Raw genomic sequence first — 57671 nt, 5'->3', positions numbered from 1 at the left:
TAATCTAAGTGGTTTGTGTAAATGCCATGCATAAAATTTCCAGTTGCTATTAGGTAGGTTAGGTCTAATAACAAGTAGTGAAATTTATTTTTGACGGTTGGTTTATAATTACTAATTCAAAACTAGCTGATGTAACATTCTCGTTGAGGTAAGAATGTTCAAATGATGAGTAAGTATGTTAAAATTGGATTTAAATCATCAAATAATCTATTTTTTTTGATAGTTTAGGATAACGGTGACCGCTATTCAAAAGTATTGTTGTACACCTTTAACCATTATCTTATTAAACCTAAATATGTTGAATATATTGAAGTGTAAAATTATTATTGTTATTACCCTAATTTTCTGCTCTATTGCTAACGCGCAGGAACTGCCGTATTCGTTTGAGCATTATACGATAAAAAATGGTTTATCGTCCAATACTGTTTTTAGTACTTATCGAGATAGTTATGGTTTTTTATGGATTGGAACTGAAGATGGGTTAAATCGATTTGATGGATACACGTTTAAAGTTTATCGTTATAATGCCGATGTAGAAGCGGGTTTGAAATCTAATCATATCACAGCTTTATGTGAGGATAACCTAGGACGTGTTTGGATAGGTACCAATGGCGGAAGCTTAAGTTATTATGACCGTAAATTGGATAAAATTGTCAGTTATGATAAACATGTGGATGGTAAATGGTTGAGTACCGCAATAACAACCATTAATACGGATATTGCAGGGAATATCTGGGTAGGTTCATATGGTGGACTCTTTATTATCAATGTCAAAGATATTGGCAAACCACTTGACGTACGCTATACCGATATCGAAAAGAAGTTTTTCAAAATGACCTCCAGATATATTTTTAGAGACAGTCAAGGACGCATGTGGATTGCCGCTGAAAATAGAATATATCAGTTTGCATCGAATTTGAAAGAAAGTAAAGTTTATCCTGCTCAGGATCCTTTGACATCTGATAAACAACTCATGGAACTGACCTGCATTGAAGAAGATGAACAGAAACGTATTTGGGTTTCCTCACTACAAGGACTTGTTTATAAGGGTGATCATGAAGATCAGTTTTCTTTGTTTCAAGAATCGGGGGGAGCTAAATTGGGGAGTAAACGAATTTACAGTATTGCTAACGATACTAAAGGTGGACTTTGGATTGGTACGGATAATGGATTAGGCGTATTGAATACAGAGAATTTTGAGCTTAAAATTTTTAATAAGGATCCTCGAAATATTAGAAGTATAAGCCATAAATCGGTCCGTTCTGTTTACGTGGATAAATTTGGAATTTACTGGGTGGGTACCGTACAAGGAGGTTTGAATAAATTTGATGTGAATCTGAATCAGTTTAACCTTAAAACGATCGACAGTTATGGGAAAAATGAGGTCAGTATGATCACTTCATTTTTGCCTTTTAAGAGTCAGGTTCTGGTAGGTACAGATGGTGGTGGTCTTTTTCGATATGACCGTAGCTTGGATAAGCTGACAGCTATTCCGATTGGAGATCAAAATCTAACGGTTTTAGCATTGAAAAATGGAGATTCTCCTGGCGATATATGGCTGGGAACTTTTGGTAAGGGAGTGATCAAGTTCAATTTGGAAACACAATCACGTACGCACTACTTGACAGGATCTGGGGAAAACCAACTTAATAATAATGAAGTTTTTAGTTTAGAGAAAGATATCTATGGTGATATCTGGGTAGGTACAAATGGTGGTGGAATCAACGTGATTCAGCTTAAAAATGGAGTGGTTAAAAAATTTCGTCGTTCTGACAACCCCAAAGCGGATGAGATTGCACCTTCTGCAGATTTTATCCGTGCATTGAGAAAGGATCACGAAGGTAATATGTGGGTAGGTACCTACGGAGCAGGTATCTTTGTATACAATCCATACACCCGTAAAACCGTGTATTATAATAAAAATGCAAACGCTTTGCCGAACAATTATGTGTTATCGATCTATACTGACCGGGCTGGAAATGTGTATGCAGGTACAAATGGCAATGGAGTCGGGTTGCTGCAAAAAGATGATAAGCAGTTTAAAACGTTGTCTGAACGGGAGGGTTTGATCAATGATGTAGTACAGAGTATTGTTGAAGATAATACTGGGAAAATGTGGTTCAGTACGAATAAAGGATTGAGCTGTTATGATCCCTTGCAAAAAACGTTTAAAAATTATGCCTATTCTGTTGGACTACAAGAGGGCGCATTTGCGATAGGGGCAGGTCTCATGCTACCTGATGGAGAAGTATATTTTGGTGGTCAAGAAGGATTTAATCATTTTTATCCTAAAAATTTAAAAATTAATACAAATCCTTCCAAACCCGTATTAACGGAATTAAAGATTGATAATAAGGTGATTAAACCTTCTGAAGAAGGCATACTATCTGAATCATTGTTAACGGCAGAAAGGATCAATTTGAAGTATAAACAAAACTTTTCAATTTCATTTGCTGCATTGAATCTGACGGTATCAGAAGACAATCAATATCAATATCGCTTGAAAGGGCTTGATAAGGATTGGATTAAAGCTAATGGGGATCACGCTGCTTATTACACCAATCTGGATCCAGGAGAATATACATTTGAAGTAAAAGCGAGTAATAACGATGGGATATGGGATGATGAAATCAAATCTATAGTTGTTTATGTTGCACCTCCCATATGGTTAAAAGGTTATGCATTTGTGTTTTATGGCATTTTGCTTTTATCGGGGTTATATTGGTTAAAGAGTCGCGGTGTGCGGAAACTAAAACAAAAGTTTGTTTTGGAACAGGAGCGTCGAGATGCGGATAATCTCCATCAGTTGGATCAGATGAAAATAAAATTTTTGACGAATTTAAGTCATGAATTTCGAACGCCTATTTCTTTAATTACAGGTCCAATTGATATTCTACTACTTAAGGAAAAGGATAAGGAAACTTCGCAACAGATCGCGCTTATCAAGCGTAATGCCCACCGGTTGCTTAATCTTGTTAATCAATTGCTCGACTTTAGAAAAATGGAAGAAAATGAGCTTAGATTGCATAATACGAAAGGGGATTTAGTATCCTTTGTAAAAGATATGTATGAATCCTTTAGTGATATGGCCATTCAAAAGGAGATCAACTATCGTTTTATTTCTTGTGAAGATCATGTACTAACCGCTTTTGACCATAATAAAATTGAGCGAATTATCTTTAATTTATTATCCAATGCGTTTAAATTTACTGCAAAGGGAGGTCATATTTCTGTGTATATAAAATCGGTGGAAGTACAGGAGGAGGGTGATAAAATAAAAGTTAAAATGGTAATCAAGGATGATGGTATCGGTATACCAAAAGAATCGCATGAAGCGATTTTCGAGAGTTTCTACCAGCATGATACACAGGGTAATATTTTGAATCAAGGATCTGGAATCGGTTTGTCAATCGCAGATTCATTTGTTAAAATGTATGGTGGTAAACTTTACGTGGAGAGTGAACCAGGCTTTGGAAGTGCTTTTTCTTTTGATCTGTTTTTAGAAAAAATGGAGGTCGTTAATGATGAAGTTGTACAGACTGTTATAAGTGTCGAACAGGATAATGTTGATCCGCATATTCGTCTGAGACCCGTTGTATTGATTATTGAGGATGACGATGACTTTCGGGGTTTTCTAAAAAGTAGGCTCGATCCTTTATATCAAACTTGCGAAGCGTCAAACGGCCAAGAAGGATGGCAAAAAGCACTATTTCATCACCCCGACATGATTATTTCTGATGTGCAGATGCCAATCATGAACGGTATGGAATTGACTCAAAAGCTGGTGCGGGATAAACGGACAAAACATATTCCAATTATCTTATTGACAGCTTCAAGAGTAGAAAATGGTTTAGTCTGCGGTTTAGAGTCGGGAGCAGTAGATTATATTTCTAAACCATTTGATATGGCTGCATTATTAGCAAAAGTGAATAGTTTATTGCTCCTTAATCAAGCTTTTAAAGATACTTATAGTAAGCAGCTCTCTTTTGTTTCACCAGAAGTTGAGGTGATGTCAGAAAAAGAGAAATTTTTACAGAGTGTATTTGAATATGTTTATGAAAATTTAGATAATCCACAGTTATCTGTTGAGTTATTGAGTAGTCACTTGTCCATTAGTAGAACATCGTTGTATAATAGATTACTTGAATTTTCGGGTATGAGTCCTGTAGATTTTATACGTTCGGTAAGGTTGGAACGTGCAGCAAATTTATTGGAAAAAAATAGTAATTCGATATCGGAAATTGCGTATGAGACCGGATTTTCAAATCCTAATTATTTTACCAAAGTATTTAAGGCAAAATATAAAATGACACCGTCGGAGTATATACAGGCACAAAAGAATCTGGTTAAATAATGTTATTGGCGCGAATTATATAGGAGAGAAAGGTCAGAAATAGTATTAAATAAGGGGTTGCAGATAAAAGGAAACGATTGCTAAAAAGGCTTATCTGTGATGGGATAAGCCTTTTTAGCATTAAGAGAATTAACGGGTTGCTAAGCTTTATTTACGCTTTCTTTTTTTTCTTTTTACGTCGATTGTACCAGATGTAGAAACCGGTGACAGGTAGGCTGGCGGCAATCAACGATGCCAAAAATACCAGCATCTTGCCCGGGATTCCCAGAATACTTCCTAAGTGGATGTCGTAATTTAAGGCCCGCATTTTCTCACCGTAATTTTTACTTGAAAAATCGATTGTTTTTTGCAGATAACCTTTCTTTACCTCGTATTGTCGGATGATAGAGGCATAGCTTTTTTCATAGCGGATATACACGTTTAACGATGCTTCTTCCTTCTGTGGGAAATAAAAGTAATAGGCATGTGCATCGGGATAAGTTACCTCTACTTCGTTCAGAATGTTATCGTAGACCGAAAGATTTGTATTGAAATGAGCCTTTGACTGAATAGGTTTCGCCAGAACTGTTTCCGGAGCCTTATTTTCGATTTTATTGAGTACTTGCTGTACCGACTCATCAAACCAGGGGAAGGCCCAGATCATACCGGTCAATCCCAGAATTAAAGCGATTGTGAAGGAATAGAATCCTAGAATATTATGCAAATCGTAATTTTTCCGTTTTATGCCGGTTTTATTTTTCCAGCGAAACCAAAACCGAACACGTCTTGCTTTTTTGTTTTTTGGCCACCACAGATATAGACCTGTTAAAAGTAAGAGCACAAAAAATAGCGTTGCAGTGCCTACAATGGGTTGGCCAATGTCATTTTTGAACAGCAATGACCAGTGGAGGTAGAGTATGACCCTGAAAAATTCAAATTCAGCATTTTCACTGTATACGTTTGCTGCGGTATAGGGATTGATGAAAACAGACTCATAGTATTTTTTCTCGTTCCAGTACCAGATTCCATCGTTATCATCTTCTTTATATGCCCTAAAATGCCAGGTCCGTTGTGGATTGTTTTCAATTTCTACGGCCGAGACCTGTTTTTCAGCACCCCAATGCTGTTCTGCTTGGTCCAATAAGGTTGAAAACGACTGACGGTCATGATCTGGACTCGTGGACTCCACGTAAAAATGACTTTTATAAACCAAGGGTTTGATTTCATCAACAAATGCCAATATACAACCGGTTATGCCCAGTATAAAGACGATAAGTGATGAGAGTAAACCCATCCAAAGGTGTGTTTGATGTAATATTTTCTTTAGCACAATTTACAATCTAATAAAGCAGACCGCTCGCTAAAAGCGGTCTGCTCGTTGCTATACAATTTTTAGAAACGATAGGAAAGGTTTGCCGCCACACTGGATGGTGCCTGCAAATTGCCCCAACTGTCCCAATATTGTTTATTAAAGATATTGTTCGCTTTCAATTGAATTCCCCAAGCTTGTTTGTTATAAAACACAGTTGCATTGGCCAGCGTATAGCTGGGGATAAAAAAGGTATTTGTCGAAGCGCGGTACATTTTATCAACATAGTTGACTCCGGCACCGACACCGAGACCTTTTACTTTTTCTTGGAAAGTGTAAGAAGCCCAAAAACTGGCGACATTTTCAGGCGCAAATTCTGCCTTGTTTCCTTCAACAGCAACATCAGAAGCTTTGATGATGCGATTATCATTATAGGCATAACTTCCGATGATATTCAGTCCTGCGATGGGGTTGGCAATGACCTCCAGTTCTGCACCTTTGCTCACCTGTTTTCCATCCTGTTCGGTAAACATGTCCGCATTGACACGGGTGGCATTATCAATCTTGATATAATAATAGCTGGCCGTCAGACTTAATTTTTTATGAAAAAGCTCCGATTTTATTCCACCTTCTGCTTGATTGGCAAATATTGGATCTATGACAAATCGATTTCCATCTGGCTGGATGACCGGAGCAACATTTTGGAAACCACTCATATAATTGGCAAATGCAGAAATACGCTCGGGAAGAATCTGATACACCAATCCTAATTTAGGCGCTAATGATGTTTGTTTGAATCCTTCTTCATCTTCCACTTTGTTCCGATTGAAATGATCAACACGTAGTGAAAGCATGGTCGAAAGACGTGGCACGATGGTGATCATGTCGGATACATATGCACTGAGCGTTTGTTGCGAAGGAGTGGGGTACGGTGCAAATTCGGCATTTTTATCGATTTCCTGTCTCAACAGGGGCGTGAATTTTTGGGTCACATCTACTTTGTCGAATAGCTGTATATCTCCGAAAAGGAAACTGCTGCTGAGGGTTCTATAATTGGCTCCGACGAGCAATTTATGTTTGATACTTCCTGTGTTAAATTCGCCATTGATATTTTGCTGAATATTTGCGTATCCATTATAGACATCCTTATATATGGACGCGGCTCTAGTGACCTCTGTAGGAGAACTGACGAGCACGACACGCTGATAGCTGTGATCCACATTTTCCGAAACGTACGAGAACACGGTGGTGGACTGGAACTTATCCGATATTTTATATTTTGCCTCAGCAAAGATCCTAGAAGCGCTATTTTGTACATCGGCATCGCTATAATACAAGCTTTTGCGGTAATCCAACTTCAGATCTTTAGGTTGAAGTACATCTTTGGCCCGGATAACAAAATTATTGGGCTGTGTATTGTGAACCTTTAGGTATTCGGCATCTAAGTTTAGGGTCAGCTTCTCATTGACCTGATAGCTTAAACTAGGTGCGATTAAAAAGGTATTGTTAAAAGCATCCGAGAGGTAACTTCTTTCCTTATGGATAGCGGTATTCAAACGAAATAGGACACTTTTGTCGGCCTTTAATGGCGTATTGAGATCTATGGATAAACGGTTTAAGTCATAGCTCCCCGTAGTGTAGTTTACTTCCGTACGTTTTGCTTCAATTGGTTTTTTCGTAACGAGATTGACTACGCCACCAAATGAAGATACGGATGCTCCAAATAGTGTTCCCGATGGACCTTTAAGTACTTCTATGCGTTCTACATTGGCAAGATCCATCGCAGATCGGTCCGAAGTGGACTCCATACCGTTGCGGGCATTAATTCCTGTACTAAATCCTCTTAAATGGGCACTCAGTCCGCCAGAAGGATTGATCACGGGCACAGTACCACCTGCATTCCGCATGGCTTCGGCGATCGTATAAGAAACTTGTTCTTTCATCAACTGCTGTGTTACCACCTGATAGACCTGCGGATTCTCCAAATTGCGCAGTGGCATACGGGCTACAAAAGGGGTCTCTTTATTTGCAAAGCGGTTTTTACGTTCGCCGTTGACCACTACTTCCTGTAGTGCTGTAGCATCTTCATAGAGCACAAGGTTGACTGTAGATGTTTTATTTGCTTCAATATGTACCTGTTGCTTTTGGGTCAGCAAGCCAACATATTTTGCTTCTACGGTATAGCTGCCGGCTTCCATATTACTGAACGAAAATTTACCGTTTTCATCGGCCTGGACTTGTCTGCCCGCAAGGGAGATGCTCACATATCCAGCTGGGTGACCATCGCTGCTGTGTACTTGTCCGTTCAGATTGCCTTTTTCAGAAGAGGGCTGTAAATTAATGCGATTTCCATTGGTCTCTACGCGTTTTACCGCATCGCCCAGGATCTCCTGCAAAATTGTTTCTAAGCGTGCATTTTGCAGGTTTACCGATACTTTTTTTTGTGCGTCGATCAGGTTTGGGCTGTAGATAAAAGAACAGCCTGTTTTTTCTTCAATTTTTTCTAGCGCCTGCGCTATCGTTTGGTTTTTGATTTGGATGCTGACCTTGGTCTGGAGGATACCCTGTTGCGCCTGTGTCAATAGACAGGAGAAAGAAAGTGCTAATAAAAGGCTATTTTTTTTCCATGTTCTGGGAAATAGCGGTGTGCTAAGTAGCAAAAAGTTCATATTTTTACAAATGTGATTAAGTTAATGTATTTAATTTCATCCCCCGGTGGACAATTTTGGCGATGCGTACACCGGGTTATTTTTTGCGGATCGATTATCTATATAAGCTGACCTCCTTATCTTTGATGGTATATTTGATGGAGGTTGCAAAACTGATGTCATGTAAAACTGATGCTAAAGAAGCCTGCTTAAACTTCCCTCTCACCTGATCATTCAGTATTGCTGTATTGTGACAGGTGATCTTTACATTATACCAGCGTTCAAGTTCCGGAATCACCTGTTTGATGGTTTTGTTGTCGAATATAAGTTGTCCTTCCATCCAGGCAGTCGACAGTTCACTGTTTACGGTACTTGATTTCATCTTTCCTGCAGCATAACTGCTTTGCATATTGGCTTTTAAAATAAGGGTGTCCGGACAATTTGCTGCGGTAAATTGTACTCGTCCTTCTTCTACAGTAAGCATATCGGACTGTCCGGGACGGCTTAGCAAATTGAATCGGGTACCCAGTACGCGGGTACTGGTATTTTTAGTCTGGACAATAAAAGGTCGTTTTGGATCTTTGCTCACCTCAAAAAAAGCTTCACCATCTAAGGTCACTTCTCTTTTCGCTGCATCAAATTTTTCGGGATAGCGTAATTTTGTTCCCGAATTGAGACTTATGATTGTTCCATCGCTGAGGATGAGTTTTTGTTTTTTTCCAAAAGGAACTTCGATCTGTACAAAGCGGGTGGTTACGATCGGTTCTGCTGTTATTTTATCCGATCGAAGATAGAGCCAAGCTGCCGATAGGATACTCACGATACTGGCTGCTGCGACGAGTTTAGGCCAGCGTCTACGGGTTGATTTTTCTGCAGAAAACGTATCGGGGATATCAGCTTGATGGCGAATATTTTGCCATAAGATCGCTTTTTTCTCTTCAGGTGTATAGTTACTTTTCTTGCGTGGAAATTCTTCCTCAGGAATACCATCAGCCATCCAAGCTTCCACAGCTTGTTTCTCAACAGGTGTGCACTGGCCTGACCAGTATTTTTCCAAGAGCTGATGATCGATCTTCATATATTTTTATATACCAGTCGTCGTTTAGCTGTTTTACCCTTAGTCTAAAAAAAAATTATTTTTGTTCTGATGTAGAGATCTTATTTCTCAGGAATTTTAGGGCTTTCGTGAGATGTGCTTCGACAGTCTTTTCGGACAAAGACAATGCTTCGGCAATTTCGGGTATGCTTAGACCGCTATTGCGGCTCAGGGTATAGACCTGACGGCAACGGCAGGGGAGTCGGTTGACCAGGCCATCTACAAAATGATCAAGATCTCTGAAATAGATGGTCTCCTCTGTGTTGTTGATGCTGTGGCAGAAGGTCTCTGTCAATTCATGTGTCTGATCGATGCGCTTATACTTTTCACGGTAATAATCATTGATCCGTATTCGCGCAGCGCGAAAGAGATAGTGTTCTATCTGAATAATTTCTTCCATCACTTCTTTACGTTTCCAAAGCGAGCAGAAAATATCCTGTACCATATCCATAGCGATTTGCTCATCATTACAATGGTGTTCACAAAAATCAACAAGTCGATTCCAATAGGCATCGAACCACTCCTGAAATATTTGTTCAGGTGGTTTTTTCTGATTGTTTTTTTTTGTAAAAAATAGTTTAAGGCTCACTAAGCAAGTCGTTTTAGATAGATAGGTTCAAATATAGGTTTTAATCTGGAATTGTTCTAAATAAAATTAAATTTCACTGATTTTAATATTTAGATGGCGATTATCTCCTAACATAAATTTGTGCTGTATAACATATTCCTCCCAATGAGGAACTTTTCACCGAGATTATAGCTTCTGACGCAGGTTTTATTGGGAAATATTGATATCTCTACACGAAAATTTGTGCGTATAATGAAGTATAATGTGTGTGTTTGGAAAATTTATCTATTTTTAAGGGAATTTAGTCAATACCTTTTATGAGTTGGAAGTCAATTATCGTTAGTGTTTTAACCTTTTTGTATTCGATCGCCTTATTTGGGCAGTCTGCACTGTTCAACAGTCAACGTCAATCTTCGGATTATTATATCTATAAATTAAACCCCGAGATTTTAAAAAAGATCCATATCGGAGAAGTGAAATTTAACGAGGGTATGCTGACCGATTTTGTTCAAAAAGGAAAGTATCGTAATCAAAAACTTAATTTGCCACGTGGCAATTATGTGGAAGTTCGTGCTGATGAAAATAACCTGGTATATGATGAATTTATCATTGATGATCTGTATGCTAAGGTCATTCCGACCGAAGCATTTGCGGTTTGCTTGTACGATTCATTGGGTAATATGATAACCGATGCACACCTTTCTTTGGGCAAGAATAGGGTCTCTTATGATCGGAAATTGGGCTATTATCATGCTGCAAATGCGAAAACAGGTGATATCGTCAGCATCTTGCATAAAGGGGTGTATCATTATCTACGTGTAGAAAAGAACTGGCCTTATGAAGAAAAAGTATCCTTTTGGCAAGGTGTGAAAACAAACTGGAAACGGACAAAATATAAATTTAAAAGGATTTTTCGTAAGAAAAAAAGTTTTGATAACCAAAGCTTTATGGTATTCAATAAGCCGATGTATAAGCCCAATGATCAGATGAAATTCAAGGCTTATCTCGAAGAGGGTAAATGGAAACCAAATTTAGATTCGGTGGATGTTCATGTGGTGGGCAATGCGAAAGATACGGTCATCACAAAACTTGCTCCCTATCGCCCTGGCATGTATGCTTTTTCTTTTGACTTAAATGCAGGACTGGGACTTACTCTTGATAAATATTACCGTGTTTTATTGAAGTCTAGCAAATCTAAGCAAGTGCTGCTTGAAGAGTCGTTTCGATATGAAGAATATGAATTGAAAAGTCTCACGTTTAGCATGAAATCCGATCGCACGGATTTTGCAAAAGGGGATAGTATCCGCCTGAAGTTAAAGGTTGTCAATGAGAATGATATGCCTGTTTATGATGGTCGAGTAGAATTGAAAGTTGTACCAAACTCCTACCGTACAGGAAAGATGAAGGCGAATCAGGTGAATTTTGTTCCAGATACGTTGTGGCAGACAACGGTGTCTCTTACTGAAGTCGCGGAAAAGGAAATCGTTTTGCCAGATTCGATTTTCCCGTCAGACATGGGTCTTCCTTTTCAAGTTATAGGTACCTACCTCAGTTCGGACAATGAGCGTCATGAAAAAATACTGCAGCTGAATTTGCTTGAAACGGAAAAAGAAATTCGTATCGCCGTTAAAGACGGGCAGGCGGAGATTAAGTATTTTGAGAAAGGTATTGAAAAATCAAGCGATGCTAAGATCGAACTATTAGGTGAAAACAATGAAATGTTGCGCGTAGAGCAGGTTCGTTTACCGTATATCATACCGGTCGCATGGCAGGCAACGGAAATAGGAGTTGAGGCGAATGGAATTTCTGAAATCTTGGATTTGGAACAGGAACAAAAGGAGCAACTGCGTTATCGTTTTTACCGCACGACCGATTCGGTTTTATTGACAGTGAGTAATCCGGCCGCTATTCCTTTTTGGTATCGGGTTAGGAAAGGTAAGAAAATGGTTTCGTCGGGTTACGCGACTCAATTAAACGAAGCATTTTCAGAACGGGGAAAAGATGGGTATAGCCTGCAGATTACTTATCTTTTTGCAGGCCGTGCCAAAATGATAAAGGAAGATCTTCCTTTTATGCAGAAAAATCTGAATTTAGAGGTCAATACAGCGACAACGGTGTATCCTGGTCAAAAGGCTGAGGTGCAATTGTCCGTGACCGATAAAGTGGGCAAACCTGTGCCGGATGTGGATATTACGGCTTATGGATTTACATCAAAATTTAAAAATACAAGTGCTCCAAATGTCAAGATTGGCGGGCTCATGCGGTATGCTCAACCTTTCCAGAATTTTAATTTTGATCTGGATGAAGCTCAGGTAAGACACCAGGAGGCATTAAATGACTGGGCGAGATGGTCTAAAGAAATGCAGCTTGATACGATTGCTTTTTACCAATTTTTATTTCCTAAAGTTTATTATCAGGCGTCGCAGCCGGTCGCGGAAATTAAAAGCCAAATTTCTCCATATCTGGTGGTAAATGGTTTGGTACAAGGGGTTCATATGATGTGGATAGATGGTGTTTTGACTTATGCGAAACAGAGTCAACACCATGATGATTATATTTTTGAGATCTATCCGGGACAGCATGAATTTAAATTCAGAACACATGACAGGGAGGTATTGGTGAAAGGGTTCCGCGTTGAAAAAGGCCGGAGAATGATCGTATCCTTTAATATAGGGCAGGATACACTTGGATTCAACTACCCTGATGAAACGCTTGGTAAAGGACAGATCTTGGTCAAAATGCTGCCCAAGGACGATGTTGGAAAGCTCAAAGATACCGAAGTCACGGAACTCAAAAAACAGTTGATTTCCGTAACCAATAATTTCGGAGCTTGGCAATTGCCAAATCTAAATGTGTCTATCGAAATGCCGGCTTATATCCAGACTTCAGGCGATCTTTTTTATCTGAATCCATTTCCGAACAGGACCTATAACAGTAGGCTTAGGACTCAAGTGTCAGCACCTGTTTTGGTAGGTCCGTTTCCGCGTACCGAAATGTATAATGGCGTGCCCAAAATAGCAACATTAATCGTGGATACGACATCAATTGGACGTTTTGAAATAGAAGGCGGATATCAATATACACTTTATCAGCAGTACCAAAAGTTGAAAAGTTTTGATGCGGACTATATACGAAAAGATGCACCTTACTTTAAACCGCAATTGGATTTCACGAAGAAATTATGGATGCGTAGTGATATTCAGAAAAATGTGGCGAGTAAATTTAAGGAGGCCATGCAAAATAATAGTGGAGTTGCGCAATTTGTTTTGGCGAAAAAGGATTCCAAAGAACCAACCTTTAACCTCAATTTAAGTTATGGTCTGGATGCTGAACAAAAGCTTGTCAAGCCTGCTCTTATTTTCGTAGAACCTGCAAAAGCGGAAGACCGTAGGTATTATAGACTGTATTATGGAGCTGAAAATAGCTTGCGTAATTTACCTGTCGGAGATATTATTTTGCATGTGGTGAAAGACGATTCGATAGCCTATAGTTTGGCTGTAACGTTAAAATCGAATGGCCTAAATTACCTAAAACTGGATGGTATTCAATGGAACCAGCGATCACCTCAAGCCGCAGTGGCTTATAAGATGGTCCGTGATGAAACCGTTGCAAATAGGGTGTTGAATCCGCTTCGTGATTCTATTCTTTATGAACAGCAGGGGCATGGTCAAGTTCTAAAAATAAACAAGGCTGAATTTATTGCAAAGCGTAATAGCAGCTCCGCTGTCAGAATTTTGGTTTATGATGGTGATGCACCGGTGATCGGGGCTGCTGTCAAAAAAATGGGTACGAAACAGCAGTATTTTTCCAATTTTGACGGTAGTATCGAATTGGAGCTTTCGGATGAAAAAGCAGTACAGTTGCAGATTATTGCAATAGGCTATAATCCTTCGGATATCAAAGTATCTATGGGGCAGGATTATTTTGTTGAGTTGAAGGCGCAGGACAATCAATTGGATGAGGTCGTTGTGATGGGCGTGGCTAGCCAAAAGAGGGTAAGTATGACAGGTTCAGTTACAAGTGTCACGGTCAATAATATGCCAAATTTGTTGCAAGGAAAGGTGAGCGGTATCTTGATTCGAGGTAATAACAGTATGGATGCTGGTACAAAACCGCTGATCTTGGTGGATGGTGTGGTGTTCGAAGGTGATCTTGCTTCTTTTGATCCGGCTGCAATTGCTTCCGTGAATACGGTAAAGGATCAATCCATGATTGCCTTGTACGGCGCAAGGGCTGCCAATGGAGTCATTATGGTACAGACAAGAACTGGAACTGTGGCTGCAGTACAGCCGCATGTTTCCATGCCTTACCTCGAATCGGGTAATACGATGCGGGTCAACTTTCATGATGATGCTTTCTGGCAACCGAAGCTCAAAACAGATGCTGCAGGGAAAGCGAGTTTTGAGACTACTTATCCAGATGATATTACCAATTGGAGAACAATCTTTATTGCCAAGGGGGTAAAAGATTTTGCAGATACCAAAGAGCTGAATATTAAAGCCTTTAAAGCTGTTTCCGCACATTTGGCAGCTCCACGATTTGCTATTCGTGGCGATCAGTTTACCGCAATAGGTCGAGTGGTTAACTATCTTGGCGATAGTCTGGAAGTGCTACGGACGATCTACAATGGGGTTGATTCTGTAAAAACGAATTTGAAAATTGCGAAGTCATACCGCGATCCAATTGCTGTTCGGGCAGGAAAAGGCGATAGCTTGCAGCTTTCGTATGCGATCGGACTTTCTAATGGCTATTTTGATGGCGAGAAACGAAGTATTCCGATTTTCGAAAAAGGACTGGAGCAGCATCAGGGTGATTTTAAGGTGTTGAATGGAACGGAAGAATATCAGTTAAAAACATCACCTGAGCTGGGAGAAATCACCGTGCATGCTGAGGCCAATTCATGGGAATTCATCCAGCGCGAAATAGCACATATTGATGCTTATAAGTTTTTGTGCAACGAACAGCTGGCATCTAAATTAAGTGCGCTACTTTCTAAGAAAGCGTTAACAAAACTTTTAGGGAAGCCGTTTGAAGAAGAGAAAAAAATCCTTGACCTTTTGAAAGAATTGCAGAAAAACAAGAATACAGTTGGAGGTTGGGGCTGGTGGAATAAAAGTGAAACGGTATCATGGATCAGTAATTATGTCGTTTCTGTGCTATTGGATGCTGAAGATGCGGGTTACAGGACGGGGTTGACGAGAAGATTGTATATCGAACGGGAGGAGGAAAGCTTGAAAAGAAGTTTAGCTTCGTTGGATGTTCTTTGGAACAAAGATAAACTTAATATGGCCAAGGAAGGATTGTTTAACGCATTGGTGTTTTTAAACCGGCTGGATCCCAAAACGGATTATAAACACTATTTTCTTGCTATTGATGGAAAGTTGAAAAGTAAATCAACGAAGGATATATTGCTTAAATATCTGTTGATGGCTAAATTGGGGATCGCAGATGCTCATGCCGCAGATACTGTGCTGAAATATGCTTCAAAAACAATTTTAGGTGGTATGTATTGGACTTCGGGAGGTGTTTCTGATAAGAACGAAAGGATATTTTTGAATCCAACCGAAACGCATACGGAAAATACGTTATTGGCGTATGCAGTATTGAAAACAATCGGGGGGCATGAATCGGATCTCGAGCTTATTCGAAATTATTTCTTTGCACAGAAGCAACGGGGCAACTGGAGCAATATCTATGAGTCTTCACGGATTATTCGAAGTATTCTTCCAGACTTATTGAAAGAAGGCGAAACTTTTCGGGCACCTGTAGCAATTGTGAACGATAAGCGTATTACTGCATTTCCTTATACGCAGAAATTTGCGGCGACTGAACAGATTCGTGTGCGGAAAGAAGGGACAGGACCGCTGTTTCTGACGGCATATCAGAACTTTTGGAATGCCAATCCTGCTCTTGAAAAAGATAAGGGTTTGACTGTTTCTACTCGATTTAAGAACGAAAAAGGAACTGTAACTACGTTAAAAGAAGGTAAACCGATCAAAATAGAAGTTACTGTATCGCTGACGGGAGAGGCCGAGTACGTCCAACTTGAAGTTCCGATTCCTGCGGGTTGTACTTATGAAAGTAAATCGCCTGGATATTACCGAAATGAAGCCCATCGGGAACATTTCAAGGATCGGGTAGTTATCTTTTGTCCAAAATTGAATAAGGGGTCGCATATTTTTGAAATCGAGCTATTGCCACGATACACGGGGGTCTATACGGTAAATCCGGCAAAGGCGGAGTTGATGTATTTTCCTGTTTTTTATGGTAATGAAAAGATGAATGAGATCGTGGTGGAATAGGCTTAATATAAGAAGAAGGCTGGGGGTAATTCTACCGACCTTTTTACGCTGTATTATCAATATTTTCAATGGCATGTTTATTGAACTATTGAAAAACAATATAATTTAATAACATGAAATACACATTAATTAGTACTGCTGTTACCTTGCTTATTTTATATATCGGTACTGGTTTCTTACTGTTGTCGGATTTTGGTGCCAATAAAGCCTTTAATCCGGGTGAACAGATAAATACCTGGTTATTTGTTTTTGGTTGGTCAATGGGGAAGCTCGGTTATGTGCTCATGGCATTTCTAATTCTTCTTTTCTTTGTATTTATAAGATGGTTAATCTTGAAAATCAGCAGTAAGCTAAATACAGTGGATTAATCGCTATTAATACCGACTATTGAAGACTAAATAATCTTTCTGAATGAATTTTTGGTTTTTTATATTCTAGCTTAGTATAATTTTTTGTCCATTTTGTTGTTTTTTTCTAATGATCAGTGCAATGACCCAGATGGACAATAATGAAATGAGTAGGATGATTTTTATGGTATTCATCTCCGGGAAAAAATTATTGAGCGAGTGAAATGCAGCTACTGCTACTAATGAATTGGTATTATTGGCAACTTTTCCGATTCCCCAGCTGCCAAGGATTAAAATCCCTAAAAACAAGAGGTTTGAACTTGTAAAATCAAAGTTCAGGTGCCAGATAAACCAGAGTACAGCCACGATCAGAACATTTAAAAGTTCCGGTAATGGCTTAAGCTGTTGCTGTAAAAATCCGCGCCATCCGATTTCTTCTAAAAGACCATAAATTAAGATTGCGGTAATAGCTTCAAAAGATAGGATTCCTTTGATAGCATACTCCGTACCTAAAATTAGGATAATGGGTAATGTCCAGTATAAGAGAAAAGGGATCATGATGTTGCTGTAGTTCCCTTTTAATGTTAGAACGGGTTTTATTTTAAAGAGAGCGAAGACGGCTAATGCAGCAATGGCGGGAGAAATACCCTGTAGGATGATTTTAATAAATCCGCTAGATATACCGTTCAATAAATCGGTTTTATTTGTCAGATAGCGAAGAAGAACGGCAATGATAAAAAACGTCAGGACAGCGAGATAATTTACTTTATTTTTCATATATAATGGCTTTATTGAATGTCCAAAAGTAGCAAGATGATTTCGCTAAAAAATTGACGAAAGTTAAGAAATGTATACTACAGGTTTTTTTTTCTAATCCTGCTCAGACTTTCAGCTGCTATACCGAGATAAGAGCAGATGATTTTTAATGATGTTCTCTGCAAAATCTCAGGACGCTCTTTGATTAATTTTAAATATCTCTCGGTAGGGTTGAGCGTCAGTAAATTAATCTGTTCGGATTGTTTTCTGATGAACATGGCATCGGAAATAGCCTTGCCAATGATTAGCCCTGTAGTGGACCTAGAATATAAAGCATGCAGATCGCTATGGCTGATAGACCATACGAGCGATTCTTCTAAAGCCTGCGTCTTGATAACCGTTGATGATTGAGTAAGAAAGGATAGGTAATCACTGAATAATTGTTCCTCGTAATATAGGTTAATGCAGATATCTTTTTCCTCTGCCAAAACAAAGTGTGCAACAGAACCGCTAATTAATATGTTGATGTATTTTTCTTTACTATGATAATCTTTTATTAACTCATTTTTTTTAAAGGTGCGCACCTGTAGATATTTTGCAAATTCAGTCCATAGTTTCAGGTCAGCTTTGTAAAATGGGTCAAATATTTCTTTTACTCGTTGCGGTGTGGGTTGCTCCATAAGTAGTCTTAATTCTTGATATTTTTTAACAGTTTATCATCCGTTGAACAGTTGATGAAATATCCGTCAACTTACAAAATATTTTCTTTATATAAACTCGTATTTTTAGGAAAGTGAGCCGAAAAGTTAGTTAAATAATAAGGAGGTTCAATATTGAACCTCCTTATTATTTAAAATGCGAGTTCATAAGGTTTCGGGGTAGGTGGTTGTGAGCGAAGTTCTCCTGCAGCTGCTAAGGCAAAATAGGGATTTCTTAAAAACTCTCTTCCTATGAAGATCAAATCGGCATCTCCGTTTGTCAAGATGGTTTCTGCCTGATGTGCATTCGTGATTAAACCTACTGTACCAACTATTAAATTGTCTTTTATTTCTCTTTTGATGGCACTGGCGAAAGGTAATTGATATCCTGAACCGACTGTAATTTTAGCTTTAGGTACTGTCCCACCCGTCGAAACATCAACAATATCGATTCCAAATTGTGATAACTTTTTACTTAACCATTTTGAATCTTCAATTGTCCAACCCTCATCCATCCAATCTGTTGCTGAGATGCGTACCGCAATTGGAAGATTTGCAGGCCATACTTCTTTAATTTTATCAATGATTTCAAATAGAAAACGCGAACGGTTTTCTCGGTTTCCACCATATTGATCGGTTCTTTTGTTCGAAATAGGGGATAAGAATTCATTGATTAGATAACCGTGTGCACTGTGTATTTCTATCAATTTAAAACCAGCTGTTAATGCTCTCTTAGTGGCATCTGCGAAAGCTTGTTGCACTGATGTGATATCTTCTGAACTCATTTCGCGTGGCGTTTGCATGTCTGGAGAGAATGCTATTGCAGACGGAGCAATAACTTCCCATCCATTTTCATCATGAGGCATCAACGGATGACTGTCACGTCCAGATGCCCATGTGCTTCCTTTTCTACCAGCATGTGCTAATTGGATTGCTGGGACACTGCCAGACTTCTCTATAAATGATGCAATTTTAGTAAGCATTTCAATATGATCATCTTTCCAGATTCCCAAGTCTCCAACTCCAATGCGTCCATCGGAATGGACTGCTGTCGCTTCGAGCATGACAGAACCTGCACCACCCATCGCTCTAGAGCCATAATGTACTAAATGCCAATCATTGGCAAAACCATCATTAGCCATATACATACACATGGGCGACGTTACGATCCTGTTTCTAAAAGTTACTGATTTTATAGTTAAAGGACTGAATAATTTTGACATATCTAAATTTTATAACGAATATTCACCGGAAAGGAAGGTCTTATGTCCAATGAAAAGTTGAAGTAATAGTTTTTGATTATTTCGTATATAGATGGAATAGTTTTGCAACAATTTTCCATTCTCCATTTATTTTTATCAGGGAGTGATAATCTGTAAAATCTTCATCTGCGGCATCGTGTTCCATTTCAACACGAACTACCGCTGTGGTGGACGTTTTGTGTAACACCGTAAGATTGGTCTGAATATTTGGTGCGGCACCAAAATCTTGAACGTAGGCATAAAGGTTCTCTATACTACCTTGTGAAAGGTCGTGCTCTAAATGACCATACATAACAGCATCTTGATGAAATGCTTTTTTTAACTGTTCGATATTGCCCGTTTTTAGTCCATCCACGTATCCTGCTACAATGGCTAACACATCTTCGTAATCTTGTACAGTATTACTGTTTTTATTTGTCGACATAATTTTATATTTTTTAATTTATGTTACAAATTTACAGACGATAAAAGGTTTCCATTTTTTTATAACGTCCAACTATTTATTCTATTAAGTCCAAATGAGCAGGAGAAATCGGGCTTGATGGCCATCTCTATTTTAATGACGAAATACGGTCGGTGCTTGTCCGTGGTATTCTTTAAAGATTCTAGAAAAATGTGAAATGTTTTCGAAGCCCAGAGAATAACAAATTTCTGAAACAGGCAATTGTGTTGCCTCTAACATTTCCTTCGCTTTTTCAAGACGTTTTTCCCGAATCCATGATGCAGGAGTCATATTGTAAATGGCTTTAAAATCTCGTTTAAAACTGGATAGGCTTCTGCCGGATAGATACGCTAATTCTGGTAAAGAAACTGGTGAGGCATAATGCATTTCGACAACATGACGGATATCCGCCCTAACGGGCTCATGCAACTGTAAAATTTGGAGAAACATATTCCGATTTCCCTCAGCGATGTCATACAGTAATTCCATGATCTTAAGGCGTAATTGTCCGGGCTGCACAACAGAATGATCTAAAAAATAAGGTTTCATAGAATTTGCAAAAGCAACAAGGCACTCATTCATCGGGTAAACTCCCGTCTTTATTTCTCCTTCAATTTTCGGAACCTTTATTTCAGACATAGCTAAAAATGATTTTAATAAATCATCTTTGATGCTGAACATCAGGCTGTCATAGATATTGTCATTATCGGGGTTACCAATTTTATCGTATTTGACCGCCGTTGCCTTTTTTAGCAGAATCATTTCATTTTTACCGACAACATACTGCTGTTTGCCATAAGTTAGCGTTGCAGATCCTTCGAGCACTATCATGAGGAGATGCTCTTCCAGATACATCGTTCCCTTAGCTTCCATACTATGGATGCATTGCTCGATAATAGAGCATCCGTCGAGCATTAGTGCATTTTGAGGAGTAGGACCACTTATTAATGATGTTGGTACTTTGATCATTTTTTTCATAAACGATATTTAAAACTCAGATGATAAAGGAAATCAAAAGAAATTTGAATCACCGATTGATGACCAGTGAAGTAAAAAATATAATGCAAATATATTGAAATAAATAACACTTAACTTTTCTAATTAGTCCTTATATTTTGACTATTTAGTTCAAATAATTGGCCAGTTTATGAAGGTATAAGTTTTCCAACATCTAAATCATGGGGCAGGAGATCTGCTTTTTTGCTTAAAAGTTTTAATAGAATTGCTATTTCTTATTTTAAAAATAACTGAACTTTACGCAACTGTACGAAAGATCTCATAGGTGAATTGATCTCCTGCTTGTCATCTTAACTCTTATAGTATCAGTGCTCTACCTTAATTCCATCCGATAATACTTTCTTTTGTGCTTTTATAAAACCCACTTTATCTTTCTTAACAGCTTTAATGATCTCTTTCTGTTCTTTGGGTACCGTGTAATATTTGTCTACCCATAATTGCATCTCAATCAATATGGGGAGTAAATCGATACCCTTCTTAGTAAGGATGTATAAAACTTTTGCTTTGCTTTCCGGATGATCCAGTTTACTGATCAGTCCATTTTCTTCCAGCATTAATAATCTTGAAGCTAATATATTGGTCGCAATCTTCTCACCAGATTTTAAAAAGTCGCTGTAGGTGCATTGTTTCAAGCGCATTAAATCCCGGATGAGCAATAAGGACCATTTATCTCCTAAAATATCTAATGAACAACTGATAGGGCATTGCGATCTATTTTTCATAATAATGTATTTTTTTTAAAAAACACTTGCGTTTTGCAAGTTGAATTTTATATTTGTACTTGCAAAATGCAAGCAAATTTACTATTTTAAATTATTAATACCATGGAAAACAGTGTAATATTTAATTCTTACCATAAAAATGGATTACAATTGCGGAACCGGATAGTGATGGCTCCCATGACCAGAAGCCGTTCTGATAATCCCGAAAATAAAGCAACAGCGTTGACTGCGCTGTATTACAAACAACGTGCTTCTGCTGGACTGATCATTACCGAAGGTACATTTATCAGTCCTGAGGCGGTAGGTGTTATACATGTTCCTGGAATTTATACGCAAGAGCAGATCGCAGGCTGGAAATTGAACACGGAAGCAGTACATGCTGAAAACGGAGTCATCTTTGCCCAGCTTTGGCACACTGGAGCATACTCGCATCCTGATCTTCATCAGGGTAAAAAACCGTTGGCCCCTTCGGATGTAAATCCAGAGCAGCAGGTTTTTACAGCGACGGGATTTAAACTTACTGTCGCTCCTCAGCCCATGACGGTTGCTGATATTAAAAGAACGGTTAATGATTTCAAACAAGGGGCGCTTCATGCTTTTGAAGCTGGATTTGACGGTGTTGAACTTCATGCTGCCAACGGCTATTTACTGCAGCAGTTTTTTAGTAAAAATTCTAATCTGCGCAACGATGAATATGGGGGTTCGATCGAAAATAGAGCGCGCATTCTTTTCGAGATTTTGGATGCCATAAAAGAGGTGGCCGATATCCGTAAAGTTGCGGTACGTCTCAATCCTTCTTTAAACGGTATTATGGGTATTTTGGTCGACGATGAGACCATTGCACTTTACAACTATCTAGTCAATAGACTTCAAGATTACGACCTGGCATATCTGCACTTGATAGAGCCGTTTACTGATGTTTCAGGAAATCCCAATGCTATCCAGGAGGTTGCCAAACATTTTCGTCCGCTTTATACAGGTACGATCATCATCAACCGTGGTTTTAATAAAGACACGGCAGATAAAGTTCTAAGCGATGGCGATGCCGACTTGGTTTCATTTGGCGTACCCTTTATTGCAAACCCTGATTTAGTGGAGCGTTACAGAACCGGAGCTGCACTAAATGTTCCGGATCAGAATACCTTTTATACTCCGGGCGAAAAGGGTTATACAGATTATAAAACTATAGATCAACAATAATAATATGAAAACAACAGGAAATACCATATTCATCAGCGGCGGAAGTGCCGGAATAGGATTAGCGATCGCTAAGAAATTAAATGCAGCAGGAAATAAAGTTATTATCAACGGCAGAAATACAGAACGGCTTCAAAAGGCGTTAGAAGAACTGGATCAGGCAGTGGCCATTCAGGGAGATCTGTCGGTCGAATCAGATAGAATCCGTATTGCCAATGATTTGAAAACAAATTATCCGGATGTTAATATTATCATCAATAATGCAGGTGCTGCTTTTGCTTATCTCTTAAGTGAAACGATCGGAGCACATGAAAAAGCAGCTATTGAGATGAATACCAATTATTTCAGTGTTATCCATTTTACAGAATTGCTACTTCCACATCTTCTTCAGAAAGCTGAAGCGGCTGTTATTAATATTTCATCAATAGCAGTGTTCGGAAGCCATGTAATGCTACCCACTTATGGTGCTACGAAAGCGGCGCTCCATAGCTATACTACCGCATTAAGACAGACCTATCAAGATCAGAAAAAGCTGCAGGTCTATGAAGTTTATCCGCCTTTGGTCGATACCGAATTCTCTGCAGAAATAGGAGGGGCAAACGGTATTCCTGCTTCTCAGGTTGCTGATGAATTGTTTTTAGCTTTGGAAAAAAATCAATTTGATGTTCCTGTAGGAGATACCAAACAGTTTTTCCAGGAAACTCACTAGTCACCAGAAACGGTTCTTCATTTTAGCATAAAATGAAGAACCGTTTTAAGTAATCCTCCTTATTTCAAAGTAAAACGATCATCATTACAGTCTGAATATTGGGAATAGGACTTACTATTGGATGCGTTCTCGCAATTCACTTACGCTGTTATGCAGCTATGAACGTTGTTAAATTTCAAAAACCTGAGCTAGATGTGCCGGATAGTCTTTAAGGCTTGTTGCGATATCACCATCTTTAAAAATATCAAAACAGTTATAGTCCGAGACAACTTCTACGCCGCAGAATCTGTAATTACTTGTTATATGCATTAAATAATCAGCAGTGCTTATGCCTCTAAATAACTGTTGGTTTTCATCATTAAAACTTACTTCAGGTGCATTCCAGGTACTGGAGACCATAAATTTTTTACCTTGCATTTTACCTCCTGTTCCATATTGTCGGGAGAGATCTTCTCTGGTTCTGCCATCACCTGAAAGAAATTTTTCACTGAATAAGCCACTATTGAATACTTCATCTACATATTTTTTATAGATCCATGGAGCGCCAAACCAATTAATCGGTGTCTGTAAAATTATGATGGCCGCTTCCAAATGTTTTTCTACTTCCTCGTCTGCGTTGTATCCGTTCTCGATACTCGTCTCGATGACCTCGTAGCCCTTTGATAAGAAAAATTCGTACGCCACCTGTATAAAAGCTTTATTGAGTGTTCCTTCTGACCAATTGGGATAGGGCAGATGTGCATTGATTAAAAGTACTTTTTTTATAGTTTCCATTTTATATTTAAGCATTGATAATAAAGACTGTTTTTTAAATTTGTTAGCTCTGTATTATAATTATGAAACAAAATTATTAGATGGCAGGTACAGGCAAGGAAACAGACTACTAGAAAAAAGGAAACAAATTACAGGGCGTAAATTTTTTGGAAATTTGGGGTCAGAATTAACAGATTATTTATTGATCAGGGACTGACGGTATTGTCGAGGGGTAAGATTCACCTGTTTTTTAAAGAACTTGGCAAAATAGTTCGGGTACTCAAATCCAAGTGCATACGCAACCTCGGTACTATTCAATTCTTTTTTGATCTCGAGCAATTCTTTGGCTTTTTTTACTACAAAATCATGGATATTTTCAAGGGCAGATTTATTTGTTAAATGTTTGATGATATCGCCCAAATAATTGGCCGACAAGCCTAATTTATCTGCGAAATACTGTACTGTTGGAAGCTGCTTGACGGGTTGTCTATAATACTCGTGAAGGTGTTGTTGAAAATCTGTCAGGATTCGGTTGTACTGCTTTGGATCTGTTGAAAACTGTCTTTTATAAAATGCTTCTACTAAAGAGACCAACACGTTGACGTAGGATAATAATACCGTATTATTTTTCTTTTTACTGTTATAATAAGGCATCATCAATTCAAATACCGTACGGATTTCTTCCGCCTCCGCCTGGGTCAGATACAATGCTTCATGCTGTCCATAATCCAGGTAATTTTTGAATAAAAATCGGTTCTCCGCAATGATCTTCTTTGAGAGCTGTAGATACATTCCTGTATAGGTGGGGAGCGGTGCTATATCCCAACCATTTGCGAGGTTAGGACTATTGAAAAAAACGGCTGTAATGGGCGTTGCATCTGGCGTATTACTATAAACCAGATTTATCTTTATTGAAATCCGATAAAAATCTATTAAAACAGGATCTGATGTAGACCTCATGTGAAGTGGCTGATAATAACCGATATCTATATCGTCATCTAACGGTTCTTTTAAACCTACATACTGATTATAAGACGCAAAGTTTTCGAATCGTATCATACTACAAATATATATAATTCAAGTGCTGCACGCGTAAATTATTTATTGCAGAGGACAAGAACGTTCTCATATTCTTGATTTCTTAAATGTATACGGTATTTCATACCAGATCAGTAATATTGGTAGTTTAAAGAGTAATATGTGTAATTTATTCTTCTAAATCATGCTGAATTTTGTTATTAGGATTGACTTTGTTAGTGATCTATTCTATAGCATGCGACATTGCTATTATTTAATATTTGAGCTTTTGGTAATGAATTAAAACAAGGTGAAATAGTCTCTCATTGGCATGGGCAAGTGCAGATAGCGTTTTTGATGAAATAGCGTGTTCCAGACATGGGGTAGGTTAAGTAAAGTACGAAAATTATTGTCTTAATAATCGGGTTTTCCGCAACTTTTTTTGGAAGATATTGCGTAATTTTAGTAGCCAGTTTGAAATTCCTTTTAGACAATTATTGCGGTTCTATAATGATTCGGTAGGAAGTCAAATTGCGCTTCCAGTTAGATGATGATGAAGAACCGGATATATTTTTGAATTTGATGATCTCAAATAACTTTTAACAATAACTCGATCGTATTCCTTTTTTAATTGAAAGAATTTTATGCCTGTTCCAACAAATAAATCTGAGCTACAATTAGCAATAAACACGAATTACGATAAACTGAAAAAGGACTTAAGTACTGTTCCCTATGAACGGACAGCGGTGAAGGATATGGAAGGTCATGGTAAAGGCACATTGATGAGTATCAACGATCTGCTGGCTTATTTGGTGGGGTGGGGATCGCTTGTACTCAAATGGAATAGACAAAAGGATAATAACGAGGAGGTGTCTTTTCCTGAGTCGGGATTTAAATGGAATGAACTTGGTCTACTCGCACAAAAGTTTTACGACGATTATAAAGATGACGATTTTCATGTATTAATGGATAAGTTAAACCATACTGTAGAGGCGATATTAGCATTAATAGCTAAAAAGTCAAATCATGAATTATATGAAACACCTTGGTATGACAAATGGACCTGCGGAAGAATGATCCAATTCAATACTTCTTCACCTTATGCCAATGCGAGCAATCGAATTCGGAAGTGGAAGAAAGAAAATGGTTTAAAATAAATAAAGCACCTTATTTGATAAGGTGCTTTATTTATTGCAATGTAATTCCATCTTAGGGAGGAATATCCCATTTTTTTGTTTAAATAAACGACGATCAAAAATAGGAGCTAATGCGAAGGTCACCATGCTAAAACTAACTGTAATATTTCTTTTTGAGCCAAAGACTGGCACGTACTAAGAGGATGAGGACCGGTACTTCAATCAACGGTCCTATAACGCCCACAAATGCCTGTGGGGAATGTATACCGAAGATGGCTATCGCTACTGCAATGGCTAATTCGAAATTATTTCCGGTAGCCGTAAATGATATCGCTGCATTCTTATCATAGGCGACTTTCATCGATTTATTGATGAAAAAACTTATAAAAAACATCAGTACAAAATAAATCACCATTGGTACAGCCACTTTAATAACCTGCATGGGTAATTGAATGATCTGTTCGCCTTTTAAACTGAACATCAGCACAATGGTAAATAGCAGGGCATATAACGTAAATGGCGATATTAGGGGTATGAATTTTCGATGATACCAGTTTTCACCTTTTATTTTGGGGAGAAATCTGTGACTTAAAAAGCCCGCAAAAAAAGGTATTCCTAAGTAGATCAATACACTTTTGACAACTTCGCCCATCTCTATCGATATTGCATACTTCGCAAATCCAAAATAGGAGGGCAAAACATTGATAAACAACCATACGAATAAGCTATAGAACATCACTTGAAATACACTGTTTAAAGCAATTAGAAGTGCGGCATATTCGCGGTTTCCTTTGGCTAAGTCATTCCATACGATCACCATCGCAATGCATCGCGCGAGTCCGATTAGAATTAACCCTACCATATAATCGGGTTCATCTCTTAAAAATAGCACTGCCAGTATAAACATCAAGATGGGGCCTACCATCCAATTCAGTAAAAGGGATAGACTCAGTACTTTTTTATCTTTGAATGCCAAGGGCAGTAGAGTGTAATTTACTTTAGCGAGTGGCGGGTACATCATAACGATTAATCCAACTGCCAATGGTATATTGGTGGCACCAATGGATAGGTGATCCATTACATCTGAAATACCGGGGAATACATTGCCTATTAGGATACCTAATCCCATCGCCAGGAAGATCCACAGGGTAAGGTATCGGTCTAGAAATTTCATTTTTACCTGCATCCTGAATTTTATTTAATTTGTGAAAAGACGTAAAACATTTCAGAAGCAATTTCTACGCTTCTATTCTGATAGATCTCATCCTCTTGCGCGGTATGGTCTGCTATTTTAGGATCTTCAAAAGTAATCGGTATGCGTTTTTCTGCTCCTGGAATAAAAGGGCATCCGCCATCTGCCTGTGAACAGGTCATGACTGCTGCAAAGTTGGATTCAGGATTGAAAGGGGAGTCGTATTTCTTAGAGAAACCAATCATAGGCAAAGCATTTTTATCGTATTTGAAGGCATAAACCGGATTTAAAGTCTCGGAAATGATTGTGACCTCAAGGCCCGCATTTTCGAGTGTTGCGGCAATTTTAGGAAACAGTGCCGTCTCTTCAGTACCTCCTGAATAACAGGTTACGTTTGGTATTTGGTAATGTGCAGCCGCGATCTGTGCCCAGACCTGAGAGAGGTGACTTCGACGGGAGTTATGCGTACAGATGAAATTGATATTGATAGCTGAGCCAGCTGTAACTTTATCCTGGATATAATCAATCAGGGGCTGCAATGTAGATTTGCGCCCTTGATTGATCGTTAATTTCAGTATTTCTGAAATGGTCTTTACTAGTTTTGCGTTCATGTCGGTCTAATGATTAACAACAACCAGATCCTGGTGTGCAACTGTTTGAATTTGAACTGACTACTTGCAATGGATTGGGGATGCCACAGGCATCTTGTGCCAGACAAGCTGTGGTTTTGTTCGTTAAGACGAAATTCTTACCATTGAACGCTAATCCGTATTTTCCAATTGTACCACTTTGATATTCTACTTCAATCTCGTGATCTCCGATATTCAGTTTTGTTTCGGAGAGTTCAATAATGTGTGCCAATTTTCCTGGTTTCAAACGATGTTCATAATCATCGGCATTCCATAACTGGAAATTTACGGTGTTTTCAGTACGCGTAACGCCACCGCAGTCAATAAAAGTTTTACTAATCTGACCGACTTCGGTTACGTGGAAATGCTCTGGTACAAATGTTCCATCTTCTAATTGGAATTCAACATTTTCTAATGTTGGAAGAATCTGTTTGATTTCTGATAATTTCATAGTATTTCTATTTTATTATATCGTTATATTACGATGGTTATGGTTGTAAAAAAGATTATATTATTCTGTTTTTTTGTTAAAAAGTTACGTGCCGTAAGGACTTTCTAGCAACATTTTTGATTGTTTACAGATAGAATAATGTTACCAAAATAGGCTTTTAGGATCCCGAAAGTTTTTTCATCAATGCAGTAACAGATGGATGTTCCTTCGATATTCCCTTTTATTAATCCCGCATTTTTTAGTTCTTTTAGATGCTGTGAGATTGTGGATTGTGCCAGTGGTAATTCATCAACAATATCACTACAGATACAGGCATTTACTTTCAATAGGTATTCGATAATGGCAATACGAGCAGGGTGACCAAGTGCTTTCGCAATGTTGGCGATATGATTTTGCTGTTCTGTAAAGTGAACTGTTTTTGTAGCACCCATGGTATTATGATTTGTATATCGCAATATTACGATTAATGAATTGAATTCTAAAATTTTTTTCTCAAAAAGATTTATACATGACAAAAATACTCGTCGGGTGATATGAAGAGTATCTTGACGAAGCCAAGACGCAATGTTTTAGGAGTACGTACTGAAAAGCTTATTTTATTGTTAGCATAAACGGCAAAATTCGGCAGAATAGAAATAGTAGAATTCATTTGTGAATGGTTCTGCTAAATATGATTTGGAAGGAAATGTTGCGATTATCACTATTTTACACAAAAAAAATTATAAAGGAGGTATCGAGGGCAATATTTACGTTCGAGTTAGTAAAGATTATGAAAAAGGGACTGATGATAATTTTTTCCATCAATCCCTTTTATGCTATTACTTTTGATCTTAATGTATGGTTGTGCATCACATTAAAATATAATTTCAGCGTTTAATAAACCGATACTTCTGCCATGGCGGCATTTTGGGTGAAATCAAATGCGGATTTGAAAACAAGTTTAAAATAACGGAAGGATTGGGTTGATGGTAAGTCAATGTTTTGTGGTACACTATTTTCCTGCAGGGTAAATGTTCCTAGACTGTTCCAGTCTGCGTTGTTCTGACTCACCTGAATTTCAATTTCTCTTACTTTACGAGAACCATTTCTTTGGGTAAGCGTAAAGCCGGAAACCGTTTTGCTGGTTTTCATATCTACTGTAATAAAATAGGGATATGTTTCGGGATTGCTGGACCAGCGTGAATGCCAGAATGTATTGGCATTGCCATCAATTATATTCGCTGCCCTTCCATTTTCTGCACCGGTTTCCTGATTGGTGTAATCGATCACGAGCCACTTATTTTCCCAATTAGGATCATCGGTCTTAGTCGTAAGATCCTCAGTAGGCGTAGGTAAATTGAGATTCTGTATTTCTGTATATACTGATTCATCGACTTTAAGTCCCCATTTGCGAAAAAAACCGCTTAGATTTTTACCTGAAATTGTACATGCTTTTAACATAAAATAGCGCATCTTCTGTGCTCTTGTCGTCACATTAGGTTGCTCTATTCTGGTTTCTTTGTGCAAAGTTTGATAGAAAGTATCTCCAAATGCTAACCAGAGTTGCTGGAACATGGCTAAGCGCGCAAATACGCTGGTACTTGATGCATTAAAATCTTTTTCAGCATAAGGAATGATGAGATAGTCCATGACCTCTGTCCATACGTTATCACGGGTCAGCCTCGAGTTTTGAGCGCCCATTTTTCGTTCCGCAGCCAAAGAATAAATGTTAACGGTGGTTTCACCTAATTCTTCCCATGTCCAGGCAGACTGCTGATGCATATGTCCCAGTTCATGCCACGGACCCCAGCCGTCATTTCTAGCACCGGTTACTGTGAGTAGTGTATTCATTGTGGAGGTGTAGTAAGCAGTCCGATACCAGGTGGCAACCATGAAATAGTCTGCATTATCGGTCTCGGTCATTAATATTTTATGGATATTCTCATCATGCTGTGCCGCTGAACCGTCTATACCACTGATCGCATATTCTGCTTTGACAATTTCATCGTATGTCTGCATGAGCTGTTCTTGATTTTTCAGTCTGTGGTCTAAGGCCTTTGCGCGGGAAGCGACTAACATGGTCTCTTCGCTTTCTAATAACACATCGGGTGCTTCGGTCCAGGTATTCAGCATGACCTGCCATTGTGCATTGGTAGTTTTTCCCAACACATAATGAGGAACAGGTTTATGTCCTGCTCTAAATTCAACCCGTGCTTTACCGCTAGGTGTGCTGTTGTCATTGGCATTATACCGTATATACAACAAACCACCGTACTGATCTGCCTGAATGGTATTGAGGCCCTGTGTCAGCGGAACAACTGTCGGATTCCATTTGTCTTTATAGCGTGAATAGGTGCCTATTAATAAGGTGGGGATACCTGTTCCGTCCTCCAGCTGGTCTACATAAATGGATAATGTACCACTTGGTGCTACGTAAAACCCGGTAGCGGTAAAATCTGATGCTGGAAATGATTGCCCAAGTCTTTTAGATTCTTTGACTCCCGAGGGCAGTTCATTAAAAACCTGGATGGTATCGTAGCTGATCGCTAAACTATCAACCGGGATGGTTTCGATAGGGCCTATCGTTTTTTGACAGGATGAAAAGAGGGCGATGACTGCTATCAGCCCTAATTTGATTGTGTTTTTTATCATAATTAAAGTTTAAAATTTATATAATTGATCTGTAAATCTATCCTGATATCTCCCCATATCTTTCTTGCATGATCTAAAAAAGGGGCGTTTCTTTTTGAAAAACGCCCCTGATCGCCACTTATACATCACCTAATTTTTCGTTTCTTTTCACCTTATTTCAAGTAGGATGTTTTACCTACTTATATGTTGATATTTAAAATCTAATTTAATAAATATTTATCGATAAGATATTTTTTATTTTGTTTTTAATATAATTACCTTGAAAAGGCTTATCAGTTCTTTGTTATATTGTATTTATCAGAAAATGTCACCCGATATGTCGCTGAACTATATTTGAGCTTATGTTTATTGAGAGTGATTAATCAAGAAAAACAAAGAATTGGAAAAGAGATAATGGAAGATTATTTTCAGTTTTTAAACCATATTGACGATGTCGCTTTGGAACAAGTACCTGAATATCTTTAAATTGATAAAATTACAGGAAAACTATTTATTTCGCATAAGCACTCGAATGATCCTATTTTAGAAAGAGACATTTCACAAAAGAAATAGGTCTAAGGTTTGGACAATATAATAATGCGTATCTTGAAGAGCAAGATACAGAAGGTTTCCACGAATGTAGAATCGTTGAAATATTTGATTTCAAATTTAAGAATGGCCAAATACGGTATGTAATGTCCGATTTTACGCAGTAGTATAAACATATATAAGCATGGAAAAAGATAATTTTGACGAAATAATTCGTCGCTCAATAACTATCAGGAAAAAATACCACGAGTTGGAGATGACCCATCATGGCAGCGAATGGACTGTGGAAGAAGATGCTTTAGCTTATTTAACTGATGCTGGGTTGGTCGGACGGGACATTATGTCGCAACAACTACGCTGGCCAAAAGTGGGATCGGAAGCTGAGCTGGAACATAAACTAGGGGAAAATATATGGTGGTTAATCGTATTGGCAGAAAGATCGGGCATTGATATTAAAGATGCTGTTCATAATTTTCTGGACAAAACAGAAACAGTATTAAAATAAGCGGATCGAAATCTCATAGTGTCATGAGATTTCGGTCTGCTGGATAATTAGTTGTCTTTTAGTTGTGATAACTAATTATTTAGCTGATATTTGAGTATAAAAGAATCAGCAATGGAAATAGTAGAATTTACCAAAGTAGAACACCAATTGATGCAGGTGCTGTGGAAATTAGAGAAAGCATTTGTTAAAGAAATCATACAGGAATTGCCTGAACCAAAACCTGCTTATAGCACCGTGTCTACGATGATCCGTATTTTGGAGACAAAAGGTGCAGTGGCTTACGAAGCTTTTGGTAAAACTCACCGTTATTATCCGTTGATTTCAAAAGAGGAGTATATGCGTTTCGAGGCCGATAAATTTTTGGACAATTACTTCTCCAATTCTATTCAGGATATGTTCTCCTTTTTTGTTAATGAAAAGAAAATTGACTTAAAGGATGCTGAACAGTTACTTAAGATGATTGATAAAATTAAAGACTAAGTCCTGTGGAAAACCAGCTCTACTTCATTTGGTCGAGTATCGCGATGACCATTTTTTATATGTTTTATCAATTGGTGCTCAAACGTGAGACTTTCTTTTTATGGAATCGAATTTATTTGTTAGCAACACTTTGTTTGGCGATGATGCTCCCATTGCTGAACCTTTCAGCGCTTTTTGGCTTACCACAAATGGTGCTGATGGAAATTCCTTTATCTTTTATTGCTAAAGATAAGCTGGTTTCTGTCTCGGAGATACAAATTCACCTGTTTTCTGTTTTATACTGGACTGGCGTTAGCTGCAGTGCTATATGGCTGGTCATAAAACTTGCTGTTATAAAAAATCAATTGCATTCGCAGGAGATCGGTAGAGCATTTTCATTCTGGAGAACTAAAGTTATTGATCCAGATCTATCGGATTTTGACGCAATAAATGCGCATGAAGAGGTTCATGTTAAACAGTTACATACACTGGATATCATTTTTGTCGAATTGATTGCCGTATTTTTTTGGTTCAACCCGCTCATATATTGTTATCGTAAGAGTCTTAAGTTTGTTCATGAATATCTCGCGGATGAACATGCTGTCAAATATGCCGGCAGCACTAAGCAATATGCAATGACTCTTTTTCTGAAATCTTTTAAAGTTGGACCGGTGCTGACGAATACTTTTTATAATCCTTCCTTACTGGAAGCCCGGATCAGGATGCTTCAGTGCAAGAAGTCCAGCGTTAAACACTTATGGAAATACATTGGGCTTGTGCCTATGGCCGCGCTTGTTGTGGTACTATGTTCGTGGAAGATTTCAAATTTTAGTGCGATGGATTCGGACAGTAGGGTGCAGCCTGCTATTTTTCCTGGCGGGGTTGACGCTTTTAGTAGTTTTTTGATTCAGAATTCAAAAAAGGTCTCAAATGAAAGGGGAAAAGTAGCAGTGAGTTTCATTGTCGAAGCTAATGGTGAAGTGACCCATGAAAAAGTTGAAAATGGATTAAGTCCTATAGTGGACAGCGAGGCCCTGCGTATTATTTCTTTAAGTCCGAACTGGCAACCAGCAGTCCAAAATGGTCTTCGTGTTCGATCTCTTTATCATATGAATATAAATTTTAATCCTGATAATCAGTAGTTTATATTTATTTATTACATTATTAGTTGTGATGACTAATAAATTAGTTGTATAACTAGTTTGTTAGTTGTATGTTTGGGTATACCAATTTATACCAAACATGATCGGCATTCTGATTTTTAAATCCACTCGATTTTATAGCTATTTAGGCTTACTATTATGCAGTTTGATGTCTGCTCATGCACAGGAAAGAAAGAATAATGTGTTTGGAGCTGTTGTTAATGAAAAGAATATATTTATACCTTATGCTCAGGTTAGTTTAAAAAATAGTCTTGATTCAAACACGGTAAAGACGGTATTGGCAGATAGTTTGGGAAATTTTGGTTTTGCAATCGCATCTGGTAAATATTTGATTGAAGTGAAGAGCATGGGTTATAGGTCAGCTTATACTGTAACTTTTGAAGTTACTGCGGTATCGAGTATAAACCTAGGGAGTATTGCACTCCAAATTGAACCGACACAGTTAGGTGTTGTGACGGTTGATGCAAAGCTTCCTTTTATCGAAAGGAGGGCAGATAAAGTGATCGTCAATCTGAATGGTCTTGGTTCCGGAGCTCCATTAATGGAGGTTATGAATCAGTTGCCGGGGGTTACTGTTGATGCATCAGACCTAATTAGTCTAAACGGCAAATCGGTTCAGATTTATATTGATGGTAAAGTGAGCGCACTTTCGGCAGATGCATTGTCTGGTCTGCTGAAGGGTATTTCTTCGGCAGCAATTGAAAAAGTTGAATTGATTAGTCAACCTTCTGCTAAATATGATGCGGCCGGAAATGGTGCCATCATCAACATCATCCGAAAACGTAGTTACAAAGGCGGTCTAGATGGTAATGTTTATGCAGGAGCTGGGAAAGGGACTTATGGAAAAGCGAATGGTGGTGTCAATCTCAATTATAAAGGAAAAGGTTATAATCTGCTGCTGAATCTGGATTATAATTACAATAAGTATTTTTACAACACGGACATTGCAACCAATTTTTTAGATGATGCGGGGACAGTTGTTGGGGAGTCGATATCGAAAATGAAGAGCACGAGGGCTATTGCCAACTACACACCCAACTTGGGAATGGATTTTTATTTATCCAAGCGTACTACTTTATCTGCCTCTGTTAAGCCTGGTTTTCAAACATCGTGGCGGGATGGAGTAGCGCATATTGAAGAAGTGGATGTTATTGCTAAAAGTAAGTCACTTTCTGTGTTTAGCAACGACGTTGCTGTTTATGCAGGTAACTTTTCGACCGGACTGCGTCTGCAACATCAGATCGATACTGCGGGAAGGGATCTAACAATGGATCTGGATTATTATCGCTATGCAAACTATAATGATCAAAATAATAGAACAGTTTCTTTCGATCCTTTCGATGATCAGCCGAGCGTGATTGCTCAAGATCGTATCCTTCATGTATATGCTTTTAAAACGGATTATGTACAGCCTTTGGGTAAAGGGCGTCAGTTCGAGATGGGAATGAAAACGAGTTTTGTGTTTTCCGACAATAGTAATGATTTCCGGGAAGGGGCAAGCCATCAGAACGATCTATTTGATTATCAGGAAAACATTTCGGCTCTCTACTTGACATATGGTGCTACTGGTGAAAAATTTTCATACCAACTGGGTATCAGGGGTGAGTATACGTATGGACAGGGAGAGGAGCAATCTGGAAAGAACAGCTTTAATAAAAATTACTTTAATCCTTTTCCGTCGGTTCACGTTGACTATAAGCTAACTAAAAATCATAATCTTAGTCTCGGGATCAATAAAAGGATTGAACGCCCTGGTTATGAAAGTTTAAATCCACTGATCCGGATCATTAACAGTAATAACCTGCAACAAGGAAATCCTGCATTACGACCTGTACTGGCTTATAATGCTGACTTGTGGTACGGGTACAAAAATGCGTTTTACGCAGGTGTTACTTACAGTTACAGTGTAGATGATTTTACCAATATAACTGTGCCAGTGGAAGATGTTGTAGTCACAACATTACCGGGAAATGCGGATCATGCAGGTTACTTTACGCTTCAGGCGATGTATGGCAAGCAGGTATTACCGTGGTGGTACACCAGTTCTAATGCGATCTTGTCGAAGCGCCCGTTTAAAGGAGAGTTTGATGGTATTTTGCTTCAGACTGATGGCCGTTATAGCATCTCCGCCACTTCTTATAATAGTTTTTTGCTTCATAAAAACTTCTCTTTTTTATTCCTTTTTAATTATCGAGGTAAAAGTGTGGAACGAAACATCAGCAATGAAGCTTTTGCTTATTTAACAGTAGGAGTAAGGCAACAGTTTCTAAAGAAACGTGCTTCTGTGCAACTTAATGTGATGGATGTTTTTAATTCATATAAGAATAAGTTCCAACAAAATAGTGGGCCAATACAGCAGAACTGGCGTAATCATATTGAAACGCGTATGGTGAAACTGAATCTTACTTATAGTTTTGGAGGTTCGATTAAAAATACGAAGAAAGTGAATGCTGCTGAAGATGAGAAAAACCGAAGTGTGGTACGTGAAAATTAAATGGGAGATGATGTGACAAGATGCTAACGGGCTAGCGTAAGAAAAAAGACTGATGACCATTCGGACTGATCTCAAAAAGTGTCAACCATTTTTGGGACAGTTTATTGTATCCATCAGCCTCTTTTCAAAGCACTCTTGAAGGTTAGAATCTTGCTATTATATCTGCATTATTTTGAAAAATATCCTTGAAGGTTTCATTCATTCCTTAGAACATCACTACAATGCGGTTGAGAGGGTATAACTTTTCCATTGTTCAACATCATGGGTGATGAAATCCATTTTTTTGTAGACGACGTCATAGGCATCACTACCTAAGAACAAATGCACCGGTGGATTTTCTGTTTTGCTTATCGCGATTAGTACATCGGCCGCTTTTTCGGGATCATTGGGCTGATTGCCATCAATGTCATTCAAGTGTGCTTGTTCAGATTGGCGGGCTGCTTCGTAATCTGCTATGGTATGCTGCGGTGTTTTGACCGATCCTTTAGCAAGGAAATCGGTGCGAAAATATCCCGGATAGACAACCGTTGCTTTTATTCCGAAACCTTTTACTTCTTCAGCTAAACTTTCTGTTAAACCTGCAACAGCAAATTTTGTGGCACAATAAATACCCCAACCTGCAAATCCACCTGAATAACCACCTATTGAAGCGATATTGAAAATATGTCCCGATTTATTTTGACGTAAATGGGGCATTACGTTTCGAATGATATTCAAGGTGCCAAAGACATTGATGTCAAAACTGCTTCTTGATTCCCCGTCCGTTAGTTCTTCTATGGTGCCTATCTGTCCAAAGCCCGCATTGTTGACAACAACATCCAGTTGCCCAAAATGTGCGATACTTGTTGCAATTGCTTTTTTTACATCCTCGTTATTGGATAAGTTTACTTCTATCGGAAGGAATAGATTCGATATAGCGCCGATTTCTTTGATTAATGGTTGCGTGTTCCGTGATGTTGCAATTACCCGAAATCCCTCTTGTAGTAATTTTTTTACTAATGATAAGCCTAAACCTTTCGAGGCTCCTGTTACTAACCATACTTTTTGTGTTTCCATCGTTTTGATTTTTATGATAACACAAATGTAGGGCGACGATGAGGGAAGGGATAACGAAAAGCTAACAATACCTTACGAAATTCTAACATTTCGAAATTGAGTCGGATTAATAGCTAAGTGTTTTTTGAAAAAATTATTGAAATGGGTCACCTCGGTAAAGCCTAATGCAAATGCAATTTCAGAAACGTTCCAATCGGTTTGGATTAAAAGAACTTTAGCCTCTTGGAGCAATCGTTCGGCAATGATTTGAGTTGGCGTTTTATGTGTGGTTTCTTTTACTGCTCTGCTCAAATGATTGACATGTACAGCCAATTGACCTGCAAAATCTGATGCGGAACGGAAGTGAACTCTTTGTCTTGCATCTTCAATGGGAAATTGCCTTTCCAGTAATTCTAAAAATAAAATAGCAATACGGTGTGAGGCACTGATCTCCTGCTTTTCAATCTTTTTTGCGGGTTGCATTTTTAAGGTCTGATGCAAAATTTCAAATACCAGATTTCGCAATGCATCGTACTTGTGCACATAATCGGAATCGATTTCTTCGAACATACTCAGGTAAATATGTTTTATGTTTTCGTTTTGTTCGTCGTTAAGTTCAAAAATAGGGGTTCCATTGGGCTGGAAAACTTCGTAATTTCTTAAATTTCCAAAATGATGAAAAAATGAAGGTGTAAATACACAGAAAAAACCAGACTGCTGGTCATCGAGAGACTCCCAATTATAGGGAATCTGGGGATTGGCAAATAATAGTGCCTGTTTTTTTATCTCGATTTCCTTATCGGCATAATAAATTTTGTTTTTACCAATAATCAAGCTGATTTTATAATAGTCTTTTCTGCTGTATGGAACTGGTTTAGCATGGCTGCCAACAAAATCATCAAGCCTGAATACATTGAAATGGCCAATCTCTTTTCGGATATTGTCAGGTACCCAATTGAGTTTGGTTTTATAAAAATCTTCGATTGATTGTGTCTTTTCCATTTTTCAAAGTTACAAAAAACAAATATATGGTAGCGTGTTCCTTTTTGTAAATTCATCCTTATGGCTATACCCAAAGCAGTAGTTTTTAAGAATTTCCGTATGCGTGATTGTTTGTGAATATCGATAGTCAAAAGGAATAAGATTTGCAATTAAATATGAATCCATTATATCCAAGACTTGAGCTGAAGGACTATGTTGTTTTTTATTTGGAATTAATCTAAACAATATAGTATCTTAGCGACCTCGAAAATGAAAACGCACTGGGTCAATATTACAAAAGGGGATAAGAAAAGTTTCTTTGTTTTCTATGATGCTATTTATAGGTCTCTGTTCCAGTATGGTATGGTTATCGGTAAAGATAGAGAAATCGTAAAGGAATCGATCCATATTCTATTTTATGAACTTTGGGAAAAGCATGAACGCCTACCGCAGGAAATCAAAGATCCTAAATTCTATGTCTTTGTTTGGTTGAAGAGGATTATATACCGGCAACTTAAATCGCAACAGTCTTCGCTGGAGAGTATACTAAATGAACCTTTTGAAGAATCTGTGGAGGATCAAAAAATAAAGGTCGAAGAAATCATCGAGAAAGAGCAGTTGCTGCATGCCGCGCTGGCCAAGCTCACCAAAAAACAGCGCCACTACATAGATCTGAAATTTTTTCAGAACAAGTCCTATGAAGAGATTGCAACCGAGGAAAATGCGGCCGTTCGGACCGTATATAATGTTATTTACGAAGCCATAAAGAGCCTGAAAGGTAATTTAACGCCTATTTTGATTTTTATTTTAAATTATTATAAATAAAATAGGTAAAATTAGAAGGTTTCATGCACTACTCTTAAAATGCATGAAAAACAATGGTTAACCCTACTATAGAAAAACTCATCTGTGATCCTTCTTTTATTGACTATTGTCTGGATCATGAATCAGAAAATTTCGTTTACTGGCAAAAATGGATTGCAGAAAATCCGCAATATGAACATTTGATCGTAGAAAGTAAAACATTGATTTTACAGCTCCAGGCTATGCCGTCTGAGGAAGAGATTGCAACGGAAAGATTGCGTCTGTCTCAAGCGATTGATGAATGGCATGTGAACCGCTTATTTCAGTTTCGCAAATGGTTGCCCTATGCCGCAGCATGTCTGGTTGTTTTGGGTATTTCAATCTTTTTCTACCAGCAAAGACAGGTTCCGCTGCAATCCCCAATGGCAACAGTGGAATTTTTAGAACAAAAAGTGCCTGCAGGTAAGTACATGAACATGCAGTTGATGGACGGAACAAAAGTACGATTAGGCCCTACTTCGACATTAAATTATCCTCAGAGATTTACTGAAGGCGAAAGGAAGGTTGCACTAAAAGGTGAAGCTTTCTTTGATGTTGCACATAATGCCGACCAACCATTTATTATCCAGGCTGGTGAATTTGATGTGAAAGTGCTAGGAACTTCATTTAATGTTCATGCTTTTGAAGAAGACAAATTAGCGAAGATTGCCTTGTTTACAGGAAAGGTCGAAATCTCCAATGAGAGCATGCATCTGGTGATTGTGCCCGGACAGGCATTTGTTTATAACAAAGCCTTGGGAACTTATACAATAGAACCTTTTGATCGAGCCAAAGAACGCGAAACAATGGAAGGAATTCTACACTTTAAGCATGCAGGTTATTCGGAAATTGGTTCACAGCTGGCGCGTAAATATGGTATTGTTTTTCAACCTGATGCAGGTATAGAGCTTGATTTTTCTGGATCGATTGCACATGAAAGCTTGGCACAGGTGCTGGAAAAATTAACTTTAACTACCTCATATCACTTCTCTCTTGAATCTAACACCTTAATTGTCCGTAAAAAATAATATGAAAAACAATAATAAGCCCAGCGCAATCTGGGTTCGTTCTTTATTTCTTGGTGTCGCACTGACCTGTCATGGATTTTCAGTGACTGCACAACAGCTTAAAGTCGAAAGTAAAAGTCAGTCGCTTAAATCTATTTTAGAGCAGATTGAAAACCAATCGGGCTATACTTTTCTATATGATGAAAAAACCGTCAATCTGAATCGTAAGGTTTCTTTACAGATGAGTGGTTCTCTGACTCAGATTTTACAAAGTCTGGAGCAACAGACCTACCTACAGATGAAGTTGTCGGGACGAAATATTTTAATTAATAACGGTTCTGTAGGTCTTTTAACGGGTAAAGTTACTGATGAGGAAGGACTACCGTTATCATTGGTCTCGGTATTCTTTAGAGAACTAAACCAATATTTTTTAACCGAGCAAGATGGTTCGTTCAGATTCCAGTTTCCGGCACACCGTCTTAAATCTGCCGAAGTCCGTTTTTCGATGATCGGGAGGCAGGGGACAACCTTAAACCTATCGCTGGACAAACAGCAGACAGTTGCATCGACTGTTACCTTACCGTTATTAAGTGTGGGACTTGAGGAAATTTCAGTAACTCCGCGTACGAATCAGAATTTAGAAAGTAATACTTCGCTGTATATAAACCGCGAAGTGATTGAGCAGTCAGGAGCGCTCAGTCTTAATGATCTGTTGAGTTTGGTCCCTGGACAGAAGATTGCCGCGCCTTCTTTACAACAGGTGCAACAAGCTAATCTGCGCAGTGCTTCGATGGGGACAAATTCTCTGGGGACAAAAGATCCTTTTTCATTAAATAATTCGTTTGGTATTGCTTTGATTATGGATGGTATAGCACTTTCTAATAATGCAAATATGCAGACGCTTAATCCAGGGATTAGCGGAATGGGTAATTCTTATGTGGGCGGTGGTATATCGGGATTGATGGGGAGTGCTGATCGTGGCGACCGGTATACCGGTGATTACACGTTTGGAGGAACAGATTTACGTCAGATTGCGACGGACAACATTGAGAGTGTGGAAGTGGTGGCTGGTATTTCCTCCGCAAAATATGGGGATATGACCAATGGTGCTGTTATTATCAATCGGGTAGCGGGTGGAACTCCTTTCAACTTTAATATGCAACTTCGTGATAATGCCACGGTATACGGATTGACAAAAGGGTTTAAAACAAAAAATCTGGGCGCTTTTACTTTTGGGGGTAATTTTACACGTTCGTATAATGATAACCGCGATAAATTAAAATCGTATGACCGTGTGGGGAGTAATCTGATGTGGAGTACTGCCGCTGGAAAGGACCGTGCTTTTACCAATACCTTCACAGCGGATTATGGTCGTCATCTGGATAATGTACGCCGTGATCCAGATGATCCTACGGCAACCATACTGCGCTATAAAGCTTATAACTTTTCTATAGGTAATCGCCTCAATTATAGAATTGACAATAGTTTCTTGACTAATATTGGTTTTAATGTACGCTATAGTGAGACCTATCAGAATACCTACAAAGAGCAGTATATGAATAATACCTACATCATATATACCGATGCAACTGATGTAGGAATCACCAATGGACAATATGCTTCTGGTATCTACACGGCAGTGACCAATCTGGAGGGAAAGCCTGTGGATTTTACAGCCAGATTGGATTTGAATGGTAGTTTCCATACGGGCGATATCTTGCACCAGTTTAATTTTGGATCCTCTTATAATTATTCTAAAAACAAGGGGCGGGGGCAGATCGTCGATCCGACACGTCCGCGAAATAATACCTCGGTTGCAAATGGAGACAATCGCTCGGAACGATATTATGATTTTTCACGGCTACATGCTCAAAATCAAATCGGTCTATATGCTGAAGATGTTTTTAGAACCACTATAGCGGACCGTAACCTGAATGTGCGGTTGGGTACACGATTGGATCTCTTTGAAGGTTATGTGACCTTTTCACCGCGTACAAATATCAATTATGAGCTTACCCCCGATTTGCGTATTGGTTTAGCTTATGGTTGGGGAAGTAAAGCACCGGGATTGGCGCAGTTATATCCAGGTCCCGTTTTCTATGAAATCCCCTTATACCAAAAGACTGCGGTAAAAGATAATGGTGCCGTAGATGAGGCGAATAGTGTGTACTTGCTCTATGTTGATAAATTTACACCAGACAATAGCAAGCTGAAACCTGCACTTTCTGAACAGTTGGAGTTCTCGGTAGCCTATGAGCACCGCGGATTTAGAGCTGGGGTGAATGTGTATAGTAAACGAAATTATCGGGATGTATACTCCGAAATGTCTTATACACCGATCATTTTGCCAAATTATGTAGACAATCCTGATCCAGAGGCTGAGGTACCTTATGTTACTTCAGGAACTAAACGTCATCGTTTGTCCCGCTATACTTTTGTGAATGGTAGAACCACAAAAAATCAAGGTGTTGAACTCATGTTATCCACACCAAAATGGACGGCGATTGAGACATCGCTTAATCTGCGTGGCGGGATCACAAAATCAATTTATAGACCGGTTCAAAATTTTAGAAATTTCACCAATAATACCAATAACCCAAATTATGCTGTGACAGGTCTATATCCTGTATTTGAGCGTTCTACTTGGACAAGTAATGCCGCAATTACTTCGAGTACGCATATTCCAAAGGCTAAGCTCTTATTAAATTTTACGACCGAATTTAATATTTTGAATAGAACCAATACACAAGCGACTGACGGTATCCCGCTGGGTTATTTTACAGAAAATGGTGTCTACCGTGAGATTAATGAATTTGATGAAAAAAATATCGACTATAAGCATCTACTTATCCCTATTGAGGAAGTGAGAAACCAAAACCAACCGGGGGTATATACTAATTTTCACCTCAATTTATCTAAAGAAATAAGTAAACGCTTGATCTTGACATTTCATGTTTACAATGTTTTCAATTATCGTCCGCAGTATAAACGATCGGATAATACGATGGTTATTCCGAATGATAAACCGAGTTATGGTGCACAATTACGACTTAAACTTTAAGTATATGAAATTACAAAAATATTTAATATTGCTGTTTATCTGTACGGGTTCATTCAGCAGCTGTCAAAAGGAGCTGACGCCAAATAATGGGCCGGTGGATATCACGGCAGATGTTACTTATGCAAGTCAGGAATATCAAGAAAAATTACCTGTGGACACCATCACGGTGAATATCTATTCGTTAAAGGGAAAATTGATCTATAGTGCTAAGACTGGGCAGGATGGACATATTGCTTTTCCGGATCTTGCGCCAAATACGTATAGAATCCAAGCTGTGACCACTTTTAAGGTCGATCTATTCAATCAATTGTTGAACCGGGAAGAAGACTTTGACGTAACTTTTAGTTCCGAAATAAAGGAAATAATGGTCGGTAGAGAAGTTGAAAACCATTGGGATCTGTCGTTGGTAAGCGGCAATTCTAATCCAAATGGATTGGTGATCAAACAGATCTATTATGCGGGTTCGCATGCGACCTTGGGTGCGAGTTTTAGAGATCAATTTATTGAGATCTTTAACAATTCAAATCAGGTTCAATATGTCGATAGTTTATGTATTGCCGAAGCCTATGGAGCAAATAGTAACAATGCGCTGTACGCTTACCAAGCGAATAGTAAACAATACGATTGGAGTAAATCCTATGAAATGCCTCCAGACATGAAGGCAAATGCCGATTACGTTTATGCGCAAACGATCCTGCGATTACCTGGTAAAGGTCGGGATTATCCGATTGCACCTGGTGAAAGTATGGTGATCGCGGCTACAGCGACCAATCATAAGGCTCCTTATGAAGGAGCTGATGGCAAAGTGATTGCTGTTCAGGATCCGAGTTTAACGGTAGATCTGAGCAACGCTGACTTTGAAGCTTATTATGCTCCTTATATCGGAACGTCAAGACCATTGGCATCGGATGTTGATAATCCGAATGTTCCGAATGTTGAGGTGCTTCGCCGGGGTAGTGGGTTAGATCTGATTATGAATCAGGCAGCGCAACAGAGCTGGTTTATCTTTCGTGAAGATGAGGTATGGAATGAAAAGAAGTGGAAGGGCTATGGATTGCCTTTTGCTGATGGACGTGTCAATACCTCGGGGACTTATATTCAGGTACCGATTGATCTTATACTGGATGCTGTTGAGCTTCAGTCTTCTACTTCAACACAATATCCAAAGAAGTTTTCTGCTCAAAATGATGCGGGATGGACGGCTGTTGACGGTGGGGCGCGATCTTCGTATGCTGTGATTCGGAAAACAAAAGAGCTGGTTAATGGCAGGCGGGTGCTGCAGGATTCAAATAATTCTAAGGATGATTTTGTGTCCATTAAAGCTAACCCGAAGGGATTTGCGGACTAGTTTAGGGGCTTGATTACAAATAATACGATTCAATGAAGAAATTATATATAGTAGGACTGTTATTTTGTGTCTGGGGGACTTATCTTCCTGTATATGCGCAACATGCTGTCGAGCAGGATACCATAGCGCGTCGTATACGTGCGTATACCGTGGATAACCCCATGTGGTTGGAGAAGTCTGTGGAACCTCGATACAGCCTTATTCAAATGGGGTATAGTCAGGTTAGTGGTGAATATCGCACCGCTCAGGATGCGCAGAAAATAAAAAATATCAATTTTAATTCGGAGGGTGCGGTAACGATCAAAGATATTCGCCTTTGGGGAAGATTTGCTTATAACCGTAGTACGGAAGATAGCACGAGATTTGCGCATCAAACGCGGGAAAATCCAGCATCGCCCTGGTATTTTGGTTCATATGGATATAATCATTATGAGAGAACCAATTACTTCATTCAGACAAGGGGGCAGAAGTATTTTGCAGATCGTAAATACTCGGTCTTTGGTGGGCTGGATTACCATGTCGGCAATCATTTTAGTAACAACGACCCTAGGAGCACAATCGATGCGATTCAGGTCAATGGAAGTCTTGGAGCCAGTGCCCGTATTAGCTCAGGATGGGATCTCGGGCTAGAGGGAAAATATGGTTATGGTCAAGAACGGGTAGAAATAGCTTACCGTAATGAGCAATATGCGCTAAGTGCTGTTGAATCGCCGTATATGAACTACATCGTGAGAGGCTACGGTTGGAAAGTGAGCGACTGGCTTAGTGAGCGCAATATGTTTTACCAGAATGATATGAAGCGTTATGGTGCGAAGGGTTATTTATCTTGGGACGGTGATCTGGGTAAATTTTACGGAAATATTGGATACCTACAGGAGGTGCAGCACTATCGACAGACACTTAGAAATGATTCGCGTATCAATGAATTGAGTAAGTTTAATCTGGATCAGTTGAGTTATCAGCTCATGTGGAATTTAAAACGGGGTAACAAAACCTATCTGGCTTCTTTTAATAGCTTGAACCATAGTGGTAAAGACTGGGTCACTGAAAGTGGTAATGCACAGAATTATGTGTACAGAAAGGAGCGTCAAACCTTAGATCTTTCGTATTTGATTAAAAAGAATAAGTGGCAACAATTATATGAGGCAAATATCGGTTATACCCATGAGGTACGCCATGACGGCGGTACGGAAACTCGATTGGATTATGATCGGATGGACTATGCCTTGTCTACATTGTTGACTTATGCTACAACTCGAAATCAAGAGGTGGAGTTTGGGGTGACTGCTTTTGCCGAAACAAACATGGGTACTTCGTGGACGCTTCCTTTGATTAACGAGAATGTTTTTCACCAGTATGTGTTTTACCAGGATATTCGCTATCATGAGGCAGATGTATGGGGAGGTAAGCTACGTTTAGGGTTTACGCAGCGTCTTAAAAAAGGTAATTTCATTAAGTTGGTCGGTACGTATACGTATCGAAAAGCAGATTTAGGGAGTGCGCTGGATCGCGTGAATTTGGCTCCTTTGGGTCGCACTCGTGAGGTAGGAAGTGTACGTTTAAGTTATGGTTTTTAAGTAGGGGCTCGTTGATTTTGATGAAGAGAAATAAGTTTTTGATAGCATTAACAGTTTGTTTACCGATGCTGCTCAGTGCTTTTGTGGATCAGGTGGATACCGTTTTACCTCTGGCTGATCTTCGTCGCCGCTATAGCAGTGGTGATGTTGGGCAGTGGCCTGAACCGCATTTGGATGCTTCTGTTCAGCAGGGATTTGTTGATATCGGTATTCTGCCAGCTGTTGCATATCCGGTGTCAAATCCTTTTAGTAAAGAAAAGGCCTCACTTGGGAAACTCCTGTTCTTTGATGCGCGATTATCGGCATCGAAGCAACTTTCGTGTGCGAGTTGTCACGATGCGCAGCTCGGTTTTGGCGACGGTAAGAGCTTGGCGCATGGTCATGGTCGAAAAGAGGGTAAACGCAATGCTATGACGCTCTATAATGTCGGTTATTACAAGAGTTTTATGTGGGATGGAAGAGCTAAAACTTTGGAAGACCAGGTTTTGTTGCCCGTTCAGGATCATGTGGAGATGAATACGTCTTTGGATACGATGGTGGCGCATGTTCGCATAATCAAGGGGTATGGTCCTTATTTTAAAAGTGCTTTTGGAGATGATCAGGTAAATTTATTGCGCATCCAACAGGCAATAGCAACTTACGAGCGTAGTATCGTGAGTTATCCTACTAAGTTTGACCGTTTTGTTTCCGGTCAATCTGATGCACTTAATGATCAGGAGTTAGAAGGACTTCATCTTTTTAGAACAAAAGCACGTTGTATTAATTGCCATAATACGCCATTATTTTCGGATAATCTTTTTCATAACGATGGGCAGACTTTATATGGAACGAAGCAGGAGGACTTTGGACATTACCATATAACAGGCGACCAGAAAGATATTGGGGCATTTCGGACACCTTCATTGCGTAATGTGGGTTTGACCGGACCTTGGATGCATCACGGAAACTTTCCCACGCTTAGGGATGTGGTAGAACTATATAATCTGGGTAATCCGGCTCCTATACAGCGTAGGGTGCAGGTGGATGAAAAGACAAGACCGATCCATTCACCGTTATTAAAGAAACTTGATCTTTCTAAAGCAGAAGTAGATGCGGTACTCGCATTCTTGCAGGCTTTGAGTAATCCGACACAACGTCGGATAGCGATGCCTGATTTTCCGGAATAGGAAGGGCATTTTGCTTATTTTGCATAAATACCGTATGAGGCTATACCTGAATACGATAAGTACTTGTCCATGTTGAAATTTAAATGTGAGCTCATAGATAAACTCCCGAGGGATGCAGTACCTCGGGAGTTTTATTTCATTTACCTATATGGTTAAAGGTATAATGGTACTGTAGATCATCTTTCCTTCGTGATCGATGCACTGCGCCTGTAATTGTTGTTGATTTAGAGCGAAGTACATGAATCCGTAAGTTGAAGCTTCAAAGCGGCTATAACTTAAACCTTTTTTGACAGAGGTTACTTCAGATCCGCTTCCGGAGATGAACTGATGGAAACAATTGTCCTGAACTTTTAAGTGTTGCATGGAATGTTCATGTCCAGATAAATACAACGGAATACGATGTTTTTCTAACAGGGGTTTCAAGACCTTTCTCACGGCTAATGTGTCATAATTTTCTGTGCGGGGACCTGCTGTATAGAGCGGATGATGACCAACGACGATCTTCCATTTTGCTTTAGAAGATTGCAGTAGATGGTCTAACCACTGCAGTTGTTTTTCTGGTTGCTGCCCCGCGACATGTGGCCCATATTCGCTATTCTGATAGAATTCTGGTATCAAGGGATTTGTATCTATAAAAGCGATCAGGACTTCATCGTTATCCTTGATTTTAAATGTTTTGCTGTAATAGCGTGCTGGCATCTTCCATCGACGGCTGATGTTGCTGTAGCGTACTTGGGCATCGGGATCGGATTTGTAATCATGGTTGCCCAATATGGGATACCAGTCCCACTGTAAGGCGAAATCGGTGTAAATATTTTCAAATGAATAATGCCATAAGGGGTCGTGTTCGCTGACAACTCCTGATGGGTAAAAATTATCACCTGTTGAGATAATAAAATCATTTGGATGTTCGGATGCCCATTTCCCCATCTGCTGTGCCACCTGGACTTGATGATCGGCACCATTACGCCCCCAGTCACCGATCGCTAAAAAATGCAGCTCGTACTCGTCCTTTAGTGAAGATCGGCTGTTGATATCTTCACTTTCTATTCTTCGATTTGCGCCAATGGCTAAAGTCGCTAAAGGTCCGGCAGAAAGCCCCGTAGCCACAGCTGTTCCTAATGTACTTTTTACAAATTCTCTTCTTTTCATACTCAACTGTGCTTAATATCCGCTATTCTGTTTCCATTTTGTGTTGACTTCCATGATTGGTCTGGGGATCGGAAATATGCGGCGAAAGCGTTCGGATGATCCTGCGCTGTATAAGGATTTGAATCCCCAGTCTTCTTCAAATTTTCCATAACGGATCAGGTCATTTCTTCGCCATGATTCATCTGAGAATTCTCGTGCGCGTTCGTCCAATATCGCTGCTAACGTTGGTTGGGCTGTTAAAGCAGGTGCATTGACATAAGCACGTATCTGATTCATCAGTGACATCGGTGTTTCGCCGTTTGTAGGAGCTGCTCCTCGCAGGATAGCTTCGGCTTTCATCAACAAAATGTCGGCATAGCGGAAGATGGGCACATCATTACTTTGGTTTCTATTATTTGCCGCTGTCACGTTTACATCCATGTAAAATTTAACAGATCGATAACCCATAGATCGGCCTTTTTGATCATTTCCTGCATTGAGGGTCGGACCTCCATCGGGACGAAGTTTGATTTCTTTTGTTGTTTCCATATGCCAGTCAAACGTTACGTTGGCATCGCTGCCTGTGTAGTCCTGGTCGATACCTTTTTTAGAGGTTTTGATTAATAGCGGACGATTTAAATCAGGTGCATAATCCGACCAGTAGTACTGAAGTCCACCCATGTAAGCCGCATTTCTGTCGTCACCTTGAAGGTTGAATTTGGCTAAGAAAGTAGGTAATACCCGAAATGTACCGCCTACACTTTGTGGCAGTTTGGCAAATTGATTTTGTCCGCTGCGATGTATCCAAAAACGTGCATATGTCATGCCTTGCTGTTTTTCGCGGTCAAAAGGCATGGCAAAGATGAAATCTTTTACCTGCGGTCCATTGTCGGGGCGGAATTTTTCCATGAACTTGTGGCTGCTCAGGTTAAATTGACCTGAAGTAATAATATCATCACACATTGCAACGACTTGTGCTAGTTTTTCATTGGGCATATTGGGGGTGTAGGAAGCTACATCGGTAGCGGTATAAACCGACCAATTGAGGTATAGTTTAGCGAGTAGCGCATCGGCCATATAACGCGTTGCTTTGCCATATGTGGCGGGAGAAACTTCTTTGGGTAAACGATCTCTGACGGCTAGTAATTCACTGGAGATGAAGTTGGCGATTTCGGCTCTTGAGGAGCGATCCGGAATCTGGTCAATCTTTCCTGTGATCAGTGGTGCTCCTCCAAAATTATCCATCAGGATAAAGTAAAAATAAGCTCTCATGGCGCGCATAGGCGCAGCCTTATCGCTTTCATTGTCTCCAAAAATAGCCAATACATTATTGGATAGATTGATGCCTGACATGGCGGCATTCCAGACATCTGGAAGAATGGCGTTGTCGGGAGTCCAGTTGTGAACATGAAGTTCGCGAAATCTACCGCCGTCATAGTAATCTGTGCCCAATGCAAGACTGACTGCTTCGTCTGATGATAAAGTTTGTGTCATCCAATGGTTGTAGCCCAGTGCACTTCGGTATGCAGCATAAACGTCAGCTGAAATGGCCTCAGCAGCTTTATCCGTGGTTGGAAATTCGGTGTACTGTGATTTGATATCCACATCAAGATCGGTGCAAGCAACTAATGTTGCCGCAAATGTAGTTAAGGTAAATAGGCGGATATATTGTTTTGATTTCATGATTTGTTTTGCTGATTATAGGTTGAAGTTTAGACCGAATAAAATGGTACGGGTACGTGGATAAGTCTGCCTGTTGTCAACACCAGGTGTAAGGCCACCAAGATCTACCTCGGGATCTACCCCCTTGTAATTCGTAAGCACAAAGACATTGTTCATCGAAGCATATAGCTTTACATTTTTCAACTGACCACCGATATTGCGGATGTTGTAAGAAAGGCCCAAATTGGCTAAACGGAGATAATTTCCACTTTCTAAGTAACGGTCTGATAAATAGTGTGCGTTGATATCCGTTGCTTTCTCTGTGTCGATTACACTGGCCAATAGATTTTTCTGTCCGGCATTGCCTACGACATTGGAGTGTCGGGCGCGTGTCGCATTCATGACCTTATGACCAAATACACCCTGGAACATACCGGTTAAAGCGAAGTTTTTGTAGGTTACGGTATTGTTCCAGCCTAAAGTCAGTTTTGGCTGTGCGCTTCCCGTTACGGCACGGTCTTTATTGGTCGGGGTAATGGTGGTTTCACCTGTACGTTCCTTCGTTTGCGCATCGCGTACATAAAAAGTTGAGATACCGGCATCATTATAACCTGCCCATTCCCAGGTATAAAACTGACCAATAGGTGCACCTTCTTGTAGGCGTTGCTGAAAAGCATTACTTTGACCGGCGCCACCCAAGTCTGCTAAATCCACGTAGTCGGTTGAAAATTCCTGATTAGTAATACGAGTGACCACATTTTTATTGTGTGAAGCCACAACCCCTGTGTTCCAGCTGAAATGTGTCGTTTTTACGGGGACAGCATTTAGGGTCAGTTCAATTCCTTTGTTGTTGATCTCACCGACATTGGCTGTTAGTGAGCGGTACAGATATTTGGTTGTGGACACGGCATAGTCGTAGATAAGATCGGTGGTATTTTTATCGTAATATTCCAAGGTTCCGCTTAATCTATTTTTCAGAAATGCGAAGTCGATACCCAGGTTAAGCATCCCTGTGCGTTCCCAGCGTAGATTGGGATTTGAATTACGAAGTGCAGCCAGAGTACGGAGATCGTTTCCGAAAGCATCGGTGTAGAAACTCGAGGTGGCACCATAGACCTGTCTAGCGGTAAACACATCGAAACCTAATGAATTGCCACTGACGCCATATCCGGCACGCAGTTTTAGATCATCAAAGAAATTCATATCGCGAATAAATGGTTCTTCCGATAGTCTCCATGCTCCTGAAATAGAAGGGAAGGTGGCCCACCGGTTGTTTGCACCAAATGCTGAAGATCCGTCACGTCTTACTGTCGCCTGAAAAAGGTATTTATTGTTGTAAGCATAATTTACACGTCCGTAAACAGAGATCATACGCAGTGTTGAAAGGTAATAATTGCCAAATCCCAAAATATCAACAACATTGGCCATGCCAGGATTATAATAGCTTAGACCATCATCGTAATAGTCTGACGTTGTCAGTTGAAATCCATCGTCATTGTTGTTTTCTTCCCAGGAATAACCGGCAAGTGCTGAAAACTTATGTACGTCTCCAAATGTTCGATCGAAGCTTAGATTCATTTCCATGATCTTTCTTTCGTCTTCTACTGCTGCGCGGATCGATTTTCCATTTTGATTACGTGCAGCCATGGATAAACTCGAGTAATACTGTGCGTTGTTATACTGGCGGTTCTGTAGGGACAGGTCGATGTTGTAGGTTAGGCTCGGTAATATTTTATAACCAAGTTTAGCATGTCCCTGTATCATTTTGGTTTTGGTATAATTGGTATTCTCCTCTATTAATGATAGCGGATTCACATATTGCGAACGGTCTGTTTTTTCAAACCAAGCGCCAGATTCTGTCCGGACAGGGGATACTGGCAAGTAGTAATACATCGCGTCGTATACACTTAAACCATCGCCAAGGGCAAGGACATCATTTTGTTTGGTAATACTGGTATTGATATTGAAAGAAGCTGTGAGCCGTTTATCCAGCGCACTTGCTTGTACAAATCCACGTGCGATCTGACGGCCCAGGTCTGTTCCTTTTATAATACCATTGTTTTTAAACGTATTGAGACTGGCACTGTATTGTGTTGTTTCGGTTCCACCGATCAAAGAGACATTGTGATTATTGGAAATACCCGTTCGCTCTACCTCTCGTTGCCAATCGGTATCTGCTCCTAGATCATCGGTCGGTTCCATCGCGAATTTGTTAACCGCAATATAATTTCGGTACTGTTCACCGTTCATCATTTCATAGCGTTTCGCGATTTTGTCTATCGCTAAATAACCGTTGTAGCTCATGCTTGCCTGTCCTGCTTTACCGCGTTTGGTTGTAACAATAATGACCCCGTTTGCGGCTTTTGAACCGTATATCGCTGTTGCTGATGCATCGCGTAACACATCGATCGATTGGATATCGTCTGGTGCTACTAGTGCGAGTGATGCTCCGGGTACGCCATCGATCACATAGTAGGGTTCCATCGCTTCGCCACTTCTCAAAGTAGAAGCACCTCTTAGACTGACGGATGGGGTTGCATTGGGATTACTGTTGTTGGTTGATATGGTCAGGCCCGGGACCTTTCCCTGAAGCATCTGAGCAGGGGAGGTCATAACACCGACATTCATGTCTTCAGCTTTGACTGTTGTGATGGAACTGGTGAGGTCTTTTCGAGCGATACGTCCATATCCGATAACGACTTCATCGAGTGTTGTGGACATGGGAATAAGTTTGACGCTTAAGGCTAATGGCCTCCCGGGTTGCACACTGTAGCCCGAGAGTGTATCTGGCTGATAACCTACCGAAGAAAATATAAACTGATAAGGACCTCCTTCTGGCAGGTTGTGAAAAGAGAAAAGTCCTTTTTCGGAAGAGCTCGTCGTGAATGTTTTCCCCGATTCCCGATTTAGGGCTTTGACGCTCACGCCAGATAAAAACTTTCCATTTTCATCTTGTGTTGCTCCTTTTACTTGATCCTGTTGCGCCTGTGCGTAGGATAGCCCCGTCGCAAATAGTGCAAAGAATAACACGCTTTTTCTGAATTGGTTCTGTTTGTTAAACATGATTTTAAATAGTGATTGATTTTATGGATTTATAGTTGATCGTTGCTGTACTCATTTTGAGGATAGATGGTATAAGAACCATCCGTTTCTTGTACATAGCGCAGGTTATTAATAAGACAGATGACTGCAAGTACGTCTTGTAACTGTTCAAGTTGCGGGTTTATACTGCCAGTGTATTGGATTTTGGAAATGTCCTGTTTACCTATTTTTATAGGCGTGTTATAAGTCGTGCTGAGGGCAGCAAAAACCTCCGACAATGGAATATTGTTTAGTTCAAGCAAGCCATTGGGCTTGTTCTGACTCGGGGACTTGCTCGTACTTGCTTCTTTTTTTACAGTACCGCTATGATGCGCTACGAGATGCATGTTTGCATCAAAAGACAGGGACTCACCTGCATTTTTTAGGAAAACATTTTTAAATGTAGGAATAGCCATTATAGATGCAACAACAATCTTTCCGGTGTGTAATTGCACAGATATATATTTTGAGCTGCTGCGCGAATCAATGGTAAAGGATGTACCTAAGGCGGTCGTTTTTGTTGCACTGGCGTATACGCTAAATGGACGGGAACCATCTTTGTATACCGAGAAATAAGCTTTTCCATCTAAATAGATCTCCCGGCTGTGATCTGTGAAGTACTGCGGGTAACGTATGGTACTCTGCGCAAATAGTTTGACCGTAGATCGGTCGGGCAGTGTATAGGTTTGGATTGAGTTTTGGTTATTGGTTACTGAAACCCAGCTCGTATCTTTTTTGAGATCTGTTTTTTCCTGCTGCTCAACTAAAGTTGGACTGTTGTTATCAAAAGCTGGTTTTGTCCATAGCCACATGCCCAACGATACGAGTAGCAATGCTGCAGCTGCCGCGTAATAGCTAAGTCGCTTGAGGTAAATGTTGTTATTCTTCTTTTCCTCTTTTTGTTTACTTTCCGTGCTAATTTCGTCATGGATATAATGCGCCATTTTAGTCGATGGGATAAACTGGTCGGCATCTCCCAGATGTGATTCCCATTCTTGATCGGGAAATATATCATCAATTATGGATGGATCTTTCCATAGTTGCTTCCGTATGTATTCCTTGTCAAGACGATTTTGCTGCTTGCCTGTTTTGTTTTTTCTGAACCTCATAATAGCATTACGTGGTTCAGGGGGATATCCCTAGCGACTTAACAATTATTTAATTTAGGAATTAGCAGGGGGAAGTGCTTTTTTATGGGTATGTGTCTTGTTGTCAGCGTGATGCGTTGCAGGGAAGCGAATTTATTTTTTAATCGATCGCTCGGACATTATTTTATAGCATAATGGAATAAAGATGCTGCTTGAGTTGCATCAAGGCTTTACCAATATGGTGTTCGACCGTTTTTGGAGAAATGGAGTAGAGTTGTGCGATTTCTTTATGTGTTAATCCTTGTTTCCGACTCAGTTCAAATACCAGACGACGCATTTTAGGCATATTTTCGATATCCTGCTCCATGATCTTCAAGAGATCTTTACTTTCAATCGCAGTAATTAAGCTGTCCGTGAATGGGGTATTTGCCGATTCGCCTTCATATTTAAAACGGTTGGACTCTTTTCGGAGCAGATCGATCATGACTTGTCTGGCCATTCCAAAAATTTGGATATGAATTTCCAGATGCTCATTTAATTGCTTACGTTGCTTCCATAGTTTAATGAACGTGAGTTGGGTTACTTCTTCAGAAATGTATTCAGAACGCGTTTTCAGTATAATAAAGCTATAAATCTGCTGGTGATATTGTTCATAGATCTGATTAAAAACTTTATGGTTATCTTCTTTTATCGCTTTAATATGTTCCATACTTGAACAAAGTTAAAATGTCCAAGCTGATTAATGATTAAGCGAATATTATGATTATGTAAACAATCTATCCATTTAATCTTGAGCTATAGGAGTAATCCGTGGTTTTGTGAAATGTCTTGTTGTATACCATAATGGAAGTGAGGATTTTAATTTCGGGAAGGTAAATCTGCGCAGATTAGTATACCTCAAAAGCAGGTTTTTGAAAATCAAATCTAAAAATTATATCAGATAATCTCTAGTCAATAAAGCAATACAGTACAAATTTTGATTTGTACTGTATTGCTAGTTACTCTTAATGGAAGTAGAGAAAGAGTTGTGAAAATTTGAAGTTTTATGACAGGCTACTTTTGACTGTATCACCTACAGGTGAGCCTTCAAGTTCTTGGCAGTCAAAACCATAGTCGCTCAAAATTTTAATTGTACGTTCAGTAATTTCGTTTATACTGTCAATACGCAAAATATTGTCGCAGTCTTCAAGGTCAAAATTCCACTTTGCAATTCCGAGATGTGTGTCAAGAAACGGTTTTAGTGTCTCTATTTCTCTTATACTTATCACACTTGTTTTAAACACTGAAATCATCAATTATCTTTTAGTTTGATTACTATTTTTTCAAGGTCAGACCAAGCACCGCCATTAAAAACATTTTTGAAACCTTTGTCTTTTAAAATGTTTTCCACTTTCACACTCCTTAAACCATGAGAACAGGTTGTAATGTATGTTTTGCTCTTATCCAGTTCAATGTATCTTTCATTAATTGTGCCTAGTGAAATATTTATTGAACCATCAATATGTCCCATATTATATTCTTTTTCGGTTCGAACATCTAAAATTACCGCTCCATTCTCTATTTTATGAGCGAGCCCATTATCAAGTGTTGCGAAACGATAGGTTCGATACGAGATGTAAATCAATATAACTATAGCACCAATAATATATATCGTCTTCATAGTTTGCTTAATATTTTATGGTCAATGTAAAATGTTCCGAATGGAATAATGCAGGCCAAAATAACTTTCCAAGTTGTCGTTTTAAATTTCCAATTCTGCTCTACAGCAACACTTAACGTATTGAACAGGAAAAGTAAAAAAATTGCTCCATGAATCGGTCCTAATATTTCGCTTAAACTAGGATTGTGTAAATAATGTTTCAGAGGTACAGCTACGAAAATGAGCACCAATAATGATACGCCTTCAAGAAACCCAATAATGCGCAATCTTCCGATTTTTGTTTTGAATAAATTTATCATACTATCTAAAATAAGGTCTGGTAGCAAATGGTGAAAACGGCCAAGGAATGGCTATGAAAATAATGATGAGTGAAATTGAAAACCAAATCAACATTGTTTTGAATTTTTCTTTGTCGGTTGTTTTTCTTTTTGCTTTAGCAGAACCAATGGTAATTAAAATGATCGCTATTAACATTAAAATTAGGTGAAGTAGACCAAAAAAGGCAAGATCAAAATTTTCAACGGCCTCATTAAAATTATTCCAGAAGTATTTGATGATGGGGCTTTGAGTGTACAATACAATTCCAACTAGAAGCTGAATGTGTGCAATTGTTGCAGTCCAATGACGTGTGGCATTGTCTCTTTTGGAGAATACAGCGTTAGAAGAATAACCTTTATATGCCCGATAAATAGCATAAACTATACTTGCTAGCACTAGCCAGCGTATGAAGGAATGATAAAAAGTAAGTGTTTGATACATCGCAAATTTTGTTTGTCGATGTAAATATAATAAAAACATACCAAGTAGTATGTTTTTATTAAAGAATATTTAAGCTAAATTGTTTAGGTAAATTTTCAGTTCTTTTAAATAGGAGTGATAGCATGCTGTACTGTTATAAACTTTTCCGAAATTTCTAATTCCCCAATATCCTGACATAATAAAATACGCGACTTGCTGCGGATCCACATTTTCCCTTATGGTTCCATTTTCTTTGGCACTTTTTATACTATTTTCAATTGTTTGCTGCCATTCTAGAATGAGTTCAGATAGTGCCTTTCCAAAAGCTGCATTCCAAGGTGTCATTTCCTGTGTTAAATTTCCTGCGGGACATCCATATTCTAACTTCAAAAGAGGATTTTCCAGAAGTAGCGCTTTTGTCATATCATAAATTTCCTGAGTAGGATTTTTTGCATTTTGTAAAGGTTTAATGAAATCATTTTGCATTGTTGGTTTTAAAATTTCATTAATTATAGCCAAACCCATTTCATCTTTGGTCTTGAAATGATAGTAAAATGCTCCTTTTGTAACTTTTGTTGTCGCAATAATTTCATCAATACTTGTCGTTTGATAACCTTTGGTATAGATAATTTCAAATGCTTTTTCAAGAATTGTATGCCGAGTTGCTGATGACTTTTTCATAAAAAATACTAATTAGTATGAATACAAAGAACGTAATTCTTTATTGGTTTGGCAAGTTGTGGTGAAGCCTGTTGGCTACTGACAAGGCTGCCTCTTTATTTTCAGTTATCAAAAAGATAGTATTCAGATTATTTTTGGTACCCTATGCTTTTTTTCTGTTTGTAATTTTGCATCATATTCTAAATTAATAGTTTATGAAAAATAAAGATAAAGACAATTCCAATAATATACCCGTTTCTTTTCATTCA

45 protein-coding genes are annotated in these 57671 nt (G+C 39.1%); 16 read left to right on the top strand and 29 right to left on the bottom strand.

Annotation, left to right across the window (positions count from 1 at the left end):
- Positions 1–295 precede the first annotated feature (295 nt).
- Positions 296–4354, top strand: a complete 4059-nt coding sequence (locus WH188_RS23855; RefSeq protein ID WP_339424715.1) for a hybrid sensor histidine kinase/response regulator transcription factor — start codon at positions 296–298, stop codon at positions 4352–4354.
- 151 nt (positions 4355–4505) lie between these two features.
- Here WH188_RS23855 and WH188_RS23850 read toward each other — a convergent pair whose 3' ends face one another.
- The 4 genes from WH188_RS23850 to WH188_RS23835 form a co-directional block, all read right to left on the bottom strand.
- Entirely contained in the window at positions 4506–5663 is a 1158-nt protein-coding gene (locus tag WH188_RS23850; protein ID WP_339424714.1) for a PepSY-associated TM helix domain-containing protein, read from the bottom strand.
- Between the two features lie 62 nt (positions 5664–5725).
- Positions 5726–8311 (bottom strand): TonB-dependent receptor, encoded by a 2586-nt coding sequence (locus WH188_RS23845; RefSeq protein ID WP_339424713.1) that lies wholly within the window; start codon positions 8309–8311, stop codon positions 5726–5728.
- Between the two features lie 94 nt (positions 8312–8405).
- On the bottom strand, positions 8406–9368 hold the full coding sequence (locus WH188_RS23840) for a FecR family protein (RefSeq protein ID WP_339424712.1): 963 nt from the start codon (positions 9366–9368) through the stop codon (positions 8406–8408).
- 55 nt (positions 9369–9423) lie between these two features.
- Complete coding sequence (locus WH188_RS23835) at positions 9424–9975, bottom strand: RNA polymerase sigma-70 factor (protein ID WP_339424711.1); 552 nt, start codon at positions 9973–9975, stop codon at positions 9424–9426.
- A gap of 296 nt (positions 9976–10271) precedes the next feature.
- Here WH188_RS23835 and WH188_RS23830 point away from each other — a divergent pair, with 296 nt between their 5' ends.
- Both WH188_RS23830 and WH188_RS23825 read left to right on the top strand, forming a co-directional pair.
- A complete protein-coding gene (locus WH188_RS23830; RefSeq protein ID WP_339424710.1) occupies positions 10272–16256 on the top strand; it encodes an alpha-2-macroglobulin family protein in 5985 nt (1994 codons plus the stop codon).
- A 113-nt stretch (positions 16257–16369) separates the two neighbouring features.
- Positions 16370–16624 carry a hypothetical protein gene (locus tag WH188_RS23825; protein WP_339424709.1) on the top strand — a complete coding sequence of 85 codons (255 nt, stop codon included), beginning with the start codon at positions 16370–16372 and terminating at the stop codon, positions 16622–16624.
- A gap of 66 nt (positions 16625–16690) precedes the next feature.
- Here the strand turns inward: WH188_RS23825 and WH188_RS23820 are convergent, their stop codons facing one another.
- From WH188_RS23820 to WH188_RS23795, 6 genes are all read right to left on the bottom strand, one after another.
- Positions 16691–17380 (bottom strand): CPBP family intramembrane glutamic endopeptidase, encoded by a 690-nt coding sequence (locus tag WH188_RS23820; protein ID WP_339424708.1) that lies wholly within the window; start codon positions 17378–17380, stop codon positions 16691–16693.
- A 77-nt stretch (positions 17381–17457) separates the two neighbouring features.
- Positions 17458–18039 carry a Crp/Fnr family transcriptional regulator gene (locus WH188_RS23815; RefSeq protein WP_339424707.1) on the bottom strand — a complete coding sequence of 194 codons (582 nt, stop codon included), beginning with the start codon at positions 18037–18039 and terminating at the stop codon, positions 17458–17460.
- A gap of 170 nt (positions 18040–18209) precedes the next feature.
- Complete coding sequence (locus tag WH188_RS23810; protein WP_339424706.1) at positions 18210–19280, bottom strand: NADH:flavin oxidoreductase/NADH oxidase; 1071 nt, start codon at positions 19278–19280, stop codon at positions 18210–18212.
- A gap of 76 nt (positions 19281–19356) precedes the next feature.
- Positions 19357–19743, bottom strand: coding sequence for a nuclear transport factor 2 family protein (locus WH188_RS23805; RefSeq protein ID WP_339424705.1), 387 nt, complete (start codon positions 19741–19743; stop codon positions 19357–19359).
- Between the two features lie 132 nt (positions 19744–19875).
- A complete protein-coding gene (locus WH188_RS23800) occupies positions 19876–20739 on the bottom strand; it encodes an AraC family transcriptional regulator (protein ID WP_132767388.1) in 864 nt (287 codons plus the stop codon).
- 344 nt (positions 20740–21083) lie between these two features.
- Positions 21084–21500, bottom strand: a complete 417-nt coding sequence (locus WH188_RS23795) for a winged helix-turn-helix transcriptional regulator (protein WP_339424704.1) — start codon at positions 21498–21500, stop codon at positions 21084–21086.
- A 102-nt stretch (positions 21501–21602) separates the two neighbouring features.
- Here WH188_RS23795 and WH188_RS23790 point away from each other — a divergent pair, with 102 nt between their 5' ends.
- Both WH188_RS23790 and WH188_RS23785 read left to right on the top strand, forming a co-directional pair.
- The gene (locus tag WH188_RS23790) at positions 21603–22700 is read left to right on the top strand and encodes an alkene reductase (RefSeq protein WP_339424703.1); all 1098 of its coding nucleotides are present in this window, start codon (positions 21603–21605) and stop codon (positions 22698–22700) included.
- Positions 22701–22704: 4 nt separating this feature from the next.
- Complete coding sequence (locus WH188_RS23785; protein WP_021188925.1) at positions 22705–23406, top strand: SDR family oxidoreductase; 702 nt, start codon at positions 22705–22707, stop codon at positions 23404–23406.
- Between the two features lie 168 nt (positions 23407–23574).
- Here WH188_RS23785 and WH188_RS23780 read toward each other — a convergent pair whose 3' ends face one another.
- Positions 23575–24180, bottom strand: coding sequence for an NAD(P)H-dependent oxidoreductase (locus WH188_RS23780; protein ID WP_339424702.1), 606 nt, complete (start codon positions 24178–24180; stop codon positions 23575–23577).
- 174 nt (positions 24181–24354) lie between these two features.
- Entirely contained in the window at positions 24355–25218 is an 864-nt protein-coding gene (locus WH188_RS23775; RefSeq protein WP_021188927.1) for a helix-turn-helix domain-containing protein, read from the bottom strand.
- Between the two features lie 602 nt (positions 25219–25820).
- Between WH188_RS23775 and WH188_RS23770 the strand changes: the two genes are divergently transcribed.
- On the top strand, positions 25821–26333 hold the full coding sequence (locus WH188_RS23770; RefSeq protein WP_132767398.1) for a ClbS/DfsB family four-helix bundle protein: 513 nt from the start codon (positions 25821–25823) through the stop codon (positions 26331–26333).
- Positions 26334–26466: 133 nt separating this feature from the next.
- On the opposite strand, the gene arsB is transcribed toward WH188_RS23770, so the two are convergent.
- The 5 genes from arsB to WH188_RS23745 all read right to left on the bottom strand — a co-directional run bounded on the left by arsB (position 26467) and on the right by WH188_RS23745 (position 31215).
- Complete coding sequence (gene arsB / locus WH188_RS23765) at positions 26467–27498, bottom strand: ACR3 family arsenite efflux transporter (RefSeq protein WP_132767400.1); 1032 nt, start codon at positions 27496–27498, stop codon at positions 26467–26469.
- Positions 27499–27506: 8 nt separating this feature from the next.
- Complete coding sequence (locus tag WH188_RS23760) at positions 27507–28115, bottom strand: arsenate-mycothiol transferase ArsC (protein WP_132767402.1); 609 nt, start codon at positions 28113–28115, stop codon at positions 27507–27509.
- A gap of 13 nt (positions 28116–28128) precedes the next feature.
- Positions 28129–28584 (bottom strand): DUF6428 family protein, encoded by a 456-nt coding sequence (locus WH188_RS23755; protein ID WP_339424701.1) that lies wholly within the window; start codon positions 28582–28584, stop codon positions 28129–28131.
- 104 nt (positions 28585–28688) lie between these two features.
- Complete coding sequence (locus WH188_RS23750) at positions 28689–29015, bottom strand: ArsR/SmtB family transcription factor (protein ID WP_132767406.1); 327 nt, start codon at positions 29013–29015, stop codon at positions 28689–28691.
- 442 nt (positions 29016–29457) lie between these two features.
- Positions 29458–31215 (bottom strand): M60 family metallopeptidase, encoded by a 1758-nt coding sequence (locus tag WH188_RS23745; RefSeq protein ID WP_339424700.1) that lies wholly within the window; start codon positions 31213–31215, stop codon positions 29458–29460.
- A 712-nt stretch (positions 31216–31927) separates the two neighbouring features.
- Here WH188_RS23745 and WH188_RS23740 point away from each other — a divergent pair.
- From WH188_RS23740 to WH188_RS23725, 4 genes are all read left to right on the top strand, one after another.
- Positions 31928–32248 carry a MazG-like protein gene (locus tag WH188_RS23740; protein ID WP_021192058.1) on the top strand — a complete coding sequence of 107 codons (321 nt, stop codon included), beginning with the start codon at positions 31928–31930 and terminating at the stop codon, positions 32246–32248.
- Positions 32249–32359: 111 nt separating this feature from the next.
- Positions 32360–32728, top strand: a complete 369-nt coding sequence (locus tag WH188_RS23735) for a BlaI/MecI/CopY family transcriptional regulator (RefSeq protein WP_021192059.1) — start codon at positions 32360–32362, stop codon at positions 32726–32728.
- Between the two features lie 5 nt (positions 32729–32733).
- A complete protein-coding gene (locus WH188_RS23730) occupies positions 32734–33849 on the top strand; it encodes a M56 family metallopeptidase (protein ID WP_132767410.1) in 1116 nt (371 codons plus the stop codon).
- A 100-nt stretch (positions 33850–33949) separates the two neighbouring features.
- On the top strand, positions 33950–36364 hold the full coding sequence (locus WH188_RS23725; protein ID WP_168126265.1) for an outer membrane beta-barrel protein: 2415 nt from the start codon (positions 33950–33952) through the stop codon (positions 36362–36364).
- A 216-nt stretch (positions 36365–36580) separates the two neighbouring features.
- Here the strand turns inward: WH188_RS23725 and WH188_RS23720 are convergent, their stop codons facing one another.
- Together WH188_RS23720 and WH188_RS23715 are read right to left on the bottom strand one after the other, a co-directional pair.
- Positions 36581–37420 (bottom strand): SDR family NAD(P)-dependent oxidoreductase, encoded by an 840-nt coding sequence (locus tag WH188_RS23720; protein ID WP_339424699.1) that lies wholly within the window; start codon positions 37418–37420, stop codon positions 36581–36583.
- A gap of 72 nt (positions 37421–37492) precedes the next feature.
- Positions 37493–38401: a helix-turn-helix domain-containing protein gene (locus WH188_RS23715; protein WP_132767416.1), complete on the bottom strand. Its 909-nt coding sequence runs from the start codon at positions 38399–38401 to the stop codon at positions 37493–37495.
- 249 nt (positions 38402–38650) lie between these two features.
- On the opposite strand from WH188_RS23715, the gene WH188_RS23710 reads away from it, so the two are divergent.
- Genes WH188_RS23710 through WH188_RS23685 form a run of 6 tightly spaced genes read left to right on the top strand, consistent with a single transcriptional unit; the run spans position 38651 to position 47382 of the window.
- A complete protein-coding gene (locus WH188_RS23710; RefSeq protein ID WP_132767418.1) occupies positions 38651–39205 on the top strand; it encodes an RNA polymerase sigma factor in 555 nt (184 codons plus the stop codon).
- Between the two features lie 53 nt (positions 39206–39258).
- Positions 39259–40251, top strand: coding sequence for a FecR family protein (locus WH188_RS23705; RefSeq protein ID WP_132767420.1), 993 nt, complete (start codon positions 39259–39261; stop codon positions 40249–40251).
- A gap of 1 nt (position 40252) precedes the next feature.
- A complete protein-coding gene (locus tag WH188_RS23700; protein WP_132767422.1) occupies positions 40253–43291 on the top strand; it encodes a TonB-dependent receptor in 3039 nt (1012 codons plus the stop codon).
- 4 nt (positions 43292–43295) lie between these two features.
- A complete protein-coding gene (locus WH188_RS23695; RefSeq protein ID WP_168126267.1) occupies positions 43296–44639 on the top strand; it encodes a DUF4876 domain-containing protein in 1344 nt (447 codons plus the stop codon).
- Positions 44640–44671: 32 nt separating this feature from the next.
- Positions 44672–46216 carry a DUF6850 family outer membrane beta-barrel protein gene (locus tag WH188_RS23690; RefSeq protein ID WP_339424698.1) on the top strand — a complete coding sequence of 515 codons (1545 nt, stop codon included), beginning with the start codon at positions 44672–44674 and terminating at the stop codon, positions 46214–46216.
- Between the two features lie 38 nt (positions 46217–46254).
- Entirely contained in the window at positions 46255–47382 is a 1128-nt protein-coding gene (locus WH188_RS23685; RefSeq protein ID WP_339424697.1) for a cytochrome-c peroxidase, read from the top strand.
- A 144-nt stretch (positions 47383–47526) separates the two neighbouring features.
- Here the strand turns inward: WH188_RS23685 and WH188_RS23680 are convergent, their stop codons facing one another.
- The 10 genes from WH188_RS23680 to WH188_RS23635 all read right to left on the bottom strand — a co-directional run bounded on the left by WH188_RS23680 (position 47527) and on the right by WH188_RS23635 (position 57423).
- Positions 47527–48534 carry a purple acid phosphatase family protein gene (locus WH188_RS23680; RefSeq protein WP_339424696.1) on the bottom strand — a complete coding sequence of 336 codons (1008 nt, stop codon included), beginning with the start codon at positions 48532–48534 and terminating at the stop codon, positions 47527–47529.
- Between the two features lie 12 nt (positions 48535–48546).
- On the bottom strand, positions 48547–50196 hold the full coding sequence (locus tag WH188_RS23675) for a RagB/SusD family nutrient uptake outer membrane protein (protein ID WP_339424695.1): 1650 nt from the start codon (positions 50194–50196) through the stop codon (positions 48547–48549).
- Positions 50197–50211: 15 nt separating this feature from the next.
- Positions 50212–53238: a SusC/RagA family TonB-linked outer membrane protein gene (locus WH188_RS23670; RefSeq protein ID WP_168126271.1), complete on the bottom strand. Its 3027-nt coding sequence runs from the start codon at positions 53236–53238 to the stop codon at positions 50212–50214.
- Between the two features lie 29 nt (positions 53239–53267).
- Positions 53268–54365, bottom strand: a complete 1098-nt coding sequence (locus WH188_RS23665; protein ID WP_168126272.1) for a FecR family protein — start codon at positions 54363–54365, stop codon at positions 53268–53270.
- A 163-nt stretch (positions 54366–54528) separates the two neighbouring features.
- Positions 54529–55053 (bottom strand): sigma-70 family RNA polymerase sigma factor, encoded by a 525-nt coding sequence (locus WH188_RS23660; protein ID WP_132767436.1) that lies wholly within the window; start codon positions 55051–55053, stop codon positions 54529–54531.
- Between the two features lie 334 nt (positions 55054–55387).
- Positions 55388–55636 carry a hypothetical protein gene (locus WH188_RS23655; RefSeq protein ID WP_132767446.1) on the bottom strand — a complete coding sequence of 83 codons (249 nt, stop codon included), beginning with the start codon at positions 55634–55636 and terminating at the stop codon, positions 55388–55390.
- A complete protein-coding gene (locus WH188_RS23650; protein WP_108160955.1) occupies positions 55636–56004 on the bottom strand; it encodes a rhodanese-like domain-containing protein in 369 nt (122 codons plus the stop codon). Before WH188_RS23650 ends, WH188_RS23655 begins: the two co-directional genes overlap by 1 nt.
- On the bottom strand, positions 56001–56303 hold the full coding sequence (locus tag WH188_RS23645) for a DUF3817 domain-containing protein (RefSeq protein WP_339424694.1): 303 nt from the start codon (positions 56301–56303) through the stop codon (positions 56001–56003). Before WH188_RS23645 ends, WH188_RS23650 begins: the two co-directional genes overlap by 4 nt.
- Position 56304: 1 nt before the next feature.
- The gene (locus WH188_RS23640) at positions 56305–56802 is read right to left on the bottom strand and encodes a hypothetical protein (protein WP_339424693.1); all 498 of its coding nucleotides are present in this window, start codon (positions 56800–56802) and stop codon (positions 56305–56307) included.
- A gap of 30 nt (positions 56803–56832) precedes the next feature.
- A complete protein-coding gene (locus WH188_RS23635) occupies positions 56833–57423 on the bottom strand; it encodes a TetR/AcrR family transcriptional regulator (RefSeq protein ID WP_108160953.1) in 591 nt (196 codons plus the stop codon).
- Positions 57424–57671: the final 248 nt, after the last annotated feature.

The organism is Sphingobacterium sp. MYb388, from assembly GCF_037479535.1.
Taxonomy (GTDB): domain Bacteria; phylum Bacteroidota; class Bacteroidia; order Sphingobacteriales; family Sphingobacteriaceae; genus Sphingobacterium; species Sphingobacterium anhuiense.
The sequence above is the reverse complement of the archived record's forward strand: the minus strand, read 5'-3'. Positions and strand labels throughout refer to the sequence as shown.

Excerpts from the sequence above, each read along its gene's own strand:
- WH188_RS23855 (WP_339424715.1), top strand. The coding sequence starts at position 296 with ATGTTGAATATATTGAAGTGTAAAATTATTATTGTTATTACCCTAATT.
- WH188_RS23845 (WP_339424713.1), bottom strand. The coding sequence starts at position 8,311 with ATGAACTTTTTGCTACTTAGCACACCGCTATTTCCCAGAACATGGAAA.
- WH188_RS23840 (WP_339424712.1), bottom strand. The coding sequence starts at position 9,368 with ATGAAGATCGATCATCAGCTCTTGGAAAAATACTGGTCAGGCCAGTGC.
- WH188_RS23830 (WP_339424710.1), top strand. The coding sequence starts at position 10,272 with ATGAGTTGGAAGTCAATTATCGTTAGTGTTTTAACCTTTTTGTATTCG.
- WH188_RS23825 (WP_339424709.1), top strand. The coding sequence starts at position 16,370 with ATGAAATACACATTAATTAGTACTGCTGTTACCTTGCTTATTTTATAT.
- WH188_RS23820 (WP_339424708.1), bottom strand. The coding sequence starts at position 17,380 with ATGAAAAATAAAGTAAATTATCTCGCTGTCCTGACGTTTTTTATCATT.
- WH188_RS23815 (WP_339424707.1), bottom strand. The coding sequence starts at position 18,039 with ATGGAGCAACCCACACCGCAACGAGTAAAAGAAATATTTGACCCATTT.
- WH188_RS23810 (WP_339424706.1), bottom strand. The coding sequence starts at position 19,280 with ATGTCAAAATTATTCAGTCCTTTAACTATAAAATCAGTAACTTTTAGA.
- WH188_RS23805 (WP_339424705.1), bottom strand. The coding sequence starts at position 19,743 with ATGTCGACAAATAAAAACAGTAATACTGTACAAGATTACGAAGATGTG.
- WH188_RS23800 (WP_132767388.1), bottom strand. The coding sequence starts at position 20,739 with ATGAAAAAAATGATCAAAGTACCAACATCATTAATAAGTGGTCCTACT.
- WH188_RS23795 (WP_339424704.1), bottom strand. The coding sequence starts at position 21,500 with ATGAAAAATAGATCGCAATGCCCTATCAGTTGTTCATTAGATATTTTA.
- WH188_RS23790 (WP_339424703.1), top strand. The coding sequence starts at position 21,603 with ATGGAAAACAGTGTAATATTTAATTCTTACCATAAAAATGGATTACAA.
- WH188_RS23785 (WP_021188925.1), top strand. The coding sequence starts at position 22,705 with ATGAAAACAACAGGAAATACCATATTCATCAGCGGCGGAAGTGCCGGA.
- WH188_RS23780 (WP_339424702.1), bottom strand. The coding sequence starts at position 24,180 with ATGGAAACTATAAAAAAAGTACTTTTAATCAATGCACATCTGCCCTAT.
- WH188_RS23775 (WP_021188927.1), bottom strand. The coding sequence starts at position 25,218 with ATGATACGATTCGAAAACTTTGCGTCTTATAATCAGTATGTAGGTTTA.
- WH188_RS23770 (WP_132767398.1), top strand. The coding sequence starts at position 25,821 with ATGCCTGTTCCAACAAATAAATCTGAGCTACAATTAGCAATAAACACG.
- arsB (WP_132767400.1), bottom strand. The coding sequence starts at position 27,498 with ATGCAGGTAAAAATGAAATTTCTAGACCGATACCTTACCCTGTGGATC.
- WH188_RS23760 (WP_132767402.1), bottom strand. The coding sequence starts at position 28,115 with ATGAACGCAAAACTAGTAAAGACCATTTCAGAAATACTGAAATTAACG.
- WH188_RS23755 (WP_339424701.1), bottom strand. The coding sequence starts at position 28,584 with ATGAAATTATCAGAAATCAAACAGATTCTTCCAACATTAGAAAATGTT.
- WH188_RS23750 (WP_132767406.1), bottom strand. The coding sequence starts at position 29,015 with ATGGGTGCTACAAAAACAGTTCACTTTACAGAACAGCAAAATCATATC.
- WH188_RS23745 (WP_339424700.1), bottom strand. The coding sequence starts at position 31,215 with ATGATAAAAAACACAATCAAATTAGGGCTGATAGCAGTCATCGCCCTC.
- WH188_RS23740 (WP_021192058.1), top strand. The coding sequence starts at position 31,928 with ATGGAAAAAGATAATTTTGACGAAATAATTCGTCGCTCAATAACTATC.
- WH188_RS23735 (WP_021192059.1), top strand. The coding sequence starts at position 32,360 with ATGGAAATAGTAGAATTTACCAAAGTAGAACACCAATTGATGCAGGTG.
- WH188_RS23725 (WP_168126265.1), top strand. The coding sequence starts at position 33,950 with ATGATCGGCATTCTGATTTTTAAATCCACTCGATTTTATAGCTATTTA.
- WH188_RS23720 (WP_339424699.1), bottom strand. The coding sequence starts at position 37,420 with ATGGAAACACAAAAAGTATGGTTAGTAACAGGAGCCTCGAAAGGTTTA.
- WH188_RS23715 (WP_132767416.1), bottom strand. The coding sequence starts at position 38,401 with ATGGAAAAGACACAATCAATCGAAGATTTTTATAAAACCAAACTCAAT.
- WH188_RS23710 (WP_132767418.1), top strand. The coding sequence starts at position 38,651 with ATGAAAACGCACTGGGTCAATATTACAAAAGGGGATAAGAAAAGTTTC.
- WH188_RS23705 (WP_132767420.1), top strand. The coding sequence starts at position 39,259 with ATGGTTAACCCTACTATAGAAAAACTCATCTGTGATCCTTCTTTTATT.
- WH188_RS23700 (WP_132767422.1), top strand. The coding sequence starts at position 40,253 with ATGAAAAACAATAATAAGCCCAGCGCAATCTGGGTTCGTTCTTTATTT.
- WH188_RS23695 (WP_168126267.1), top strand. The coding sequence starts at position 43,296 with ATGAAATTACAAAAATATTTAATATTGCTGTTTATCTGTACGGGTTCA.
- WH188_RS23690 (WP_339424698.1), top strand. The coding sequence starts at position 44,672 with ATGAAGAAATTATATATAGTAGGACTGTTATTTTGTGTCTGGGGGACT.
- WH188_RS23680 (WP_339424696.1), bottom strand. The coding sequence starts at position 48,534 with ATGAAAAGAAGAGAATTTGTAAAAAGTACATTAGGAACAGCTGTGGCT.
- WH188_RS23675 (WP_339424695.1), bottom strand. The coding sequence starts at position 50,196 with ATGAAATCAAAACAATATATCCGCCTATTTACCTTAACTACATTTGCG.
- WH188_RS23670 (WP_168126271.1), bottom strand. The coding sequence starts at position 53,238 with ATGTTTAACAAACAGAACCAATTCAGAAAAAGCGTGTTATTCTTTGCA.
- WH188_RS23665 (WP_168126272.1), bottom strand. The coding sequence starts at position 54,365 with ATGAGGTTCAGAAAAAACAAAACAGGCAAGCAGCAAAATCGTCTTGAC.
- WH188_RS23660 (WP_132767436.1), bottom strand. The coding sequence starts at position 55,053 with ATGGAACATATTAAAGCGATAAAAGAAGATAACCATAAAGTTTTTAAT.
- WH188_RS23655 (WP_132767446.1), bottom strand. The coding sequence starts at position 55,636 with ATGATTTCAGTGTTTAAAACAAGTGTGATAAGTATAAGAGAAATAGAG.
- WH188_RS23650 (WP_108160955.1), bottom strand. The coding sequence starts at position 56,004 with ATGAAGACGATATATATTATTGGTGCTATAGTTATATTGATTTACATC.
- WH188_RS23645 (WP_339424694.1), bottom strand. The coding sequence starts at position 56,303 with ATGATAAATTTATTCAAAACAAAAATCGGAAGATTGCGCATTATTGGG.
- WH188_RS23640 (WP_339424693.1), bottom strand. The coding sequence starts at position 56,802 with ATGTTTTTATTATATTTACATCGACAAACAAAATTTGCGATGTATCAA.
- WH188_RS23635 (WP_108160953.1), bottom strand. The coding sequence starts at position 57,423 with ATGAAAAAGTCATCAGCAACTCGGCATACAATTCTTGAAAAAGCATTT.